The organism is Desulforhabdus sp. TSK (genome assembly GCF_022836495.1).
Lineage (GTDB): Bacteria > Desulfobacterota > Syntrophobacteria > Syntrophobacterales > Syntrophobacteraceae > Desulforhabdus.
On sequence record NZ_BQXM01000009.1, the window covers coordinates 1 to 56682 of the forward strand.

At 56.2% G+C, this 56682-nt stretch carries 53 protein-coding genes, 2 tRNA genes and 4 pseudogenes (1 of these 59 only partly in view); 35 read left to right on the forward strand and 24 right to left on the reverse strand.

Going from position 1 to position 56682, the window contains the following annotated elements:
- The 7 genes and pseudogenes from MWC30_RS06990 to MWC30_RS22900 all read left to right on the forward strand — a co-directional run.
- Positions 1 to 686, forward strand: a pseudogene (locus tag MWC30_RS06990) (hypothetical protein); the annotation flags it as partial.
- A 205-nt stretch (positions 687 to 891) separates the two neighbouring features.
- Positions 892 to 1326, forward strand: coding sequence for a thioesterase family protein (locus tag MWC30_RS06995; RefSeq protein ID WP_244083447.1), 435 nt, complete (start codon positions 892 to 894; stop codon positions 1324 to 1326).
- Between the two features lie 246 nt (positions 1327 to 1572).
- Positions 1573 to 1782: a DUF2283 domain-containing protein gene (locus MWC30_RS07000; protein ID WP_244083448.1), complete on the forward strand. Its 210-nt coding sequence runs from the start codon at positions 1573 to 1575 to the stop codon at positions 1780 to 1782.
- Between the two features lie 308 nt (positions 1783 to 2090).
- Positions 2091 to 2396 (forward strand): annotated as a pseudogene (locus MWC30_RS22890) (DUF4258 domain-containing protein).
- Between the two features lie 18 nt (positions 2397 to 2414).
- Positions 2415 to 2624, forward strand: a pseudogene (locus tag MWC30_RS22895) (YgiT-type zinc finger protein).
- A 231-nt stretch (positions 2625 to 2855) separates the two neighbouring features.
- Positions 2856 to 3170 carry a nucleotidyltransferase family protein gene (locus tag MWC30_RS07005; protein ID WP_244083449.1) on the forward strand — a complete coding sequence of 105 codons (315 nt, stop codon included), beginning with the start codon at positions 2856 to 2858 and terminating at the stop codon, positions 3168 to 3170.
- An 85-nt stretch (positions 3171 to 3255) separates the two neighbouring features.
- Positions 3256 to 3510: pseudogene (locus MWC30_RS22900) on the forward strand (DUF86 domain-containing protein); the annotation flags it as partial.
- A gap of 179 nt (positions 3511 to 3689) precedes the next feature.
- Here the strand turns inward: MWC30_RS22900 and nspC are convergent.
- Together nspC and MWC30_RS07015 are read right to left on the reverse strand one after the other, a co-directional pair.
- Complete coding sequence (nspC, locus tag MWC30_RS07010) at positions 3690 to 4826, reverse strand: carboxynorspermidine decarboxylase (protein WP_244083450.1); 1137 nt, start codon at positions 4824 to 4826, stop codon at positions 3690 to 3692.
- 51 nt (positions 4827 to 4877) lie between these two features.
- Positions 4878 to 6056, reverse strand: a complete 1179-nt coding sequence (locus tag MWC30_RS07015) for a saccharopine dehydrogenase family protein (RefSeq protein ID WP_244083451.1) — start codon at positions 6054 to 6056, stop codon at positions 4878 to 4880.
- A gap of 382 nt (positions 6057 to 6438) precedes the next feature.
- On the opposite strand from MWC30_RS07015, the gene MWC30_RS07020 reads away from it, so the two are divergent.
- From MWC30_RS07020 to MWC30_RS07035, 4 genes are read left to right on the forward strand one after another with little or no spacing between them, the layout of a single operon-like run.
- Positions 6439 to 6741 (forward strand): hypothetical protein, encoded by a 303-nt coding sequence (locus MWC30_RS07020; protein ID WP_244083452.1) that lies wholly within the window; start codon positions 6439 to 6441, stop codon positions 6739 to 6741.
- A 30-nt stretch (positions 6742 to 6771) separates the two neighbouring features.
- Positions 6772 to 6987 (forward strand): hypothetical protein, encoded by a 216-nt coding sequence (locus MWC30_RS07025; protein ID WP_244083453.1) that lies wholly within the window; start codon positions 6772 to 6774, stop codon positions 6985 to 6987.
- Positions 6988 to 7020: 33 nt separating this feature from the next.
- Entirely contained in the window at positions 7021 to 7581 is a 561-nt protein-coding gene (locus tag MWC30_RS07030; protein ID WP_244083454.1) for a LemA family protein, read from the forward strand.
- Between the two features lie 40 nt (positions 7582 to 7621).
- A complete protein-coding gene (locus MWC30_RS07035) occupies positions 7622 to 7981 on the forward strand; it encodes a translation initiation factor Sui1 (RefSeq protein WP_244083455.1) in 360 nt (119 codons plus the stop codon).
- A 135-nt stretch (positions 7982 to 8116) separates the two neighbouring features.
- Here MWC30_RS07035 and MWC30_RS07040 read toward each other — a convergent pair whose 3' ends face one another.
- Positions 8117 to 9046 carry a DMT family transporter gene (locus tag MWC30_RS07040; RefSeq protein ID WP_244083565.1) on the reverse strand — a complete coding sequence of 310 codons (930 nt, stop codon included), beginning with the start codon at positions 9044 to 9046 and terminating at the stop codon, positions 8117 to 8119.
- A gap of 198 nt (positions 9047 to 9244) precedes the next feature.
- Here MWC30_RS07040 and MWC30_RS07045 point away from each other — a divergent pair, with 198 nt between their 5' ends.
- A complete protein-coding gene (locus MWC30_RS07045) occupies positions 9245 to 9829 on the forward strand; it encodes a nucleoside deaminase (RefSeq protein ID WP_244083456.1) in 585 nt (194 codons plus the stop codon).
- Between the two features lie 61 nt (positions 9830 to 9890).
- Positions 9891 to 10316 carry an alternative ribosome rescue aminoacyl-tRNA hydrolase ArfB gene (arfB, locus tag MWC30_RS07050; RefSeq protein WP_244083457.1) on the forward strand — a complete coding sequence of 142 codons (426 nt, stop codon included), beginning with the start codon at positions 9891 to 9893 and terminating at the stop codon, positions 10314 to 10316.
- Positions 10317 to 10371: 55 nt separating this feature from the next.
- On the opposite strand, the gene MWC30_RS07055 is transcribed toward arfB, so the two are convergent.
- From MWC30_RS07055 to hisC, 3 genes are all read right to left on the reverse strand, one after another.
- Positions 10372 to 11454, reverse strand: coding sequence for a KamA family radical SAM protein (locus MWC30_RS07055; protein ID WP_244083458.1), 1083 nt, complete (start codon positions 11452 to 11454; stop codon positions 10372 to 10374).
- Positions 11455 to 11473: 19 nt separating this feature from the next.
- Positions 11474 to 11776 (reverse strand): YhbY family RNA-binding protein, encoded by a 303-nt coding sequence (locus tag MWC30_RS07060; protein WP_244083459.1) that lies wholly within the window; start codon positions 11774 to 11776, stop codon positions 11474 to 11476.
- Positions 11777 to 11942: 166 nt separating this feature from the next.
- Positions 11943 to 13004 carry a histidinol-phosphate transaminase gene (gene hisC, locus MWC30_RS07065; RefSeq protein ID WP_244083460.1) on the reverse strand — a complete coding sequence of 354 codons (1062 nt, stop codon included), beginning with the start codon at positions 13002 to 13004 and terminating at the stop codon, positions 11943 to 11945.
- 477 nt (positions 13005 to 13481) lie between these two features.
- Here hisC and MWC30_RS07070 point away from each other — a divergent pair, with 477 nt between their 5' ends.
- The 3 genes from MWC30_RS07070 to MWC30_RS07080 all read left to right on the forward strand — a co-directional run bounded on the left by MWC30_RS07070 (position 13482) and on the right by MWC30_RS07080 (position 15355).
- Complete coding sequence (locus MWC30_RS07070; RefSeq protein WP_244083461.1) at positions 13482 to 13910, forward strand: PilZ domain-containing protein; 429 nt, start codon at positions 13482 to 13484, stop codon at positions 13908 to 13910.
- Between the two features lie 36 nt (positions 13911 to 13946).
- Positions 13947 to 14369 carry a hypothetical protein gene (locus tag MWC30_RS07075; RefSeq protein ID WP_244083462.1) on the forward strand — a complete coding sequence of 141 codons (423 nt, stop codon included), beginning with the start codon at positions 13947 to 13949 and terminating at the stop codon, positions 14367 to 14369.
- A gap of 77 nt (positions 14370 to 14446) precedes the next feature.
- Complete coding sequence (locus tag MWC30_RS07080) at positions 14447 to 15355, forward strand: AAA family ATPase (protein ID WP_244083463.1); 909 nt, start codon at positions 14447 to 14449, stop codon at positions 15353 to 15355.
- Between the two features lie 208 nt (positions 15356 to 15563).
- Here the strand turns inward: MWC30_RS07080 and trpS are convergent, their stop codons facing one another.
- Positions 15564 to 16649, reverse strand: coding sequence for a tryptophan--tRNA ligase (trpS, locus tag MWC30_RS07085; protein WP_244083464.1), 1086 nt, complete (start codon positions 16647 to 16649; stop codon positions 15564 to 15566).
- Positions 16650 to 17057: 408 nt separating this feature from the next.
- Here trpS and MWC30_RS07090 point away from each other — a divergent pair, with 408 nt between their 5' ends.
- The gene (locus tag MWC30_RS07090; RefSeq protein WP_244083465.1) at positions 17058 to 17843 is read left to right on the forward strand and encodes a M48 family metallopeptidase; all 786 of its coding nucleotides are present in this window, start codon (positions 17058 to 17060) and stop codon (positions 17841 to 17843) included.
- 202 nt (positions 17844 to 18045) lie between these two features.
- Here the strand turns inward: MWC30_RS07090 and MWC30_RS07095 are convergent, their stop codons facing one another.
- On the reverse strand, positions 18046 to 18600 hold the full coding sequence (locus tag MWC30_RS07095) for a nitroreductase family protein (protein ID WP_244083466.1): 555 nt from the start codon (positions 18598 to 18600) through the stop codon (positions 18046 to 18048).
- A gap of 531 nt (positions 18601 to 19131) precedes the next feature.
- Here MWC30_RS07095 and MWC30_RS07100 point away from each other — a divergent pair.
- The gene (locus tag MWC30_RS07100; protein WP_244083467.1) at positions 19132 to 19668 is read left to right on the forward strand and encodes a hypothetical protein; all 537 of its coding nucleotides are present in this window, start codon (positions 19132 to 19134) and stop codon (positions 19666 to 19668) included.
- A gap of 41 nt (positions 19669 to 19709) precedes the next feature.
- Here the strand turns inward: MWC30_RS07100 and MWC30_RS07105 are convergent, their stop codons facing one another.
- Both MWC30_RS07105 and MWC30_RS07110 read right to left on the reverse strand, forming a co-directional pair.
- Positions 19710 to 20165: a hypothetical protein gene (locus MWC30_RS07105; protein WP_244083468.1), complete on the reverse strand. Its 456-nt coding sequence runs from the start codon at positions 20163 to 20165 to the stop codon at positions 19710 to 19712.
- A complete protein-coding gene (locus MWC30_RS07110) occupies positions 20162 to 20710 on the reverse strand; it encodes a hypothetical protein (protein ID WP_244083469.1) in 549 nt (182 codons plus the stop codon). Before MWC30_RS07110 ends, MWC30_RS07105 begins: the two co-directional genes overlap by 4 nt.
- A gap of 713 nt (positions 20711 to 21423) precedes the next feature.
- Here MWC30_RS07110 and MWC30_RS07115 point away from each other — a divergent pair.
- The 3 genes from MWC30_RS07115 (at position 21424) to MWC30_RS07125 (ending at position 28797) form a co-directional block, all read left to right on the forward strand.
- Complete coding sequence (locus tag MWC30_RS07115; protein WP_244083470.1) at positions 21424 to 23529, forward strand: class I SAM-dependent DNA methyltransferase; 2106 nt, start codon at positions 21424 to 21426, stop codon at positions 23527 to 23529.
- 142 nt (positions 23530 to 23671) lie between these two features.
- Positions 23672 to 24577, forward strand: a complete 906-nt coding sequence (locus tag MWC30_RS07120; RefSeq protein ID WP_244083471.1) for an Abi family protein — start codon at positions 23672 to 23674, stop codon at positions 24575 to 24577.
- Positions 24578 to 24765: 188 nt separating this feature from the next.
- On the forward strand, positions 24766 to 28797 hold the full coding sequence (locus MWC30_RS07125) for a restriction endonuclease subunit S (RefSeq protein ID WP_244083566.1): 4032 nt from the start codon (positions 24766 to 24768) through the stop codon (positions 28795 to 28797).
- A 261-nt stretch (positions 28798 to 29058) separates the two neighbouring features.
- Here the strand turns inward: MWC30_RS07125 and MWC30_RS07130 are convergent.
- Positions 29059 to 29135 (reverse strand) — tRNA-Pro (locus tag MWC30_RS07130).
- 211 nt (positions 29136 to 29346) lie between these two features.
- Here MWC30_RS07130 and uvrC point away from each other — a divergent pair.
- On the forward strand, positions 29347 to 31314 hold the full coding sequence (gene uvrC / locus MWC30_RS07135; protein ID WP_244083472.1) for an excinuclease ABC subunit UvrC: 1968 nt from the start codon (positions 29347 to 29349) through the stop codon (positions 31312 to 31314).
- Positions 31315 to 31323: 9 nt separating this feature from the next.
- Here uvrC and MWC30_RS07140 read toward each other — a convergent pair whose 3' ends face one another.
- The 6 genes from MWC30_RS07140 to MWC30_RS07165 all read right to left on the reverse strand — a co-directional run bounded on the left by MWC30_RS07140 (position 31324) and on the right by MWC30_RS07165 (position 37604).
- Entirely contained in the window at positions 31324 to 31878 is a 555-nt protein-coding gene (locus tag MWC30_RS07140) for a DUF721 domain-containing protein (RefSeq protein WP_244083473.1), read from the reverse strand.
- A complete protein-coding gene (locus MWC30_RS07145) occupies positions 31875 to 32849 on the reverse strand; it encodes a hypothetical protein (RefSeq protein ID WP_244083474.1) in 975 nt (324 codons plus the stop codon). Before MWC30_RS07145 ends, MWC30_RS07140 begins: the two co-directional genes overlap by 4 nt.
- 313 nt (positions 32850 to 33162) lie before the next feature.
- Positions 33163 to 34347 carry an acyl-CoA dehydrogenase family protein gene (locus tag MWC30_RS07150; protein WP_244083475.1) on the reverse strand — a complete coding sequence of 395 codons (1185 nt, stop codon included), beginning with the start codon at positions 34345 to 34347 and terminating at the stop codon, positions 33163 to 33165.
- Between the two features lie 191 nt (positions 34348 to 34538).
- Complete coding sequence (locus MWC30_RS07155) at positions 34539 to 35678, reverse strand: radical SAM protein (RefSeq protein ID WP_244083476.1); 1140 nt, start codon at positions 35676 to 35678, stop codon at positions 34539 to 34541.
- Positions 35675 to 36703, reverse strand: a complete 1029-nt coding sequence (locus MWC30_RS07160) for a hypothetical protein (RefSeq protein WP_244083477.1) — start codon at positions 36701 to 36703, stop codon at positions 35675 to 35677. The genes MWC30_RS07155 and MWC30_RS07160 overlap by 4 nt, the downstream gene beginning before the upstream one ends.
- Before the next feature lies 1 nt (position 36704).
- On the reverse strand, positions 36705 to 37604 hold the full coding sequence (locus MWC30_RS07165; protein ID WP_244083478.1) for a phosphoribosylaminoimidazolesuccinocarboxamide synthase: 900 nt from the start codon (positions 37602 to 37604) through the stop codon (positions 36705 to 36707).
- A gap of 256 nt (positions 37605 to 37860) precedes the next feature.
- Here MWC30_RS07165 and MWC30_RS07170 point away from each other — a divergent pair, with 256 nt between their 5' ends.
- Together MWC30_RS07170 and tilS are read left to right on the forward strand one after the other, a co-directional pair.
- The gene (locus tag MWC30_RS07170) at positions 37861 to 38688 is read left to right on the forward strand and encodes a hypothetical protein (protein ID WP_244083479.1); all 828 of its coding nucleotides are present in this window, start codon (positions 37861 to 37863) and stop codon (positions 38686 to 38688) included.
- Between the two features lie 77 nt (positions 38689 to 38765).
- Positions 38766 to 40217, forward strand: coding sequence for a tRNA lysidine(34) synthetase TilS (gene tilS / locus MWC30_RS07175; RefSeq protein WP_244083480.1), 1452 nt, complete (start codon positions 38766 to 38768; stop codon positions 40215 to 40217).
- 42 nt (positions 40218 to 40259) lie between these two features.
- Here the strand turns inward: tilS and MWC30_RS07180 are convergent, their stop codons facing one another.
- The gene (locus MWC30_RS07180) at positions 40260 to 40616 is read right to left on the reverse strand and encodes a ComEA family DNA-binding protein (protein WP_244083481.1); all 357 of its coding nucleotides are present in this window, start codon (positions 40614 to 40616) and stop codon (positions 40260 to 40262) included.
- A gap of 164 nt (positions 40617 to 40780) precedes the next feature.
- Positions 40781 to 42526, reverse strand: a complete 1746-nt coding sequence (locus MWC30_RS07185) for a proline--tRNA ligase (protein ID WP_244083482.1) — start codon at positions 42524 to 42526, stop codon at positions 40781 to 40783.
- Positions 42527 to 42980: 454 nt separating this feature from the next.
- Between MWC30_RS07185 and MWC30_RS07190 the strand changes: the two genes are divergently transcribed.
- The 9 genes from MWC30_RS07190 to MWC30_RS07230 all read left to right on the forward strand — a co-directional run bounded on the left by MWC30_RS07190 (position 42981) and on the right by MWC30_RS07230 (position 51090).
- Complete coding sequence (locus MWC30_RS07190; protein ID WP_244083483.1) at positions 42981 to 43451, forward strand: Hsp20/alpha crystallin family protein; 471 nt, start codon at positions 42981 to 42983, stop codon at positions 43449 to 43451.
- A 29-nt stretch (positions 43452 to 43480) separates the two neighbouring features.
- Complete coding sequence (htpX, locus tag MWC30_RS07195; RefSeq protein WP_244083484.1) at positions 43481 to 44341, forward strand: zinc metalloprotease HtpX; 861 nt, start codon at positions 43481 to 43483, stop codon at positions 44339 to 44341.
- A gap of 574 nt (positions 44342 to 44915) precedes the next feature.
- Positions 44916 to 46211 (forward strand): adenylosuccinate synthase, encoded by a 1296-nt coding sequence (locus MWC30_RS07200; RefSeq protein WP_368860815.1) that lies wholly within the window; start codon positions 44916 to 44918, stop codon positions 46209 to 46211.
- 231 nt (positions 46212 to 46442) lie between these two features.
- On the forward strand, positions 46443 to 48326 hold the full coding sequence (locus tag MWC30_RS07205; RefSeq protein ID WP_244083486.1) for a bifunctional acetyl-CoA hydrolase/transferase family protein/GNAT family N-acetyltransferase: 1884 nt from the start codon (positions 46443 to 46445) through the stop codon (positions 48324 to 48326).
- A 14-nt stretch (positions 48327 to 48340) separates the two neighbouring features.
- Positions 48341 to 48955, forward strand: a complete 615-nt coding sequence (locus MWC30_RS07210; RefSeq protein WP_244083487.1) for a hypothetical protein — start codon at positions 48341 to 48343, stop codon at positions 48953 to 48955.
- Positions 48956 to 49027: 72 nt separating this feature from the next.
- The gene (gene minC / locus MWC30_RS07215; protein WP_244083488.1) at positions 49028 to 49690 is read left to right on the forward strand and encodes a septum site-determining protein MinC; all 663 of its coding nucleotides are present in this window, start codon (positions 49028 to 49030) and stop codon (positions 49688 to 49690) included.
- Positions 49691 to 49732: 42 nt separating this feature from the next.
- A complete protein-coding gene (gene minD, locus MWC30_RS07220; protein WP_244083489.1) occupies positions 49733 to 50527 on the forward strand; it encodes a septum site-determining protein MinD in 795 nt (264 codons plus the stop codon).
- Positions 50528 to 50543: 16 nt separating this feature from the next.
- Positions 50544 to 50834, forward strand: a complete 291-nt coding sequence (gene minE / locus MWC30_RS07225; RefSeq protein ID WP_244083490.1) for a cell division topological specificity factor MinE — start codon at positions 50544 to 50546, stop codon at positions 50832 to 50834.
- Positions 50835 to 50850: 16 nt separating this feature from the next.
- Positions 50851 to 51090, forward strand: a complete 240-nt coding sequence (locus MWC30_RS07230; RefSeq protein WP_244083491.1) for a MoaD/ThiS family protein — start codon at positions 50851 to 50853, stop codon at positions 51088 to 51090.
- Positions 51091 to 51130: 40 nt separating this feature from the next.
- Here MWC30_RS07230 and MWC30_RS07235 read toward each other — a convergent pair whose 3' ends face one another.
- Complete coding sequence (locus MWC30_RS07235) at positions 51131 to 52012, reverse strand: NAD(P)-dependent oxidoreductase (protein WP_244083492.1); 882 nt, start codon at positions 52010 to 52012, stop codon at positions 51131 to 51133.
- 283 nt (positions 52013 to 52295) lie between these two features.
- Here MWC30_RS07235 and MWC30_RS07240 point away from each other — a divergent pair, with 283 nt between their 5' ends.
- Both MWC30_RS07240 and MWC30_RS07245 read left to right on the forward strand, forming a co-directional pair.
- Positions 52296 to 52850, forward strand: coding sequence for an NUDIX domain-containing protein (locus tag MWC30_RS07240; RefSeq protein WP_244083493.1), 555 nt, complete (start codon positions 52296 to 52298; stop codon positions 52848 to 52850).
- A gap of 14 nt (positions 52851 to 52864) precedes the next feature.
- Complete coding sequence (locus tag MWC30_RS07245) at positions 52865 to 53332, forward strand: transcription elongation factor GreA (RefSeq protein ID WP_244083494.1); 468 nt, start codon at positions 52865 to 52867, stop codon at positions 53330 to 53332.
- Positions 53333 to 53448: 116 nt separating this feature from the next.
- Here MWC30_RS07245 and MWC30_RS07250 read toward each other — a convergent pair whose 3' ends face one another.
- The 4 genes from MWC30_RS07250 to MWC30_RS07265 all read right to left on the reverse strand — a co-directional run.
- Positions 53449 to 53769, reverse strand: coding sequence for a carboxymuconolactone decarboxylase family protein (locus MWC30_RS07250; protein WP_244083495.1), 321 nt, complete (start codon positions 53767 to 53769; stop codon positions 53449 to 53451).
- Between the two features lie 232 nt (positions 53770 to 54001).
- Positions 54002 to 56017, reverse strand: coding sequence for an acyl CoA:acetate/3-ketoacid CoA transferase (locus tag MWC30_RS07255; RefSeq protein WP_244083496.1), 2016 nt, complete (start codon positions 56015 to 56017; stop codon positions 54002 to 54004).
- Between the two features lie 349 nt (positions 56018 to 56366).
- Positions 56367 to 56442: transfer RNA gene (locus MWC30_RS07260), tRNA-Phe, on the reverse strand.
- A 165-nt stretch (positions 56443 to 56607) separates the two neighbouring features.
- Positions 56608 to 56682, reverse strand: partial view of a hypothetical protein gene (locus MWC30_RS07265; RefSeq protein ID WP_244083497.1) — the 3' end only. It continues 759 nt past the right edge of the window; 75 of the gene's 834 nt are visible here — the last part of the coding sequence; its start codon lies off the right edge, out of view; the stop codon is at positions 56608 to 56610.

Here is a 56682-nt window from a genome sequence, read left to right on the forward strand (position 1 = left end):
AGGCCCCACCCTGTGTCGACTTGTGCTGCCCCCCTCGCCCTGGAACAGCCGCCGTGTCCGCGGGCACTTCCATGATCCGCCGGCTCGAAGAAATCCACTGGGACCGGTATCTCTACCATTATACACGTTCCTGCCCGGGGCCATGGCCGGGCCAGGAGGACCAAGATTACCTCCTGAGCCTCCTGGACAACGCCCCGCTGGCCGGGCACACCGCATTGCATGCTTTGATCCGTATTCTGAAGGAGCGTCGCATTCGGGGAAGCTCAAGACTGGTGCGGGGAAACGACGCCGTCGTCTCCTTCTCTTCGAGAAGTCCTCAGGAGATCGGGAATATGCGACAGTGGAACCCGGCGCTCATCCGCTGGACTTTCGAGCCCTACGGCCTGGCCCTGAGCCGGAAGATCCTGAAAAACCTCGGCGCCAGGCCCGCCGTCTACGCAAAGAGCGACATCTACCATCGATTGCCGCATGCGGAGCGCTTCCGCTTTCAGCGCCACGAGCCGCCGCGCTGCTCCTGGAAGCATGAGCGAGAATGGCGGTTTCCCCACGACCTGAGCCTGGAGGGGATTTCCACGGAGGATTACTTCGTCTTTGTTCCCACGTATGAAGACGTTCTGGATCTGGAATTTCACCTGGACACGCTGCCCCACGTGGCCGTCATTCCCCTGCAGGGCCTCCAGCCATGAGGCCGTTCGGAGGAAAAAGGCCAAAAATTTGATTTGACCTCAAGTGACAATTCATGGAAATTGATCCCTCTCGGTGACTTTGCGAAGGAGAGTACCCATCCCCGCACCCCTCCCGGAATGGATGGGGGGGAGCATCCATGCACGAAGAGGGGCTCACCTCCATTCCGCAATGCTGCTTTTCAGACTTTCGCTTCAGGAGATTCCCATGGATGAGCTTTTGAAACAGTTCCCCGTTGTCGTAGAGTTTCCCGTGGCATGGGGAGAGATGGATGCCCTGCTGCACGTCAATAATGTCACTTATTTCCGATACTTTGAAAATGCCCGCCTCGCATATTTCAAAGAGATGCAATACATGGAATATATGGAAAAGACGGGGATCGGACCCATCCTGGCACACCAGCAGTGCAGGTATCGCTTACCTCTCACCTATCCGGATGTGATCTCCGTGGGAGCGAAAGTGGCCGACATGGAGGCGGACCGGTTCCTCATGAAATACAGGGTGGTCAGCCACCGGTTTCAAAAAATCGCCGCGGAAGGCGACGGTCTTCTCGTTTCCTTTGACTACCGAAACAACTCGAAAGTCGCCCTCCCCGACGTGCTGCGTGAAGCCATTCAGAACATCGAAAGCCGCATCGCTTAAGCTTTACGGCTTTCCCGACGCGCACCGTGATGAGCCCGCGATCAAAGTCCAGGCACTTCGCTCGCATACGGACGCACTCCATGAGGCAAAGCCTGCCCCCGTGGAGCAGTTTCGCCATGTGGAGGTGGACACTTTACATCCCGTGGATACCATATGAACAGACCGGTGATGACATCGTGCCGGTCACGATTCATGCGATCACCCGTGAACAGATCAGCTTTCGACTCAAATCCGGGAGATTTTGCAATGACTAAGCTTCACATGGCTTACTTTGAAAGAGAAGACATCCTCCACCTTTCGATCTCCGACGATCCGGAAGTCGCCAGTGTCGAAATCAGTCCAAACATAACTGCAGAGCTCAATGAGAAGGGTAAACTGATCGGAATAGAGATCTTGAATGCAAGCACTTATGTACGGCATGCGATTCTGGAACCTGTCCAAGCCAAGATGCTTTAACTCTCTGAAGCGAAAACCGCCTGAAAAGGCCGAACCACCTGTCTTGGACTGGCCCGCTGCGCAAACAGCCAAACACATAGGGAGAATGCCGCGGTGTTCCGGGCGCGTGTCGGGCCGCGCGTAGCCACATCCCGATAATTGCGATCTTTAGGCCACGTGGGTTGTTGAACGCATTCTGAGGTAAGTCGCCCAACCCGTTGCAGCGTGGGGCGCTGCGCGCCGCCGCGGAACCGGAACGTTGGGCGGCGACTGGTGGCCAGTGCAAATTGACGTGGACTCGAGGGGTGGATAGTTTTGTAATTATGGCCATAATCGAGGGAATTCGCGGGAAATTTGAGAGGCGGCAGTATGAGTTTTCCAAACATGCCGTTGACCAAAGCATCATCCGAGACATAAGTGTGGGCGAGGTAGAAGATACTATCGGCGGCTAAGGCGAGATCATTGAAGACTACCCGAATGATAAGTATGGCCCGAGTTGTCTCATCCTTGGTTTCACGAAAGCGAGGCGACCACTTCACATTCAGTGCAGCTATCCGACTAGACCTCTTGTCAAGGTTGTCAACCTGTACGAGCCTGATCCCGATTTGTGGATCGATTTCCGGGTCGGAAGGTGAGATGAAAGTACATTAGGAATGAAAGAAACAATGGTAGACACTAAAGTGACCTAAACTCTTGAACATGCAGGCTGGTTCTTCATTGTTGAAAATGTGCCCGCCCGTGTGTGCAAAGAGACTGGTGAACAGTTTTTCGCACCCGAGACGGTCGAACATATCCAGAGAATTATCAAGAGCAGGAAGAGACCGGACAGGGTGATAGAGACCCCCGTATACAATTATGCATGAAAGCACTCCCCAGCCGATTCGAGTCGGGCGGATACCGGGAGAGTGTCGACTCCTGCCCGCAACGGGGTTTGATGAAATGGTGGTGCTGATATTGAGGAAAGAACTTGCGGTTGTATCGCGCGAAATAAAAAAAGGTTACTTGAACAGCTCAGCGAATTTGACCAATTGTAAGGTGGATCACTCTTGATCAAAGCCTGGAGCGGATGCCCCATTCACCAGAGGGGGCATCATATGAAATTTGTCACGGCAGGAGAGAACATGAATACCGTAGAGCGTGACATCATCATCGAGATGTGTCGCGATAGCGATGCCTCAATGGTCGGCATTTTTGGGTCCATGGCGAGGGGAGAGGCTTCCGCATCCAGCGATATCGACCTTCTTGTAAGGTTTGCCAAACCGAAGAGTCTCCTTTCGCTGGTGAGGCTTGAGCGCGAACTGTCAGACGTGCTGGGGAGGAAAGTCGATTTGTTGACCGAATCTGCTATCAGTCCATACCTCAAGGATCGGATCCTCAACGAGCTCATGGTGATATATGGAACGAGATGATTCTGTCTATCTCTACCACGTCATCGATGCATCTGAGCGCATTTCTGAGTATTTGGAAGGGGTCGACTGAGTCCGATTTGAAACGAATCATCTCCTTCAGGATGGAATCATCCGACAACTTGAAATCATTGGTGAAGCCATCAAACGCGTTTCCAAAGAACTGCGCGTCATATATCCTGAAGTTCCATGGCAAGATGTTACTGGAATGAGGGACAAATTGATTCATGACTACTTCGGCGTGGACATAGAAACAGTATGGCTCACAGCAAATGATGATATCCCGATTTTAAAGCAACAGGTTGAACGGATTCTCAGAGACCTCGGAAAGGCACACCGCTAACGAAAGAATACAGCGGACACAAAACCACGCTCGGGAGTATCGGGCCCATGGTCTCGGCTTGGGAGACAATATCCAGCCGCGTAAAGATTTGGCAGACCCCCAAAACACCCCCCTGCCCCACTCAAGGGGAGAATCGAAGGAGGTTTGACTCCCGAGCAGACGAATTTTTAGACAGTCCATCAGGAGAGCCGGTTTCGATAATCCTCGTAGCCGAACTGACGGATCACACGCACCGCGCCGCTTCGGTCCCGGATGGCTATGGACGGGAGGCGCACTCCATTGAAGGTGTTGTTTTTCACCATGGTGTAATGGGCCATGTCGAGGAGTACAATCCTGGAGCCCACGGAAAGGGGCTCCGAAAACGAGTAATCGCCGATAATATCCCCCGCAAGACAGGTCATCCCCCCCAAGCGGTAGGTATAAGGGTAGTCCCCCGGCTTTCCAGCTCCATCGATTTCGGGTCGATACGGCATCTCGAGGACATCGGGCATATGGGCCGCGGCAGAAGTGTCCAGAATGGCGATGTCCATGCCATTGTGAACGATATCCAGGACAGACGCCACCAGGACGCCCGTATTGAGGGCGATGGCTTCGCCGGGCTCCAGGTAAACCTCCACAGGATACCGGCGTTTGAAGTCGTCAATGAGCCGGCACAGAAGATCCACATCGTAATCCTGTCGCGTGATGTGGTGCCCTCCCCCGAAATTGACCCACTGCATCCCCTGCAGGAATTCTCCGAACTTTTCCTCGAATACCGGCAGAGTCCGCGCCAGGGAATCGGCGTTCAACTCGCAGAGCGTGTGGAAATGCAGGCCCGAAAGACCCTGGAGATTGTCGGCCTCAAAATTGGCCCGCGTCACTCCCAGCCGTGAGAAAGGTCCGCAGGGATCATAGAGGGGGACGCTGACTTCCGAATGCTCCGGGTTCACGCGCATCCCGCAGGCAATGTTCCGGCCGGATCTCGCAACCCACCCCTTGTAGCGGTTCCACTGGGAGAAGGAATTGAACACCAGGTGGTGGGTGTAACCCAGGAGCTCGTCGAATTCCGATTCCCGGTAGGCTGGAGCGAAGACATGCACTTCTCCCCCGAATTCCCTGAACCCCAGCTGAGCCTCATCCAGAGAACTGGCCGTCACCCCATGCAAATATTCCCGGATGAGGGGGAAAACGCTGAACATGGCAAAACCTTTGAGGGCCATGATGATTTTGCACCCTGTTCGCCGCTGAACGGAATCCAGCACCCGAAGGTTCTTTTCCAGCGCGGCCTCATCGACCACATAACAGGGCGTGGGGATGTCCTCAAGAGCAGTCTTCATATTTCGGCCTCTACCGGGTTTGCTCCCCGGGACGGATATCTGTCTTCTACATCAATCCAAAAACTTTTCCGTCCAGGGCAAGCCATACTTCCCCAGCGCTTCCATGAAGGGAGTCGGATCGAGCTCCTCGACGTTGAAGACCCCTTCCCCTCTCCAGGTTCGCGTCAGCATCATCATGGCTCCGATCATGGCCGGAACGCCCGTCGTGTAGGATATGGCCTGCGCTTTCACTTCCCTGTAGCATTCCGCATGGTCGCACACATTGTAGATGTAATATTTTCTGGGCTTTCCGTCTTTCACGCCTTCGATCATGCAGCCGATATTGGTCTTTCCCTTGTAATTCTCACCCAGGGAAGACGGCTCGGGCAGCAGCGCCTTCAGAAACTGCAGGGGCACGATGTCGCATCCCTGGAATTTTACGGGATCGATACGGGTCATGCCGACATTTTCGAGGACCCTCAGGTGCGTCAGGTATTCCTGGGAGAAGGTCATCCAGAAGCGCATGCGCTTGATCCCAGGGATATTCTTGACGAGAGATTCCATCTCCTCGTGGTACATGAGATACATCTCCTTGGGACCGATCTCGGGGAAGTCGAAGGTCTTGTGAATGGAGAGAGGGTCCGTCTCGATCCATTGACCGTTCTCATAGTATTTCCCCCGCGCCGAGACCTCCCGGATGTTGATCTCGGGATTGAAATTGGTGGCGAAGGGATGGCCATGCTGCCCGGCGTTGCAGTCCATGATGTCGACGGTGTGTATTTCATCGAAATGGTTCTTGAGGGCATGGGCACAAAAGATGTTGGTCACTCCCGGGTCGAAGCCGCACCCCAGCAGGGCCATGAGGCCTTTTTCCCTGAAACGGTCGTGGTAATCCCACTGCCATTTGTAGCAGAACTTCGCTTCGTCAGGCGGTTCGTAGTTGGCGGTATCGAGATAATCCACCCCTGTTTCGAGGCACGCATCCATGATGGAGAGGTCCTGGTAGGGCAAAGCAACATTGATGACGAGATCCGGCGAAACCCTGCGAATGAGCTGCACCAGCTCTGCCGTATTGTCGGCATCCACCTGTGCCGTCTCGATGGGTCGTGACAGCTGACTCCTGATTTTTTCACATTTTTCCAGCGTACGGCTCGCCAGAACAATTTCGGAAAAAACTTCCGGAGCCTGTGCACATTTGTGAGTGACCACTCCTCCCACACCGCCGGCGCCGATGATCAGAACCTTGCCCATGGTGACCTCCTTTGCTGCTCTGCATGTATTGATTTTCAGTACGGCTCATATTACCGAATGGATCGATATCAACCGGCTCGCATACCTTCACACCCGAAGCTCAAAAGTCGGGTATTATAAAAATGTCCAAAATCTATGTCAATGAGCTCTAAAGGAAAATTGTAGCTGGGCAGGAGCCTTCGACGCATCTCCGGTTGGATTCCATCCAGCCTTCAGAAACGGAGGAGAGAGAAGCGTCTGGGCATTCCTGCTTGCACTACGCCCCGAAAGAACTCATAATGAATTGAAGCGACTACGAGTGGAGGGGCTGTGCGGGAAGTGCGCGGAGCCCTGTGTGGCGACACCAAGAATCCAACCCCCTTGAGGACATGAGGATGCGACGATGAACGATGAGAGCCTGAAAGCATTGATTGAGCGCCTGGCTTCCGAGTGCGACGCGTATATTGACCTGGTAGCCGTCAGAAAAGACTTGATGACTCAGAAAACGTATTCCACCAAGCGGGACCACCACCTCAGTGAAATCGGCGATACCATCGCTCTCCTCATAGAATCCCGCCTGAAGGCTCTCAAGTGTGGAGGTGCCCCCGAAGACTTGAAAGAGCTGCAGGCCGAGTACCAGGCCCTGACAGGGCCCCTCCTCCAATTCATCGATTCCCGCATCCGAAAAATGGGGAAAGCGTCATAATCCGGACAGGAAGGGCTTAGAGCTACCGTTATGCATTGGCTGGACAGGATTCCATTTTGGCCGCTGGCCGTCGTCGCTCTTTTCATGGGGCTGGCTCCCTTCAGTCCCGAGCCTCACCTTTGGGAAAAAGCCAAAATGCTCGTTGCCGGCAACCTCGTACGCCCCCTCGACATCATCGATCTTCTCTGGCACGGATTTCCGGCAGCCCTTTTGCTCCTCAAGGTGGCACGCCTGTTTTTTCATTGAAGTCAGCGCAATGCATTGGAATCAAGGGCGGCTATGACGACGCTTTTCACCCTCATCGGATTGTTCCTGGGGCTTGTGCTCTCAGCCAGGTCCATTCATCAACGACTCCAAAGATTGAGAAACGGGCTGGAGTCAGCCTGGATCGAAGTGGACAGGCAGCTCCAAAAACGATACGAAGTCACCGGGCGGCTGCTGCAGGGATGCCCGGACTGCTCCGCCCTGGACCCGGCCCGCCTGGAGAAGATGTCACAAAGCCTTTCTGCCGCGATGCATCTCGTCTCACCCCGGGAAAAGGCGCCGGCGGAAAACCGATTCCAGCAAGCCCTTCACGGCTGCCTGAAACAATCCTCACTCTCCCCTGAGGCAGCGCACTCAACGCCCCTCGCTCTCCTTCGCAGGCAGCTGCAGGAGATCGAGAACGAACTGGAGACGGCCGTGGAAAATTACAACACGATCGTGCGGGACTACAACGCCACCATCTCCTATTTTCCCTCCCATATCATTGCATCACGCTTCCATTTTGTTGCTGCCGAGGCTTTTCCTCTCGATACAATGGGCTCCGAGGGCAAAGCCCATCCGGAGAAGGCCGCCTGACCGGCCGCGGAACATCCCCAAAAGAAGAGTTGACAGGTCCATGAAAACATCCAAAGACTCCCCCACCGTTTATTCCACAGGCACCGGACGGATTTGCCCCGAGTGCGGACGCCCCGTCAAGGAATGTCATTGCAGGAAAGAAGCACCACGGATCGCAGGGGACGGCATCGTCCGCATGCAGGCTGAAGTGGCGGGGCGCGGCGGCAAGACGGTCACTACCCTGTCGGGCATCCCCCTGGCCGACGAGGAGCTACGCCAGCTGGCTACAGAACTGAAGCGCCGCTGTGGAACCGGAGGAACGCTCAAAAACGGCGTCATCGAAATCCAGGGGGACCACCGCACTGTCCTGGAGGCGGAACTGGGCAAACGGGGATACAAAGTCAAACGGGTGGGAGGCTGAAGAGGCTCCACAACCAAAGACTGTCCAAAATGAGGATGATCCGCAGGAAATTTTTCCGACTTTCCCTGCATTCAAAAAAATGATGGGGCTTAGCGGATTAGCGTGACGTAGCCAATCCACGATGAGCCCAAATGATCAGGATGCAGGCGGGCAGCAAGTTTTTGCCTCGGGGTCCACGGAAGGCACGGCCGCTCGAATGCGCTCCTGGCTGAGGAAGACCCCCGCAAACACCAGGGTTGACGCCAGGTATTGTGCAGCTGTGAAGCGCTCGCCCAGCACCATCCACCCCAGCACGATGGTAAACACTGGAATGAGGTTCACGTAAGCGGATGCCTGGCTGGCGGGGATACGACTGACCCCATAATTATAGAGGCCATAAGCTCCAACGGTGATGAAAACCCCCAAATAGAAGATGCTGAGACTCGGGACCCACTCCAGCTTCCCGGGAAGCGTCGTGGACTCCACGAACAGAAACGGGAAGAAAAAGACGGTCCCAACAAAGGCCTGAAATGCAGTGAGAAAGAGCGGGTTGTAACGCGCCGTCAACCGCTTCAGCGTGAGGGTGTACCCCGTGGCGAAGACCATGGCCATGAATTCGCAGAAATTCCCCCACAGGGGATTCGGTGCGTTCTCGCTGGGCAGGGCCCCCATTCCCAGCCAGGAAGCCCCGACAATGGCCAGGGCAAACCCGGCGAAGGTCTGCTTCGTGACCCGTTCCTTCAGGAAGACCCGGGCTCCCACCGCCACCATGAGGGGCAGCATCGCCGTGATCATTCCCGCCTGGGAAGCCGTTGTATTTTCGATGGCCCTGGCTTCGAAGACAAAATAGAGGCACGGCTCGCAGACGGCCATGAAAAGAAGGTACTTCAGATCTCCCTTCCGGTAGAGGTTGCCCCGGCATCTCCCGAGGAAGAACAGAAAGAAAAGACTCGCCACGGCCATACGTCCAAAGACGACCACCATGGGATCGTAACTCTGAAAAGCCAGCTTGAGGGCGATAAAGGAACTGGCCCAGAGAATCATCGCCAGCACGAGGCTCACGACAGAAATCCATTCCGAACGCACCGATCTCAATTCAACAACTCCCTGCAACGTTGAAGGTGGAGACGTTATTCTTGCTTCAATTTCCATTTTAATTTATTTCATTCTTCAGGAACACGGCTCCAGTCGTCGCTGAAACAAAAGAAAGCCCTTTCCCGGGTTCCGCACCAGGCCTTTTTCCCAGTGCGCCGGCAAGCCCCTCTCTATAAAAAGGTTGTCTTTATGCGCTACCCAGATTTCGTATTGAGCCTGCCCTCGTGGATCGACAGGTTCCTCCCCGAGCCCGAGAGGGTCTATCCCAGCATCCAGGAACGGATGCGCCTTGTCATTCAGCTGTCACGGTTGAACTTCGAGGAGGGCACGGGAGGGCCTTTCGGAGCAGGCATTTTCGACATGCAAACCGGTCGGCTCATTGCACCGGGGGTGAACCTGGTGGTACCATCCAATTGCTGCATCGTCCATGCGGAAATGGTGGCCATCATGATCGCGCAGCAGGCGATGGGAAGCTACGATCTGGCGGCTGAAGGGTTGCCCCGGTGTGAAATGGTCGTGAGCACCGAACCGTGCGCCATGTGCCTGGGGGCGATTCCCTGGTCGGGAATCCGCCGGCTCGTATGTGCAGCAAGAGACGAGGACGCCAGGAGTATCGGCTTCGACGAGGGTGCAAAAGTCCCCGACTGGGTCGCAAGCCTCGAAGAACGGAATATCACCGTCGTGCGCGATGTCTGCCGTTCTGAAGCCGGCGCGGTCCTTCGGGCATACCTGGAATCGGGCGGCATCATCTACAACAGCCGCCGCACTGCATGAATCCTTGCCACCCATGAAGTCCATTCCAAGAAACTGACACAACGGCCAAGAGGGCTCGACAATGATCCAGGTGACCCCCTTCCTCAGCATCGACGAAAACGAAATTCAGGAAGAGTTTATTCTTTCCTCCGGGCCGGGAGGACAAAATGTCAACAAGGTGGCTACAGCCGTACAACTACGGTTCGATGTCTCCAAATCCCCATCGCTGTCACCCGAAATCAAGGAACGGCTGATCCGGCTCGCTGGAAGTCGAATGACCAAAGACGGTGTGCTCATCATCAATGCCAGGCGTTTTCGTACCCAGGAAGGCAACCGCCAGGATGCCCGCCTCCGTTTGGTGGAATTGATCCGCCAGGCAGCGGAAACGCCCAGGCCGCGGCGAAAGACAACCGTCAAAGCGGCCGCCAAACAGCGCCGCCTGGACGAGAAGCGGCAGCGAAGCACGACCAAGAGCATGCGGCGACCGGTTACCCGGACAGAAGAATGAAGCTGGCTGGCCGCCCACAGCCGGGGGCGCCCGGAGCAATCGTCCAGGCAGCCTCTCAACCGGACATCCACCCCCGCAGATCCTCTCCTTCCCCTTCCAGCAGGGGATAATCGCACCGCCTTCCCCAAGAGTCTTTCAGGACTATGAAATTTCCCTTGATTTCCTGAACGTACCGGGGCGTCAGCGGAATTTTCCCCCTGCCTCCGGGAAGGTCGATGACATAGTGGGGCATGGCCAGCCCCGAGATGCGATTGCGCAGGGCATGGACGATTTTGAGGCCGACACTCACAGGGGTTCGAAAATGCGAGGTCCCCCGCGTGAGGTCCATCTGGAGCAGATAGTAGGGCCGGACTCTCATTGTAAGGAGCTTCTGGAACAATGCGCCCAGGATTTCAGGGGCATCATTGACGCCCCGCAGCAAGACTGTTTGACTCCCCAGAGGAATGCCGGCGTTGGCCAGGATCGCACACGCCGCACGGGAGTCGTCAGTGATCTCCCGCGGATGATTGAAATGCAGATTGAGATAGACGGGGTGATACCTGGCCAGCAGGGCGGCCCATTCCTGCGTGATTCGGCGAGGATCGACGCAGGGAACCCGCGACCCGATGCGGATGATTTCCACATGAGGGATTTTTCGCAGCGCGGACAGCAGGGCCTCCAGGCGCTTCATGGGCAGGAGAAGGGGGTCTCCCCCCGACAGGAGAACATCCTGGACATCGGGGGTCTTTCCAATGTACTCCAGGGCCGCTTCCACGTTCGCGTCCGTCAGAGGAACAGGCTCCCGCCATCTTCTCTTCCGCGTGCAAAAGCGGCAATGCACCGCGCACTGTTGGGAAACCAGCCAGAGGATCCGGTTGGGGTAACGGTGCACCAGGTTCGGCACGGGGGAAAGAAGCTCTTCGGCCAGGGGATCCTCCATGCCTCCCAAATCCTGCAGTTCACGGGGATCGGGAATGCACTGCCGCCAGATGGGATCGCCGGGAGAGTCCATGAGGCTTGCATAATACGGGTTCACCTTGAAAGGAAAATATGCGGCCACAGGCCGTATCTCCTCCACCTCCACGGGATAATCTCGCACGAGATTTTCCAGGGTTGCCGTGCTGGATTCCGCCCGGAGGGAGCTCGATAGCATCTCCATAAACTGAGTGATCCCTGTACTACGCAGGAAGCGTGATCTTGCGTTTGGCAAGATCAGCCTGCTGCCGGTACAGGATGGCGACATTTCCCACCAGCCCCACCGGTTCACCTTGGCATTTTTCCGTGATTTCCTGGAAAAGCTCCTTTTTGCGATCCTGAAAATCCAGAAACTTTATCTTGATCAGCTCATGGGTGTTGAGAGCGATCTCCACGGCGGTCAACAACTGATCCGTCAAGCCGTTCTTTCCGATCTGCACCACGGGCTTCAAATGATGAGCCATTCCCTTCAAATACTGTCTTTGAAAACTACTCAGGCTTTCCATACGTTATCCTTGCTTTGAGCATATCTCGCCTCTCCAGCCTCCTATCGTGGGCCCTCGCAATTGAGGCTCTCCCGCCCCCCATCGGGCAGGTTTCATAACTGGAATGAAGAAAAAGGGCAACAGGTCCCAGGACTCCCTTTTGTTCCCACACTGGAACCGCGCCGACTCAAGACTGAACGAGCACCCCCAGCTTTTCGACAAATGTCCTCATTTCCTCTTCCGTGCCGATGGTGACCCGGAGGTAATCCCGCACCCGGGGCTTATCAAAATAGCGCACCAGGATGCCCTCATTTCTGATCTTCTGAAAAAGCTCTCTGGATGGATGGCTTGCATGGCGCACCAGGATGAAATTGGCCTGGGAAGGAACTACGGAAAAGCCGATTTTGCTCAGCTCCTTTGCCGTCCATTCACGAGTGGCAATGACCTTCCGGCAGGTCATTTGGAAATATTCTTCGTCCTTGATGGCTTCCAGGGCTCCAGCGAGGGCCAGTCGATCCAGTGTGTAGGAATTGAAGGAGTTCTTGGTCCGCTCGAGGCCCTCGATGAGGTCTTCATTCCCGACGGCAAATCCCACCCGCAAGCCGGCCAGGGAGCGGGATTTGGATAGAGTCTGGATGACCAGGAGATTGGGATGGATCCTGGTGAGCGGAATGGCCGTATCACCGCCGAAATCGATGTAGGCTTCATCCACCACCACGGCGGAGCCGGTGTTTCTTTCCAGGAGTCCCACGATTTCGGAAAGAGGGAGGCAATGGGCCGTCAGGGCATTGGGGTTGGCGAAGATGATCCCCCCGTTGGGCTCCACATATTCCGACAGATCGATGCGGAAGTCCTCCCGGACGGGAATGCGCCGCGCCTGGATGCTGAACAGGTTGCAATAGGCGTCATAGAAGCTGTAGGTCACGTCGGGAAAGAGTATGGGCTCATCCTGCTTGAAAAAAGTGAAAAACGCCAGGGCCAGGATCTCATCGGACCCATTTCCCACGAATACATTGCCGGGTTCGACCCCGTGGTACTGCGCAAGGGTATCCCGCAGCTCCTGGCAGTTGGGATCCGGATACAGTTTCAGAAGATCATTGGCCGCATGCCTGATGGCAGCGATGACCGAAGGGGAAGGAGGGTAAGGATTCTCATTGGTGTTCAGTTTGATGTAACGCCTGTCCCGGGGCTGCTCTCCAGGCACATAAGGGTCCAACTCCTTGACGATTTTGCTCCAGTATCGGCTCATTGTGCTCTGCTCTTGTCCTTTCAGAGAATTTTTTCGAGCTCCACGCTCGCCTCGCATACTGCATAATAAGTCCAAAGACTTCAAGACCAATCCTACTGATCTTTTTGACACTTATGTCATAAAATTGGCAAAAAGGGCAGCATGGGATTTTATGCCTCGTAACGCTTCGTCCTGAAAAAGGACTTCCTCCGACAGAAGGGAACAAACCGGCATCCTCCACTGCGCATGCTGACCGTTCCCGCATGCTTTCTCCCCATTGCCTCAAAGGTTGTTCCATCTCGCTTGGGCATTCTTGTTGCACATTCCTCCCTGGTCTCGATGCAACGGGGATGGCCCTATTCTATGGGAAGCGCTTGTTTGAGGGTCTCTCCATGGGAAGCGCATCATTCAAAACACTCAAGTGCCAGGGCCAACTCAACCGATAAACCTTTGAGCAATGGGATCAGGAGCAATCACTGCAGGAGCAAGGAGTAGTGCATGGACCCAAATGAAATGGAAGGTTTGGAGTTTGAGCTGGAAACGGACATCCCTTCCGCAGATCACTCGATGCGAGCTGAGGCCAAGCCCTTTATTCGAAAATCCTTCCGAGTACCCATCGATGAAAACTGTCCCATGTACGCTCAGGTTGCAGATCGGGAATACAGGGTCATCAATCTGTCCGAGGGCGGCGTGGGATTTCTGATCGACCACCATGAGCGTTTTGTACGCGATGACCGCATTGAAGCGCTTACACTCAAAATGGGGCAGCAGGTCCTCACGTTCAAGGGCAGAGTCGCGCACATCTCACCCCATGAAACCGGGGACTGCCTTTGTGGCGTAGAATTTGTCGAAATGGATGCTCAAACGGCCCGTGAACTGGGAGAAATCCTTGCAGAGAATCAGCGTTACTGGTTTGACGTCCGCTGATATCCCGCATAGCGATCATTGGAGGGGTCCCCGACCATGGTAAGAGAACAAAATGAGCGGGATATACTGGCAGGCCTTCTGCAAGGAGGGCCGGAAGAAGACAGTCTACCGGCAGTGCAGGAGCTGTCTCAACTGATCGAACGCTATACGGAATCCGTTCTCGTCAAGCCCCTCAAGCCCGCTTTACACAAGTCCGCCAGGAACAGGCACACCGGTCGGCGGCTCATGAAGAAGGCCACCCACTACCTTTCCATCGACACGACCGAAGCCCTTGAAGAGGCAAAAGAAGAAATCCGCACCCTCGTCTCTCCCAGCCTCAAACGCATGATCTCCAAATCGCGCATCGTGGACATGGCGCTGCAATATGTTCTGAATGAACTGGCTGAAAAGGGAGCCGGGAGCCCCCTGGTGGAGCACATTCTCCAGGGAAAAAACAAAAAATCCCATGCTGATGGCTGAATACGCCGCTTCAGGTCTGCAAATGATTCGGCTTTCCTTCAGGGATTTTACTCTGTCGGCATGACAGGAGGCCCGTAATGATCATCACGTGTCCCCGTTGCAAGAAGCAGTGCAACATCGATGAAAAACGCATCCCCCCCAACGTGCGGAAGGCCAGGTGCAAGAGCTGCGGCTATCTTTTCGCCCTGAACCTGTCGGCTGGGGGCGAAGAGTCGCTCTCCCGAAAGAGTACTCGCATTATCGGAGTGGCACTGAGCAAGGGAGGAGTGGGCAAGACCACGACGGCCGTCAATCTATCGGCCGGACTCGCCCTGGCGGGCCACAAGGTTCTGCTCATCGACACGGACACCCAGGGTCAGGCCAGCTACAGCCTGGGGGTCAAACCCAAGGCCGGGCTCGTGGAGTTGATCACCGAAGAGCTCAAACCAGAGGAAACCGTCTGCAAGGTCCGGGAGCGCCTCTGGCTGCTCGCCGGAGGCAAGTCGCTGGCAGGAGTCAAGAGGCTCATCGACCGCAAGGACTTCGGCGGTGAGCTCACTTTCAAGGAATCCCTGGGCGTCTTTGACGGGGAATACGATTTCATCGTCCTGGACACTTCCCCGGGATGGGACGCCTTGACAGTGGGAGTGCTCTTTTATGTCAAGGAGGTCCTCACTCCCATTTCCCTGGAGGTCATGGCCCTTCAGGGCCTGGTGGAATTCATGAAGAGCCTGGCGAGCATACGGAAGTACCGTGAAGAGCTTGAACTAAAATATATTCTGCCGACTTTCCTGGATGGACGGGTCAAACAGTCCCAAAAGATGCTGGAGGAGCTGAGCAAGCTATACGGTCAGCAAATCTGCTCCCCCGTCCGATACAACGTGCGGATCGCCGAAGCTCCCGCCTACGGCAAAACCATTTACGAATACGCCCCCGGTTCTCCCGGCGCTCACGACTACCGGGAACTGGTGAGGCGGGTTACGAACAACCCCAATCTTTTCCGGTAGCCTGGGCAGGAAACCGACTGAAGCGCCTCCGAATTTCCGGACCCTCCTTTCGGCATCAATGCGGTAGAACTAACGTCACCCCGGTGAAAACCGGGGTCCGGAATGTCTCTATTTTCCTGGATTCCGGCTTTCGCCGGAAAGGCGAAGGTTGGTTCATTCAACAACGTAACCTTTCGGCCTTGCCCCCTACCCCCTCCCAATACTTTCATCAAATGTCCATGTTCATGACGGTGCGCACTTCGGCAAGAGTCTTTTCCGCTTCCTGGCGGGCCCTCTGGATGCCGCGCATCAGGATGTCCCGCACCCGTTCGGGATCCTTCTCGATGTCCCGTCTCCGCGCGCGAATGGGCGCCAGATGGCTGTTGAGGGCTTCCGTCACGAAGGCTTTCAACTTTCCTGCTCCTCCATCACCAATTTCCTCGGCGATACTCGCGGGGGGCCTTCCCGTCGCGATGCCCGCCATGCGAAGGAGGTTGGAAACCTCCGGCCGCTTGTCGGGATCGTAAGTGATGAGGCGGTCGGTATCCGTCTTGGCTTTCTTCACCAATTTGGCCGTTTCGTCTTCCGTCGCCCGCAGCATGATGGAATTGTTCCGGCTCTTGCTCATCTTCTGCGACCCGTCCAGCCCGAGAATCACCGGAGCGCTGCTCAGCAGTGCATCGGGCTCGGGAAACACTTCCCTGTCCCCGGCGAACTTTTTATTGAAACGGCGTGCAATGGTGCGGGTGAGCTCCAGGTGAGGCAGCTGGTCCTTGCCGACAGGGACGACGTTGGCCTTGCAGAAGAGGATATCGGCAGCCTGGTGCACCGGATAAATGTACATGCCCGCATTGACCTTCTTCTGGCCGGCAGCCTCGATTTCTTCCTTCACGGTGGGGTTCCGGTCCAGCTCAGCGTTGGAAACAAGGGTCAAGAACGGCAGCAGCAATTGATTGAGCTCGGGAACATGGCTGTGGGGAAAGATGAAGGTTCTACCGTTGTCCGGGTCAAGTCCCACGGCCACATAATCCATGACAAGCTGATGAACGTTTTCGGAAATCATGTCAAAGGCATCCCGGTCGGTGAGTACCTGGTAGTCGGCAATGACCACGAAGACTTCCACCCCCAGGTTCTGAAGCCGCACGCGATTGTCGAGGGACCCGAACAGGTGCCCGATATGGAGACTGCCCGTGGGACGGTCTCCCGTCAACACCCTGTACTTTCCGGGGTTTTTCACCAGGTCTATTTCCAGGTCCTGGCTTCTTTTCAGAGACGCTTCAAAAGTTCCATATTCTATCGTTCGTGAGCCGTGCATAATTCTGTTTGTCCTTATCCAGAGCAGAAGAATAAAACCAAAGACCGTTCAGGCAATCCATACAAGAGGTTCTTATAATTTAAGTTTGCTCTCTTGAGCAATTCTTTTGATCTCAATAGTGCAAAACTCGTTTCACCACAATTGTTCCTGCAGTTCTTTCTGCCTCACGGGCCGTCACGAGCGTCGTATCACCCCTGGTAGACTTCGTTCGCGGCATGGGCAGCCTCGACACGGACGGAATGCTCCATTGAAAGCGCTCGCAGCCCATGAAGGCCTTCTCCACCGTGTGCACCCTGATTTCCTTGCCAAGAGACTCTCCCTGTGGAATAAATGCATGTAAAAGTCGCTCTCCCCCATGGATTCGCAGGAACCTCGAGAGGAACATTCACAAATACGCAAGGAGATCCGATGGTTGAAATATCGAAGCTCAGATCCATTGGCGTACTTTTCGCTCTATTGGTTTTCGCTTTGAGCGCTTGTGCCACTGCTCCCTACACCGAAAGAAGGCAGCTCATGCTCATCGAACCGAGCCAGGAGCTGGCCCTTGGCCAACGGGCCTCCGCGGAAGTGCTGAGCAAAGCCAAGCCCAGTCGAGACCCTGTCTACGTCGAGAAAGTGGAGCAAGTGGGACGGAAAATCGCGGGGGCGGCGGATCGCCCGGACTTTGCCTGGGAGTTTCGCGTGCTCGACGACCCGAAGACGGTCAATGCTTTCTGCCTGCCGGGCGGCAAAGTCTTCGTCTATACGGGAATGTTTAAATACGCTGAAACCGACGGGGAGCTCGCAACCGTTGTGGCCCATGAAGTTGCCCATGCAGTGGCGCGCCACGGCGCTGAACGCATGAGCACCGCGCTGCTTGCTCAAACCGGGCAAACCGTGGCTGCCGGGCTTTTGAACATCTCGTCTCCTGTTGCATTGAGCGCCTTCAACACCGCCTATGGCGTGGCAGTGGAAGTCGGAGTCACCCTGCCCTACAGCAGGACACAGGAATACGAAGCCGACCGCATCGGATTGATCCTCATGGCCAAGGCGGGATACGACCCCAATGCCGCCGTCAGCTTCTGGGAAAAGATGAAGAGCTCCAAGAGCGGATCCGCGACTCCCGCCTTCCTCTCGACCCACCCCACCGATGAGGCTCGCATCGAGGAAATCAAGAAGTTCATCCCTGAAGCCATGAAATACTATCGCCGTTGAAAGGCCGTGTGCAACCCCCTCACCCCAAGAGGGCGAGAGGGACTTCCGACAGGTCCCAAGCTCAGCTCAACGCAATGGAGTGACCGACAAGGTGTTGTCATTCCGGACTTGATCCGGAATCCAGAGAATTTACCGGATGCCGGCTCTTGCCGTCATGGCGAGATGAAAAAGGGCACCTTGTTCTATGGACCTCTCCTGAGCTTCAATCAACGTAGTTGACAGCCCCTTTCGGGGTCCGCTCCCCCAGGGTGAACCTGTTCTCGGCTGCCGCATGCCCTGCAATGACTGCGCACTGGACCACGTACCCCTCCGGGATGCCGGCCTCCAGCAACAGGTCACGATTCTTTTCCCCTTTTAAGGCCATCGTGGGCGAAACCAGATAGCAGGATCCCAGCCCCAGACACGTCGCCTGAAGCAGCATGTTCTCCGCGGCGAGCGCCGTATTGACCGCGCTGAAAGGGGCATCTGCAGGACCGGAAAGCAGGATCAGCACGGGCGCACCATAAAGGGGCTGGTATCCCGGGAGGGCTGCTCTCTCCTGCAAAAACTTGTTGCCCGAGTGAACCATGGCAGCAAGGGTGCGATCATTGATCCTTTGGCGCAGCGCGGCGTTGCGAATGACCGAAATCTGAAGCGGCCCGGCATTGGGTGCCCACCGACCGGCCTCGACAATCTTTTCCAGATCCTCGGCCGCAACCGGCTGATCCAGGTAGGCTCTGACACTCTTCCTCTTGGCAATGGCGTTTGCGATATCCATTCTCATCCTCCTCGATTTTTTTCAGAAATGCCTGAGACTTTACCTCAAATCCGCTCAGAGAGCAACGGCAGACGAAACACCGAAAGACTCTTGTTGCCGGGGATTTATTGATCCAGGAGCATAAAGCCCTGAATCTTTTCCCATCATTCCTCCATAATTTCCACATGGTTTTCCGTTATACACACCAGCGTAACGAACGCCGTTTCACCATGGGGGAGCCGATGCACCGAACGTTTCGGCACTCTTGCTTTTGTTCTGTGGATGAGTAGGGTAGAATGCGGGTTGTAAACCGTCCTCGCAACAGACTGTTTCTCGGATGTGCATGGGCATCGCAGATGGATAAGGAGGGCAGCAACATGAAAAGGTCACTTTTCGGAGCAATGGTTTTGGGGCTGGCAATGGTCGTGCCCATTCCAACACAGGCAGGGTCGGTGGACATTTCCATCGTTCTGCCCCCGCCCGTCGGGTTTTCGGCACCCCCGGAGGTCGTTGTGATCCCTGGGACATATGCCTATTTTGTCCCAGGAATCGATGTGGACATTTTTTTCTATAATGGCTACTGGTGGCGCCCATGGCAGGGACGTTGGTATCGGTCACGGCACTATCAATCGGGATGGAATTACTATCGGGGAGTGCCGTCGTTTTACAGAGGGATCCCTCCAGGTTGGAGAAATGATTACAGTGCCTATCGCTGGAAGGGATATCGATGGACCCCGCAGCGAGTACCCTATCACCAGCTCGAGCGCAACTGGAGTGGATGGCAAAGAAACAAGCATTGGGAAAAGCAACAGAAGTGGGGTGTGGACGGATGGAATTCCAGGCCACCCTCCCAGAAGGAGCGTTGGCAAAACCAGCAAAGGGACACCCGGCGAGCACCGGTTCGGCAAATTCAGCATGACTCGCAAGGTCGACAAAAGGACAGACACTGGGAAGACCGTGGGAATCGCGGCGGTGGAGGTGAAAAATCCCGGCCACATCCGCCCAGGAACCACTCGAATGGAGGGGGCAATTCCCAATTCCATGAGGGCAGAGGACATGGAAAGCATCCCTGAGAAGCCATCAAAATGAAGGATGGAATTACCGCCGCGTTGGCCTTGACCTCGACAAGGTCAACGCGTGGTCGGCGTGCGGGTGAAGTCCATCTCCGTGCTCCCGTCGCCGAAAAAGCTGATGAGCCGCTGAGCGATGGTCATCCTTCCCGCATGCTGGACTCGGATTTCCACCGGGAGCTCGACAGCTGCGGCGTCATGTACTTGGAAGTCCCATCGCGCACGTGTCCAGCGAAAGGGTCTTGACCAGCCCACCTCGGCATCGATGAAAGCCCTTCCGGGAGTGACTGTGGCTTCGACCCACGCATCCTTCACATAAGTCCCGGCACCGGTGCTGCGCTGTACCCCGGCAACCTCCGCACCCGCACGAACATCGACGCGTGCGCCGGCATCCTCCACCTCGAAGTCGAACGACGCTGCGGCAAGCGTCCACCCGTCGTAGTCGTTGTAGCGTGTGCCGCGGATGATGGAACCGGCGCTGTAAGCCTGCATCTCGGGCTGCCGATTGGCGCTCAAAAGCGGCGAGCCGGCCCGTTCAACGGTTGCCCGGGACCGCGCAGCACGTCAGGGGCAGTCAGGGGCGCGAACGTTTCCGAAGCACCGTCCGTCCCATTTCCAACCGTTGCAATGGGCCGGGATAACTGCCCCGCCTGCTCTGCCGGACAGGTGGGGCAATCCCCGCCCCTGCTTGAACCTTCCCGCCACTGTGCCCGTCCCGGCATCGCCATGACCTCACCGGCGATACGGTCTGCCTCCTGCTCGTACCTGTCGCCGGGACTATTGACCTTTAGCTTCGGCTGAAGATGACTGAAGGCATTGGGATGCGCAGGCATTCGGGAAGAGTTGAGCCTCGCAGACAACGGTGCGATTGCCGTCGAACCCACGTCCGTCTGTGTCTGATGGCGCGGCAGCTGCCGGACCCCTTCGTGGCCCACAAAGCGCTGTAAAGAAAAGATGGACCGTTTGGAACGGCTCTGCCCGGCAGGCGACACCCTGGAGCTTGAGAGGCTCGGCACCCGGCTTTTGGGCACTTGATTGTCTTTCAGTGCAAAGGTGCGCATGTTGGTGACCTCCTGTTCAGTCGATGTTCTCGCCACGACGTGAAATCAATCCCGCCTACTGCTCCTTAAAGGCAATAGAAGCGCCGATCAACAACAGTAAGAAGCATCTTGGCAGGCTCTCTTTTTTATATAACCTTCGCGAAATGGAAAATCCTCAAAACTTCTCTACGTTTTCTCCATATTTTCCCCACATTCCTGCGCTATTTCAGGCAGCGGGAAGTGATTCTTTCCACCTCGTACCATCCCTCCTACGGAGAGCCGGGTTTTTCCCCTTCTTGCCCGGCTCTCCACCCCTCTGAACGCCGCAACCTCCTCTCCTTGTGTCGGTCCATCCTCCTCCACGGAGGCAAGGAAGGCCGGAAGGCCTTCGCCTATTCCGTCATGGCCATGATGTCACTGGGTGGGCTCGGCGGCACCTCTAAAAATGATGCTCGCATCTCTCATCCGGCAGTTCTCAGGAAACACGCCCTCCAAATCATATGTTGATGGGGTCTCCCTCGGGGGTGGTCGGTGCAGTGCCGAGGAGAGTGCTTTCTTCTTGAGTCGGAGCCGGTCAGGGTATACATCTTAAATCGATTTCAATACGAAAGGGAGGAGCACATAGCTCTCAGCGCGAGAAACCCTCGAGCTGGATGGACCATTGACCATACGATCAAAAAACCCGGTGGATTTCCCCTGCCGGTCGTTATAACAAAAAAGCTGGAGGCTTTGATTTGACCCCGGAGACTCACTCACAACTGGCCGGCTTCATCTGGAGCATTTGCAACCTGCTTCGAGGCCCTTACAAGAGGAATGAATACCGAAAAGTCATCCTTCCGCTCACCGTGCTCCGGCGCTTTGACTGCCTGCTTGCACCCACCAGGGACAAAGTCCTTGAAGAGTATGCGGCCATAAAAACCAAGCCGGAAAATGTGGTCCGCAGCCTTCTTCAAAAGACCACGGGCCGTCCCTTCTACAACCTTTCCAAGCTCGACTTTTCCAGGCTGCTCGACGATCCCAACCAGCTCGCCCCCAACCTCAACAGCTACATCAACGCCTTCTCATCGAACGTCCGCGCCATCATGGAAAAATTCGCCTTCGACCAGCAGATCGCCAAAATGGCCGAGAAGAACCTCCTTTTTGAGGTCGTCAAGGCCTTTGCCGGGATTCAGCTTTCCGAGGATCGCGTGGACAACGTACAGATGGGTTATGTCTTCGAAGAGCTCATTCGGGTCGGTGCGGAACAATCGAACGAGGAAGCCGGGGAGCATTTCACCCCACGTGAAGTCATCAAGCTCATGGTCAACCTGCTTCTCTCCCCGGAGCAGGATCTGCGCCGCAGCCACGTGGTAAAAACGATCTACGACCCCGCCTGCGGAACAGGCGGCATGCTTTCGGTGTCGGAAAACTACATCCGCACCCTCAATGTGGAAGCCAATCCGCTCCTCTTCGGCCAGGACTGGAACGACGAAGCCTGGGCTGTCTGCAAGTCCGATATGCTCATCAAAGGCGAAGACGCCGACAATATCCGTCTCGGGGACATCTTCACCCAGGACGGCTTCGACCGCACCCCGGACGGGCAGAAGATCACCTTCGACTACATGCTCGCCAATCCCCCTTTTGGTGTGGAATGGAAGCAGCAGGCCCGCTTTATCCAGCAGGAGCACGAACAACTGGGCTACCAGGGGCGCTTCGGCGCCGGACTGCCCCGCATCAACGACGGCTCCCTCCTTTTCCTTCAGCACATGCTTTCCAAAATGCGCACGCCACAAGACGGCGGCAGCCGCATCGGTATCGTCTTCAACGGTTCGCCCCTCTTCACCGGCGATGCGGCCAGCGGCGAGAGCAACATCCGCCAGTGGATCATCGAAAACGACTGGCTGGAAGCCGTCGTCGCCCTGCCCGACCAGCTTTTCTACAATACCGGCATCTCCACCTACATCTGGGTGCTCACCAACCGGAAGGAGCCCCGGCGTCAGGGCAGGGTCCAGCTCATCGATGCGCGCCAGTTTTACGTGAAAATGAAAAAGAGCCTGGGCAACAAGCGCAACAAGATCGGGGACAGGGATGAAAACGAGCCCGACCAGATCGGAGACATCACGCGCATCTTCGGTAATTTTCAGCACGATGAAGCACGCACTCTCTCCATGAATGGAAAGGGAAACGAAAAGACCCTCACGGTCAGCAAAGTTTTCGATAACGCCGATTTCGGCTTCAGCAAAATCACCGTCGAACGCCCCCTCCGCCTCAATTTTCAGGCCAGTGCGGAGCGCCTCGAACGGCTCGAAGATGAAACGGTCTTCAAAAACCTCGCTACCAGCAATAAGAAAAGCGAAGCGGCCCGCCTGAAGGAAATCGAGGCGGGCAAGAACCGTCAGGAGGAAATCCGCGCGCTGTTGCGGGTTTTCGCCACGACCCATGGCGGGAAGATCCATAAGGACCGCAAGGATTTCCTCCTGGCCCTGCGAGAGATGGATCGGCAGCATGGCGTGCGCCTGAGCGCCTCGGAGCTCAAGGCTCTGCTGAATGCGCTGGGTGAGCGCGATGATACGGCTGAAATCTGTCGCGACCGCCACGGCAATCCCGAGCCGGACCCGGAGCTTCGCGATACCGAAACCGTGCCGCTCAAGGAGAGCATCGAAGCCTACTTCCAGCGGGAGGTTCTCCCCCACGTGCCCGATGCCTGGATCGACGGCAGCAAGACCAAAATCGGCTATGAAATCCCCCTCAACCGCCATTTCTACCGCTACGAACCTCCGCGTCCCCTGGAAGAAATCGAAGCGGACATCAAAGCCCTTGAACGTGAAATCGTGGAACTGCTCTCGGAGGTGACGGCGTGAGCATTTCCCGACAAAATATGATGACATCGATGAGGTTTTCTGTTATTGGTACAAGCAATCTTTTGAATAACACCCGCCCCGCCTCTGCAGACTTCGGTCTGATATGCGCACCCCGGCGGGTTACTCATTTCGGGGGCCGGCTGTGAAATACGCCAAGCCCCCTCTTAGTTTCGATGATCAGCTCGACCTCCTTCAATCGCGTGGGATGGAGATTCCCGATCGCGCGCGTGCCGCCCGATACCTCGCTCATATCAATTATTACCGCCTGCGCGCCTACTGGCTCCCCTTCGAGGTTCCCACCGGCAGTTCCGATCACTGCTTTAGAATGGGGACTTCATTTGACGACGCCCTGACCCTGTACATCTTCGATCGCAAATTTCGCCTGGTGGTGCTCGAAGCCATCGAACGCGTCGAGGTTTCCTTCCGGACCCAATTTGCCTATGTCCTTTCCTTGAAGTATGGCAGTCACGCCTACCTGGACCACAGCCTTTTTAAAAACAAAAATTTCCACGGACAGCTCATTCAGAGTTTGAAAGAAGAGATCGATCGAAGCCGTGAAACCTTCATAGAGCATTATCGGAGTAAGTACGAGGATCCTCCCCTTCCTCCCCTCTGGACGGTCTGTGAGGTGATGTCTTTCGGGCAGCTTTCCAAGTGGTTCAATAATCTCAAACACCGTCAAGACCGGCAGGCGATATCGAAAGCATATGCCATTGACGAAACGGTTCTCAGTTCCTTCATGCATCACCTGACGCACATCCGCAATATCACGGCCCATCATTCCAGGCTCTGGAATCGCAGGCTCACGTTCACCATGACCATTCCGAAGCATCCTGCCCATCTCCGGGCGATGTTCAATACCAAAGCGGATCGCTACGTCTTCAATACGCTCGTCATGCTGGGATACCTGCTCCTGCTCATCAGCCCAGGCACTTCATGGCCTCAAAGGATGAGGCGGCTTGTTGAAGATCATGCAAGTGCTGACACGAGGGCCATGGGCTTCCCCGAAGACCGGAGAGAGCTTTCTCCCTGGAGGGACGGCATATGAAATACAGCCCTTACCCGAAGTATAAGGAGAGCGGCATCGAGTGGTTGGGGGAGGTGCCGGAGCATTGGGAGGTGAAACGTTCCGATCCATTTGTTACGATAGAACGCCCCCAACTAGCACCAGACATATTTGCCTACCGTGAAGTTTTTCACTACTCCATACCAGCCGTACAAGAGATGGGGACGGGTATGGTCGAAGAGGGTGAGAACATTGCCAGCGCCAAGCAGATTATAACCGAACCGGTACTGCTCATATCGAAACTCAACCCTAGAAAGGCGACTATCTGTCTTGCTGAGCCGGCAGAGATTTTGACAGTGTGTTCGACTGAATTCGTTGCTCTTCGAGTCCGTGATTGCGACCTTAAATTCCTATTTTATCTCACGCTCTCTGAGTTGTTTCGCCAACATCTCGATGCTGCCGTGCAGTCGGTCACCCGCAGTCATCAAAGGGCAAATCCTCAGAGGATCTATCTGTTCTGGGCCGCATGGCCCACTCCATCTGAACAACGCACCATCGCTGACTTCCTAGACCGAGAGACTTCGAAGCTCGATACGCTGGTCGCAAAAAAGCGGCAGCTGACCGAAAGGTTGAAAGAGAAACGGACCGCCCTCATCTCGCGAACAGTCACACGCGGTCTCCCGCCCGAAGCCACGCGTGCTGCAGGACTCGATCCCCATCCGAGGCTGAAACCCTCGGGAGTTGAATGGCTGGGTGATGTGCCAAAACATTGGGAGATAAAGCCAGTTAAGTATCTGGCTCAAGTTGGTAATGGCTCGACGCCAAACAGAGAAAACAACGATTACTGGTGCGATAGCGGCTATCCGTGGCTCAACAGCTCTGTTGTGAATCAAGAGTCGGTTAGCACGGCAGAGGAATTTGTGACTGATCTCGCTTTTGCCGAGTGTCATTTGCCTCGTATAGCCCCTCCCGCAGTTCTTGTTGGCATTACTGGACAAGGCAAAACCAGAGGGATGGCCACTACGCTTCTGATCGAGGCTACAATCAATCAACATCTGGCATTCGTGAAGCCTCGGCTCACGAGCGCTTATGTCGAGTTCGTTCGGCGAGTGTTCGACATGGCGTATCTCTTCCTTCGCAGCGAAAGCGATGGTACTGGCAGTACCAAAGGGGCGATCACCTGCGAGCAGATCTCATCGCTCAAAATACCCATTCCCCCTCTCCCGGAACAACGCGCCATCGCCGACTACCTGGACCGCGAAACCGCCAAGATCGACCGCCTCATCGACAGAGTCCAAGCGTTCATCGAGGAGACTCAAAGCAAGCTCTGGCAGGACATGAGGGCGTTGCACGGGACCGGCCTGGAAAACCTGCTCCTCACCACTTTGGTGCGGGAACTGGACCTCAAGGGAACGCTGCATGTCCTGCGGCACGGCTTCAAATTCTACGGCAAGACCTTTCGACTGGCCTATTTCAAGCCCGCTCACGGTCTGAACGAGGAGGTTTTGAGGCTCTACGAGCTGAACCAGCTCACTGTGACACGCCAGGTGCTTTGTCACCCCGGGAAGCACGAGACGGTGGACCTCCTCTTGGCTGTGAACGGACTTCCCGTGGCGACCTGCGAATTGAAAAATCCGGGTACTGGCCAGAACCGGCGTCACGCAGTAAACCAGTATCAGCAGGACCGTGACCCGCGCGCGCCGCTCTTTGGCTTCAAGAAGCGCGCGTTGGTGCATTTTGCCGCCGACCCTGACGAAATCCACATGACGACGCGTTTGCAGAAGGGGTTGACGCACTTTCTGCCCTTCAATCGAGGCAGCCACCCGGGAGAGGTCCAATGTGGAGCGGGGAACCCGCAACATCCTTCGGGCTACCGAACCGGGTACTTCTGGGAAGAGGTGCTGGCGCGTGACAGCTTCCTCGACATTCTCGGCCACTTCATGTTCATCGAAAGGAAGGAGGAAAAGGCCGACGACGGGCGGGGTGGAAAACGCAGACTCGTCAAGGAAGCACTGATCTTCCCAAGGTACCACCAGCTCGATGCGGTACGTAAGATCGTGACCACGGCCAGGGACGAAGGAGCGGGCCATAACACCCTCATCCAGCATTCGGCCGGCAGCGGGAAGACGAACAGCATCTCCTGGCTCTCCCACCGGCTGGCCAGCCTGCACAACAAGGACGACCGGAAAATTTTTGATTGCGTGATCGTCATCACCGACCGGCGGGTCCTCGACCAGCAGATCCAGGACGCCGTCTACCAGATCGAGCACGCCCAGGGCGTGGTGAAGGCCATCGATCAGGATTCCAGGCAGTTGGCGGCGGCGCTCATTGACGGCACCAAGATCGTGATCACGACCCTCCAGAAATTTCCCTTCGTGCTGCGGGGATTGCTGCATGCGGCGGGTGCGGAAAGCCAGGAGAAAGCCACCGAGGAGGAGAAACGGCAGGCGAAGGAATGGGAAGCGACCATCGCGGCGAGGAAATATGCGATCATTGTGGATGAGGCCCATTCCAGCCAGACGGGAGAAACGGCGCGGGAGCTCAAGGCAATTCTTGGCGCCGCCATGCACGAGCCCGACGAAGGCGAGGCGGACTGGGAAGACCGTTTGAACCAAATCATGCAGTCCCGCGGCCGGCAGCCCAACCTGAGTTTTTTTGCCTTTACCGCCACACCCAAGGGAAAGACGCTGGAGCTCTTCGGAAGGCCGGGACCGGCTGGCTTACCCGAAGCCTTCCATATCTACAGCATGCGCCAGGCCATCGAAGAGGGTTTCATTCTCGATGTGCTGGCGAACTACACCACCTATGCGACCTATTATCGACTGCTCAAGGCGGCCGAAGACGATCCGGAGCTGCCCAGGAAAAAAGCGGCGAGGGCTCTGGCCAAGTTCATGAGCCTCCATCCCCACAACATCGAACAGAAGACCGAAGTCATGGTGGAGCACTTCCGGCGCAGCGTGAGATATCGGCTGGACGGCAGAGCCAAGGCCATGGTGGTCACTTCTTCGCGTCTTCACGCTGTTCGTTATATGCAGGCTTTTCAACGCTACATCGCCGAAAACGGCTACGACGATGTGCGTCCATTGGTGGCCTTCAGCGGCACGGTGAGAGATCCCGAGACGGGACTCGAATACACCGAACCGGGCATGAATGTGGACACAGCCACCGGAAAGCCCATCAGTGAGGCCCAGCTCCCCGAACGCTTCGGCTCATCCGACTATCAAGTCCTTCTGGTGGCCAACAAATATCAGACCGGTTTCGACCAGCCCCTGTTGCAAACGATGTACGTGGACAAACGACTCGACGGTGTCCAGGCCGTGCAGACTCTTTCGCGCCTCAATCGGATGATTCCCGGTAAAGAGTCTCCCTTTGTGCTGGACTTCGTCAACGAAGCTGAAGACATCTACCGGGCCTTCAAGCCTTATTACGACGCAACGGGTCTGCAGGAAGCATCCGACCCGTCGAAGCTCGAAACGCTCAAGCATGAGCTTGACCAGGCACAAATCTACCACTGGAGTGAAGTGAGGGCATTCGCAAAGGTCTTCTACAAGCCGAGGGAACGGCAGACCTCCGCGGATCATGCCCACATGCAGCGGCACCTGCAGCCGGCCGTGGACCGCTTCAAAGGGGTTGAGGAGGAAGAAGACCGGAAGGCCTTCCGGGACAGATTGAGCGGATATGTGAAGCTCTACGCGTTCCTGAGCCAAATTATCCCCTACGCCGATCCTGAACTGGAAATGCTTTACAGTTATGGGCGGTTTCTTCTCCCCCATTTGCCGATCGACCGGGATACCTCGACCCTCAAAGTGCGCGATGAAGTGGCACTGGAGTATTACCGGCTGGAGCGTGTCCACTCGGGCGCCATCGAGATCCGGGAAGGTGAGCCCCAGCCCATAAAGAGTCCCACCGACGTCGGCACGGGCAAAGCCAAAGACGAGAAAATACCGCTGTCGGAAATCATCACCGTTCTGAACGAGCGATTCGGTACGCAGTTCACGGAAGAGGACCGCTTATTTTTCCAACAGATCAAGGAAAAGGCCTGCAAGGACGAACAGGTCATCCAGACGGCCCTGGCAAATCCCCTGGATAAGTTTGAGCTCGGTATTCGCAAGCTCATCGAGGACTTCATGATTCAGCGGTTGGCCGAAAATGACGAAATCGTAACACGCTATATGTCAGACACGGATTTTCAATCCTCGGCCTTCCCTCTTCTCGCAAAAGAGATTTTCGATTCGATTCGAGGAACCGAAAAAAGTGCGTGATGGTTTACTCGACCAAATCCAAGGTGGAACACGCCACGGCACCATGCAATTTTACCGGCAGAACATGAGCACGGAAGATGTGATGAGGCTTTCTGCCCACACGACATCAAAGGCAGGGTTGCGGTACATTCAGATTCAGGAGGAGGAGCTCAGGAGGGGTTTTGCCATGGCGGGTGGTACACCGAGTGATGAGAGGACACGGGAGGTACACTCAAAAGCGGCACACAAAGTTAGTAATCTATCGAAACCATAATAAAAAGTTGGTCGGGACGACTGGATTCGAACCAGCGCCCTCTGCGTCCCGAACGCAGCGCTCTACCAGGCTGAGCCACGTCCCGACCGAATAGACGAACCTTTTAACAAAAATTCGATTGCCTGTCTACACATTTCAAAAGGCGGTCCGGCGTCATTGCACCCGAGCCACGAACCGGTGCGAGTCGCCGGCACGGCATCATGGCATGGCCGCTCCAAAGGAATATTGATTTACGGGGGAGGATGAGAAACAATGGGTCCGCAAACAAATGCAACCGCCATTTGAAAGGATCGCACATGGTTTCGAAGGAATCTTCCCCCGCCGCCGAGGTGCATGGGGCTGGTCCCGAGGGAATGCCCCAGGACCCGGCCGAGGCAATTCATGAAGGCATGCCCGAGGGCATGACGGAACCCCCTCGCTCCCTGGCGTCCAGGACGGAGGTTTTTCCCCATCTGCCCGGTGTGTACCTGTTCAAGGACGGGGACGGGACCGTTCTCTATGTGGGCAAAGCCCGTGACCTTCGAAAACGAGTGGCCAGCTATTTCAGGTCGACCGAAACGGTGAGCGCCAAGACCCGCGTTCTGGTCGCCCGGGCGTCAGACCTCGAATATGTCGTCACTTCCACGGAGAAAGAGGCGCTCCTCCTGGAATCCAGCCTCATCAAGAAGCACCGCCCCCGCTACAATGTCATCCTGCGCGACGACAAGAGCTATCCCTCCCTGCGCATCGACCTGCGCGACCCCTTCCCTCGCCTTGAAGTCGTACGGCGTTTTCAAAAGGACGGCGCCCTGTACTTCGGCCCTTACCCTTCAGGCTATGCGGTGCGGGAAACCCTCAAAATGCTCAACCAGATGTTTCCCCTCCGCCAGTGCAGGGGGAAAAAGCTGATCCCCCGAGAACGCCCGTGCCTCAATTTTTCCATGGGCCGCTGCCTGGGGGCCTGTGCCGGGAAGATTTCCGGGGAAGACTACCGAAAAATTGTGGACGAGGTCGTGCTCTTCCTGCAGGGCAAGACGGACGCTCTCCAACAGCAGCTCCGCCACCGCATGGCGCAGGCGGCGGAGGCCCTCCACTTCGAGCAGGCCGCCTTCTACCGCGACCGCCTCCAGTTCATCGGGTCCATGCTGGAAAAGCAGCACATCGTTTCCGACCGTTTCATGAACCAGGATGTCATCGGGATTTACCAGGAGACGGAAGGAACGGAACTGGCGGTGCTTTTCATCCGCCAGGGGGTCATCGTGGGACAGAAAGACTTCGATCTGAAGGAGTCCCAGGGAGAGCCGGAAGAGATCCTCACCGCCTTCATCCAGCAATATTATGTGGAGGGACGGTACATCCCCGACGAGATCCTCATTCCCTCCGAGATCGAGGCCGAAGAGGTCCTGACGGAGTGGCTGAGCGACCTGAAGGGGAAACGCGTCCGCATCTGGCCCGTCAAGCGCGGAGACCGCCGGCAGCTTTTAGAACTGGCTGAAAAGAACGCACGCGAACGCTTTGCCAGCCGCAGGAGGATGCAGCAGAAGAACCTCGGCCTCTTGGAAAGCCTCCAGCGGGTGCTCAAGACGCCCCGCGTTCCCCTTCGCATGGCCTGCGTGGATATTTCCAACATCCAGGGGCAGCATGCCGTGGGAGCCATCGTGGTGTTCGATCACGGCCAACCGGACAAGAGCTCCTACCGCGCCTATCCCATCGAGGGAAAGAGTGAGCCCGACGATCCCGCCATGATGGCCGAGACCCTGGAGCGCCTCTTCACCCGGGAGCCGGAGCTCACAGCCAGCCTGGACCTGCTCGTGCTGGACGGCGGCAAGGGACAGCTGAACCGCATCCACCGACTGCTGCAGGAGCGCGGGATGCTCGAACAGCTCCCTCTCATTTCCATCGCCAAGGAAAGGGAGGCGGACCTTGGTGACAAAGGGCGCGGCTTCTACGAAAAGATCTACCTGCCGGGCCGCAAGAACCCGCGTATCCTGTCCAGTTTTCCGGAGCTCCTCCACCTGCTGCAGCGCCTACGGGACGAATCACACCGTTTCGCCATCACCAACTACCAGCACCTCCACCGGCACGACCTGCTGGCGTCGGCTCTGGACGCCATTCCCGGCGTGGGGAGCAAGCGGAGGCAGCTGCTGCTTCAAGAATTCGGAAGTATGGGAAATCTTCAGAAGGCGAGCTTGGAAGACCTCCAGAGGCTACCCGGCATTTCGAAAAATCTTGCGGCGGGAATTTACGAGGTGCTGAAAACATCCGGACAGCCTGAAGAGGTGTGAGGGAAGCCCTCAGTGGGAACCGTTCAGAGGCTCCTCTTCCTGCGGGGCAGTCGCTTCCGCAGGGGGCTCCGCATCGAGGGGAAGCTTTTTCAAGAGGCGGCGGCCGATGGCTTGCAGCTCGGGGTCCGGCAGGGAATGAAGGAGTTTTTTTTCTTCGGGCGTCAGAGCGCGTGAAGGCAGTTTCTTCCTGCCGGAAGGCCGTGCCTTCCTGCCCCTGGAGGCGACCTTCTCCAGCTGCTTCCACTGAGGGTTCAGCACGGGAGCCGTTTCAGGGACATCCCCCACTTTCAGGACAATTTTATCCACAAGAGGTTCAGGATGCTTGGCGTTGATTTTTTCTAAAAGAGCGTCCTTCAAGAGCTCCAGGTGATGCTTCCAGACGGAGTCATAGACAGTCACCGTCAGGACTCGGTCCCTGAGAGATCGCGGCTGAGAATATCGCGCGCCCTGCTCTCCCACAAGGTCCGCCCAGTCCCCCAGCGGGCTTGCCGAGAATGCCGGATGCTTCCGCAGCACCTGCCGCAGGAGAGGCCCGACGGTGAATTCCTGGTCCGGCTTCTTCAAGTGGGCTTTCCTGGGGGCTCTTTGTCGGCCCCGGCGGAGCGTTCCAGGCGCCGCAGGGCGGAGTGCATTTCCTTGAACTGCCGCTGCAGCGTTTCCAGGATGATGAGTGTATCGCTGCTCTGAAAAGGCAGGCGGGAGAGGAACTGATCGTAGATCAACGCATCCACGTTGGAGAGATACAGGTTTTCAAAACGTTTCAGGAGGCTGGCCGCAAGGTTGAAAAAGATGCAAAGCGCGATGGCCTGAACCAGGGGAAGGACACTTGCAAAAGCAGGTTTGAGAAGATCCTGAACCTCCCTCTGACCGGACAGGGCCGGCTGCATTTGAGCGTAAACCAACCATACCGCCTGCGCCAAAGCCAGGGTCGGCAGGAGCCATAAAAGCCACTGAAAGGGAGACCAAGAGCCCCAGAGGATCTGCCAATCTGCTTCGGCCACGCGCCTTTCCTTTTCCACAAGGTCTTCAGAAGAGAAGTTTCCCTGGGAATCCGTCAGCATGAGGTGGACGCGGCGGAAGGGATGAAAAATGAGCTGGCAATGGATCGGCCGGATTCTTTGGAGAAGCAGTTCCGTCGGGAACAGAAGGGCGTGGTTGGACATGGAGCTCATCGCACCCGAGGGGTGACTTCCACTGGGTTTCTTGATGTAGCGGGAGAGCAAATCCTGCACATAAAGTTTCCCTCCATACTGCACCAGGAGCCACGCGAATCGTCCCAGGACAAAGAGCCAGGCAACCCAGGTCACATAGAGGAGGAACCATCCGAAGGGCTCCACGCTGATCCAGGAAAGCCGGGACCAAAAACCGACGGATTTCAGATCGTTGACTTTCAGGGAGGAGGCTGCCAGGAAACGGGCTGGAGGGGAGATATCGTAAGTTCCCGCCATGGAATAGGCCAATGCCAGACAGACGAGGAAAAACAAAAACCAGCGAAGCCTCTGTACAGCCTCATACCTTCTCAGTCCGTATTCCATGGATGAAAGATCGTCCCCTCTATCCCCCCTTCTCCCGGCAGGGAGAAAAGGGACCAATGGTTCACGCCCATGACGCAGGTATCCTGAGGGATACGCGCCTCAACAGCCCCAATAAGACGCTATTCTCGAACACACTCGGAAAATATTGTCAATCTCCTTTTGGAAAAAACCCAACCATCGTCGCCGTCATCATGACGCCCCCATCTCACGTGAAGTCGAAACCCTTGACACGGGGTCTTTCCAGTAGAAGAAAGATGCAGAAGGGCACAGCTTCAGAAGCTGCGCCCCTGCCGTTTCACCGGATGCAACACACTTACCGCTGGGCCTTTTTGGCGAAAGCCTCCCGGGTCAATTCGCGGGCAATAATCATACGGCGCACTTCACTGGTTCCGGCGCCGATTTCGTACAGTTTCGCGTCACGCCAAAGCTTCTGGACGGGGAATTCCAGGCAGTAGCCATAGCCTCCGTGGATCTGGACAGCCTGATCGCACACCCACGTCGCCGTTTCAGCGGCAAAAAGGATAGCGGCGGCGGCTTGGCGGGTCAATTCGGTGCCTTTTCCTCCCCGGGGAGCATTTTGTGATTGTTCGGCGGCCCGGTAGACCAGAAGGCGGGCGGCTTCCGTGCGTGTATACATGTCGGCCAGCTTCTGCTGGACCATCTGGAAATTGGCAATGGGCTGCCCGAACTGCTCGCGATCCACGGCGTATTGGATGGAATACTCCAAAGCCTGCTCAGCCATCCCCACGGAACCGCCGGCAAGAACGATGCGCTCGTAATCGAGGCCGCTGGTCACCACATTGACGCCCATATTTTCCTGGCCCACCAGATTTTCCGCGGGAACTTCACAATCTTCGAAAACGAGCTCCGCCGTCGGTGATCCGCGCATTCCACACTTGCGAATCTTGCGGGACACGGAAAAGCCGGGAAAAGTCTTCTCCACGATGAAAGCGCTGATCCCTTTGGCTCCACGGTCCGGATCCGTCTTGGTGTAAACGAGGAGCGTGTCGGCGATGGTCCCGTTGGTGATGAAGATTTTGCTCCCGTTCAGGATGTACTTGTCGCCCTTTTTCACGGCCCGGGTGCGCAACCCCAGGGCATCGGAGCCCGCGTTGGGCTCCGTGAGGCCCAGGGCACCGACTTTTTCTCCGGCGATGAGGGGAGGGAGATACTTTTCCTTCAGGAATTCGTTGGCATTCTTGTGGATATTGTTGGCGCAGAGGTTGGAATGGGCTCCATAGGACATGGCCAGACCGGGGCAGATGCGGCTCATCTCTTCGATGGCGAGGGTCTGCATGAGGATGTCGCCCCCCAGGCCGCCGTATTTTTCGTCCATGGTGATCCCCAGGATGCCGATTTCAGCACATTTTTTAAAAAAATCGGGCGGGAACCAGTCCTCCTCATCTATCTTTTCCTGGAGGGGCCCCAATTCCTGGACAGCCCATTTGTGCACGGTTTCTTTGATCATGCGTTGTTCATCTGTCAGCCGAAAATCCATCCGAATCCTCCCTTTGGTGGTATGCCACTTCATCCCCTGCTATCGGCCGGGCGGAATGAAATTCCCTCCCCCGGCCGGCACAGCCCATCCATTCCCCCAAAAACTCCGCTCCATAAGAAGACGATTTTGTTAATAGCAAATTTCGTAAAGAAATCCGAAACTAAAACCACGTCCTTCCGGGAAGACGTGGATCAACATTGCCGCGACTCAGGGGTCCAGACAGAGGGGAGCGGCCATTCATCGCAGTGCAAGCCGACCTTCATGCGCTCCTTGACGGCACGATCCAGCATGGCTGGCAAACCGCCCTTCTCTTCGGGAGAAAACCCGAAAGACTCCCGCCAGATATCCTCACCTTCCATACACAGGTAGACGCAAAGATCAGGATCCACCTTCCGCAGGCGTTCCACCATGAAAGAATAGAGCTCCACGCGGATATCCCGAAAATAACGCATCTTGTCGTCCAACCCGCGGATGAATTCCCCGTAAGGGATACGACTCTGGGGATGGCGCGCCTGAATGACGGCCTTCAGCTCCGGCATGAAGCGAAATGCCCCCAGGCTCAGATAGACCACGCGCCCCGGGTCGACGGCATCGAACAGGCGGTCCAGCGTTTCCCCGTATCCCTGGCGCCAGTTTTCATGATGGATCATGGGGTCGAAATGAAACGCCAGCCAGTAACCACGCTCTGCACAATAGCGGGCTGCCGACAGTCGATCGCGGATGCCCGCGGCTCTCGATTCCTCCCTTCGGCGGATTTCAGGGGCATTGAGAGACCACGCCACGATAGTATGCCCTCCATGCTCCAGATCATCGAGACAGCCTACGGAATAAGTCTTCGTTTTGAGCTCCACGACAGCGTTGGGCTGGCGGGCAAAGAAAGGGATCAAGTCTCGGGAAAACCCCGTCCAGGGGTCCAGGAGAAGGGAATCCGTAAATTCTCCCGTACCGATACGGTAAAGCCTGCGCGGGTGAGACTGCAGCTCCTCTTCCAGTTCTCGAAACATGTCGGGAGTATTGCCGAAGAGCCTCAGATTGGGCTGGTTGAGATAAGCCTGCAGAATGCAATAGGTACAATCCAGGGAGCACTGCGTCCCGAAGTGAAGAATGCGATAGCCGCAGCAGCAATAATGGCGGGTCCCCGGGCACGTCTTGATGAAGCGCCCCCGGAAGGCGACGATCTCCAGCACCTCCGGATCGGCTTCCCGCCGATCGGAAACACGCTCCACGATTTCAAAGCCCGCTGAGGGAAGGCGCTCCCGCAGGTTTTTCACGAGAGGGCTGTTCGCTACCTCAGCTTCAATCAGTACCTTTTTGGGGGGATGTACGATCATAATTCTTTGGAAAAACCTTCTATCGTCACGCTTCTTTGAGAAGAGCCTGTCACCCCTGGATCTTCAGGCGGAGCCATGATGGACTTCAATGCAGGCGACCGGGCAAACTTCCCGGCGCTGTCCAGGAGATCCATCAGCTCCCGGGGACGCGAGAAAGTGATCTGCAGCTGCCACCGTTCGCCTTCGAATGCCGGAGGATGGGTCAACCGGATAGAACCCGGGAGGGACAGGCTTTCCCATTGCGCGTTGAAGCGCTCTTCACGGGCTCGAAGCCGTGGGAAACGCATCCGGGTGAGCCGCTCCCGCAGAAGCCCCGTCTTGCGGCGGTGGTTCAAGGTAGAATCCACGACAATGGACTGAAGCTCGGCATCGTGCAGGAGATCTCCCCTTTTCCGAGCCCGGCCCAGAGCGATTTCCGTCAGGCGTTCGAGAATCTCCAATTGCACGCTGGCGCTGCATTTCAGCTCCTTGAAAAGCGACAGCATCTCGAGCCTCGCCCTCTCTTCCCACCCCATCAATTCGAGGGCGGTCCGGTCAAAAATCTCCTGAGAAGCCACCGCTTCAAGCATTTCATCCCCGGCGGCGGCCAAGCCCCGCCACCGTTCCAGGGACTCGACCCGTGAGGCGACACCCAGGCGGGGAAAATACTCACGCACGACGATTTGCGCCGGCAAAAAGTCCAGAAGCTCCGAAATGATTTGAGCCTTTTCAGCCACATTCAGGGGAGGTGCGAACAGCTTCCCTTCCAGCCGACGAAGCCGGAGCTCCCCCGTGTCCGTTCCCTCGGGATACACACGGCAAAGGACGTCCGGAAGGCCTCTCCGCCTGGCCCATTGGAGCCGCTTGAAGCCATCCACCACGACAAACCGCTCCCCGCCCTGGCAGAGAAGCCAGGGAGCGGTGAGAAAACCCAGCCGCTCCAGAGAGGCTTCCAGCTCGGTGGAGGGCTGGAAGCTCCGGATGGCGTAGGTCGAATCTTCCCAGTCGATATGCCGGAGGGGAATCGATGAGTATGCGGCGTCCATCTCAGGAGGCAAGTCCCTGTCCGGACAAGCGTTCGAGGGCTTCGAGATACCGCGAACGGGTATTGGCCACAACATCCGGCGGGAGCTGGGGGGCAGGATCCGTAACCTTCCAGCCCGACTGCACCAGGTAATCCCTGAGGTACTGCTTGTCGAAGCTTTCGGGGCTGGATCCTACCATGTAACGGTCCGCCGGCCAGAAGCGGCTGGAGTCGGGAGTCAGGACCTCATCGATGAGGGTCAGGCGATCCTCGATGAGACCGAACTCGAATTTCGTATCCGCCAGGATGATTCCACGGCTGAGAGCATACTCCGCCGCCCTCCCGTAAATTTTCAGGCTCATGTCCCTGACCTGCCCGGCCATTGCCTCACCCAGGGCACGAGACATTTGATCGAAGGAAACATTTTCATCGTGTCCCCCTTTTTCAGCCTTGGTAGATGGAGTGAAAATCGGCTCGGGAATCTTCTGAGCCTCCTGCATGGCGGGGGGCAGAGAGATGCCGCACACATTTCCGGTCTTTTGGTAATCCTTCCAGCCGGTACCCACGAGGTAACCCCGGACGATGCATTCAAAGGGAAGCACCTTCGCCTTCTTCACCCACATGGTGCGCCCTGCAAGCTCCTCGCTGTACGGGCGGCAAACGGCGGGAAAATCCGCGACGTTGGTGCTGATGAGGTGCTGTTCCACCGTATCGCTGAAGAAATTGAGCCAGAAGTTGGAAAGCTGGGTGAGAATCCTTCCCTTATCGGGTATGGGCGTGAGCATGACGACATCGAAGGCCGAAATGCGATCCGTCGCCACAATGAGTAGGCTGTCTCCCAGATCGTAAATGTCTCTCACCTTGCCCCGCGAAACCAGCTTCAGCTGGGGAAAGTGCGTTTCAAAAACAGGTCCTTGAACCATTGGGTCCTCCCGCCATATATTCGAATTAAAATGAGAACCGAGCGTTTCGCCTGGGAGCATTCCCGCCACACGCAGCCCGGGAATGCACACCGGGGCAACGGATCCAAAAGGGGCACCTTCCGCTCGGCAATAACCGCGCGGGGGCCGTACAAATCCAGGTTGACCCGTGCGCCGCCTTTTGTTATCCTGCTTTCGACTGGATATCAAGTATTTCTAGAGATATGTCAAAGGAAACGTACCACACGGGGATGAGAATATGAAAAAAAATACAGACCCATCGAACAGTTCCTTACGTGGGATTGCAGCGCTCTTCGATGACTTTGAACGGAAGGAATTGTTCAAGAAGTACCTCTTCTTCCTGGGTTGGGTGGAAGTGCTCATTCTGGCGGTCTGCTGGCTCTATCAGCTGGGAGATGGAGGATACGACCGCTTCGGCCCCGTGGATATCCCTTTTCCATGGAAAGCCTACTTCATGGTTGCCTTCCTGTCCCCCATCGCCATCACGTTCCTCATCGGTCTGGTGGTCGTGGGCTTCAATAAGTACTTCACCGAAGCGGAGGCTGAAGCCGACAAAGAGCACGCCTTCGAGATCGACGGCATGGAAATCGCCGGAGATCCCTCCGGACGCATGCAGAAAATCTACCGGTGGGTCCATTTTTTGCGCCGTCTCCCCTTTTTGGCCCTGCTCCTGCTCCTGGTGATCGGCGCCGGTTTCATCTACAAGCTGGATGCGATCTTCACTTTCATGGCGCAGGTGGGGGAGAAGTCCGTCAAGGTTTTCCTCATCTCGGCCATCGTCCTTCTGGCAGTGGGATCGATCTTCGCGTTGATTCTCATTGTGCTCAATTATCAGCTCCGGAAGCGATCCATGGAATACCAGTACAAGAGTGAAGTCGCCGAGCGGTTTGGGCTCATCATCCTGGAAGACAACACCGTGCTGAGCCGCGAGGGAAAGCTCCTTGTGAGCGGCAAGAAGTGGAAGGAGAACGTTCCTCTGCTTCCCGGCAAAACTTCGCAGGAATCGCCCACCGACAAGGCTTCCAGTGTCGCCCTCGCTCCCGCGGTGGATTTCAAAACGTCCTGATCCAGTGTCCCCCACATTTCCCCCCGAGTCGCCGGCTTCGGGGGGAAGTTTTTTGAAGATCCCCGGCGAGATATTTCATGCCGCCACCGCCCTCCTCCCATTTCCTTCAAAAGATCCAGGCCTACATCCTGAGTGAGAGCCTCATCCGCAGAGGCGACCATGTCCTCGTGGCCGTTTCGGGAGGTCCGGATTCCGTAGCCCTCCTCAGTGCGCTGCATTCCTTGCAAGAAGCTCTCGGCATTGCCGGGTTGACGGCGCTTCACTTCAACCACCGCCTGAGAGGCAGGGATTCCGAGGACGACCAGAGTTTTGTGGAAGGTCTCACCCGTCGTCTCACCGTCCCTCTGCTTTGTTCCCAGGGAGATGTGAAGGCGCATCAGCGGCAGCATCGCATCTCCCTGGAAATGGCCGCACGGGACTGCCGCCACGGCTTCTTCAGGGAAGCCCTCGCACAGCTCCAGGCGCAATGCCTTGCCGTGGGTCACACAGCCAACGATCAAGCCGAGGAGATCCTTCTCAGGCTGCTGCGGGGAACGGGTCCGTCGGGCATGGCGGGAATGCTCCCTTCCACCCCTGAGGGCATTATCCGTCCCCTGATGGGAGCAACGCGGCAGGAGATTCTCGAATACCTCGGGGCTTCCGGGCTCCCATACCGCGACGATGCAACCAACTTCGAGCCTTTCTGCCAGAGAAACCTGCTGCGGCTGGAGGTTTTTCCCGGCCTCGAATCCGCTTTTCACAGGGGGATCGTCGCTACCCTGTCGCGCCACGCCCGACTGGCACGAGACGAAGAGGATTACTGGCGGGAGCACCAAAGAGGCCTTTGGCCCATCCTTTGCCGGGAAGAATCCTCGTCACGGGTAGCACTGAGCTTTCCCAGCCTCGCATCACTGCATCGGGCGGAGCAAAAACGTCTGCTTCGCTGCGCCCTCTCCAAAATCCGTGGGAATCTGCAGCACATCTATGCCGTCCACCTGGAATCCATCGTTCAATGGCTGCCCAACAGTTTCTCCGGACAATTCATGGATCTGCCCGAAAGGGTCCGCGTGAGCCGGGAGGGAGACAGGCTTCTATTTACGCAGGGGCCTCCAGGGGCTCCCGAATGTGAGTCTCCCTTCGAGGAAACTCTCATCCCCGGGCCGGGGATTTATGAATTGCGGTCATTTCGCCTGGAAATTGCTTCAGAGGATCGGGAGTCCCAGCCAATGCTGCCCAAAACTCACGAGGATGTAACAAGCGTCCGGCTGGACGCCGACCGGGTACGCTGGCCTTTGACGCTGCGCAACTGGAGTCCGGGCGACCGCTTCCGCCCTTCGGGCATGAAAGGGAGCAAGAAATTGCAGGATTTTTTTGTAGACTGCAAGATTCCAAGGGAGAGAAGAAAGCAGATCCCTCTGCTCTGTGACGCTGAAAAAATCTGCTGGATCGTGGGGCTGCGTCTCGACGAGCGTGTAAGAGTGCAGGATAGTACTCAAAGGGTCCTGGTCGTCACGCAACACTTGAAAATCAGCGCTTCCGCTGAAGAGTGAAAAGGATGCTCCCGGAAAGGCGGCCAAAGGATTGTCTGAAAATCAGTCAACGGTTACTTTGGCTTGAATGGATTCAAACTTTTTGACTCCGATCCCTTTCACACTCTTGAGGTCTTCAACCGTTTTGAACGGGCCGTTAGCGTCCCGATACTTGACGATTTCCTCGGCGATTTTAGGGCCGATTCCGGAAAGCTTCTCCAGCTCCCCGGCGCTCGCCGTGTTGATGTTTGTCAAGCCCTGAACTGCCTTGTCCACTGCCGGGCCGGCAGTGGCCGGCTCTTGCTGCGCCGCCTTGGTTCCCCCCTCCATGGAGCTCGCACTCGAGACAACCGGAAACGTTCCACATATCACTGCAGCCACAACCAGGAGTAGTAAGGAAACCGAAAATTTCTTTTTCATGGCGCCTCCTTCTCATGAGGCCGCCTCTCCGGGAGTCTTGCGTATAACATTGCAATACGTTCACAATCATATCCGCTGCCTGCACGAAGTCAACCTGAAAAATCACCCCCGGTGCTATTTTTTTTCAGTTCCACCCTCTCGGCCGAGCTCCGCATTTTCCAATATTATTCAGTCAGATAGGGCAGTCCTTCCAGGGAGGGCTGAAGCTCCCGAACGATCCTTTCCAGGACGGATTCCAGCTCTTGGCGGGGGCAGAAGATCACTTCTCCCGTGCGGCGCACTTTCACTTCGACCTCCTCCTTTTTCATCAGCTTCTGGCTGACAACGACCCGGACAGGGATCCCCAGGAGATCGGCATCCTTGAGCTTCACACCCGGCGAGTCATCGCGGTCGTCGTAGAGGACCTCGTATTTTTCCTTCAGTTGAGCATAGAGCGCGTCGCCCGTCTCCAGGATTTCCGGCTTTTTGCCCAGGGAGCACAGCTCAATCTGAAAGGGAGCGATGGTGATGGGGAAAATGATTCCGCCCTCATCGTGCCACCTTTCCACGACAGAAGCCATGAGGCGCTCTACGCCGATCCCGTAGCATCCCATGACGACCCGCTGCTGCACTCCCGAATCATCCAGGTAGGTGACATCCATGGAATCCTGGGCCGTGTATTTCGTCCCCAGTTTGAAGGTGTGCCCCAGCTCGACGCCACGGCTGATGTTGAGAGTCCCCTGTCCGCACTGGGCACAAGGGTCACCCTGCCGCACTTCGGCGATGTCCACACGCTCGGGAACTTTGAAATCTCTACCCAACAGGATGTTCTCCAGGTGCACATCGGGCTGATTCCCTCCAGCGACATAGAGGCTGTGTTCTTCCACGGAGGTATCGCACACAACCCTTATCCCCTCGATTCCGACGGGAGAGAGGAACCCACCGTAAAGGCCTTTGGCCGTCAGCAACGCTTCGGAGGCCAAGTCCAGGTGGATCGCTTTGAGGTGATTGGTGAGCTTCGTTTCGGAAATTTCAAAATCTCCACGGATCACGGCCAGGACCAGTTGACCATCGGCTTCATAAGCGACTGTCTTGAGGAATCGCTCCTGCCCCACGTTGAAAAAGCTCACGAGGTCGGCGATGGTCTTGACCTGGGGAGTGGACACGCTCGTCATGGGAGGGGGCGAGCCCTCGATCCCCTGGGAGGAAGGCTTCAACCCTGCTGCCTTTTCCGTATTGGCCCGATAGCCGCATTGAGTGCACAAGACGAACCGGTCCTCTCCGTTGGGTGATTCCAGCATGAATTCATGAGACCCCGTCCCTCCCATGATGCCCGAATCTGCTTCGATGGGTACCGAGCTGAGCCCGCACCGCGCGAAGATGCGCAGGTAGGCATTGAAAATTTTGGGATAGTAGGCATCCAGGTCTTCAAAATCCCGGTGAAAGCTGTAGCCGTCCTTCATGAAAAACTCGCGCACCCGGAGCAGACCGGCCCTGGGACGCGCCTCATCCCGGATCTTGGTCTGGATCTGGTACAGCATGATGGGCAAATCCCGGTAAGATTTGATGAAGTGTTTGGCAATGTCCGTCACGACCTCCTCGTGGGTCATGGCCAGGACAAAGTCCCTGTCCTTCCTGTCCTTCAGGCGGAAGAGCTCACCGCCGATATCGTAATAACGCTTCGTCGTCTTCCAAAGCTCTGCCGGGTTCAGTACGGGCATGGTGAGCTCCAGCCCGCCAATGGCATCCAGCTCTTCACGGAGGATATTTTTGATCTTTTCCGCGACGCGGTGGCCGAGAGGCAGGAGTGAATAAAGGCCTGCAGCGACGGGATGAATATAGGACGCACGAAGCAGAAAAATGTGCGACGGTGTTTCCGCTTCTTTAGGGACATCAAACAGGGTATGGATGAAACATTGTGAATACCGCATGCTGCTTCGCCTCCGTAAATCCATCAAGCCATAAGTCTACAAACCGACCCGGGCGCCTCGTAAAAGGCCTCCATCCAGCCCGTGAAACGCCCATCTTTCAACCTGCCTCCAGGAATCCCGGGTCCCTGTCAAGAGGTAGGAATCCTATCATGCATGCTTTTGGCTTCACAACCATTATCTCCCTCTCTTGAGGGGGATTTGAGGGAAACGCCCGCCTGCTTCGAAGCCTTGGAAGCCCCCCTCCAGTGTGCTCCCGGCCTCGGCCGGATCCGCTCTCATTCCCTTAAGTTGCCTTGACAGCAACTCTTTTGCCTCTTAAATTCTTGTCGTTTGATTGGAGAGAGTTAGAGGGAGCAAAATCCTTGTGCCAGGCTGCATGAGAGGGTGCTCCTGCGTGGATGGCAGCGATCCGGGGATGGTCATTCCCGGGTAAGCGTGGAGTGGGTAGGTGCATATGACTCAAGTGGATTCGGTACTGAGTGAGCTTCAGGAAATGAAGCATCGCATGGACAGGCTCTATTCTCAGAGCATGGGAAGGCAAAGTCCCCCCTGCGAAAACGAGGATGAGGGCTCCGAACCCGCAACGGATCTCTGGGAGCCCCTGGCGGGCATATGGGAAACCGAGAGTGCCTGGATCGTTGAACTGGACCTGCCGGGAGTTCTGGAAGCTGAACTGCAGGTGGAAGTGAAGGATGAGGAACTGAGCGTCCGAGGACATCGCAGAGTGCCTTTCCAAGAGGATGTGATCGAGGCAGACCAGAGTGAGCGGCCATTCGGACGTTTTTCGAGAAGCTTCAAATTGCCGCCGGACGCCAGCCCGGAAAGAATTCAGGCGGGACTCAAGAGCGGCGTGTTGACCCTGACTATTCCCAGGAGAGATAAAGACAGGACATCCTCCCACAGGATCGAGGTCAGGTCGGAATAGAACATTCATCGATGAGGAGGCTTTAGCAAATGGACAGCAGGGTGCGTACGACCTTTTTGTTGGCCGTACTGACCGTTTTGATCGTCTGGATGGGCGGTCAGTTCGGTGGGTCCCAGGGAATGACGATGGCCTTTATTCTTGCGGCGGCCATGAACCTCGGGAGTTACTGGTTTTCGGACAAAATTGTGCTGAGTATGTATCGGGCGCAGCCCCTGGATGAGAGGCAAGCACCCGAGCTTTATCGTGTCGTTCGAGACCTGGCCATGGAAGCCCAGTTGCCCATGCCGCGAATTTTCGTGATCCCCCAGGACACCCCCAATGCCTTCGCCACGGGTCGAAACCCTGAAAACGCCGTGGTGGCGGTAACGGAGGGGCTCTTGAGACTCCTGAGCCTCGATGAGATACGCGGGGTGCTGGCTCATGAAATGGGCCATGTGAAGAACCGGGACATCCTGGTGAGCTCCATAGCGGCCACCCTTGCGGGCGTCGTCATGTTCCTGGCCAACATGGCGCGATGGGGCGCGCTGTTTGGAGGCTTCCGGAGCAGCGATGACGAAGGAGGCGGTGGCGGCGGAATATTGGGTGTTATTTTGACCTCCGTACTGGCGCCCATTGCGGCCATGCTCATTCAGATGGCCATTTCGCGCTCCCGTGAATATCTTGCAGACGAAACGGGCGCGCGCCTGTGCCACAGTCCTCAATCCCTGGCAAACGCTCTTGAGAAGCTTTCCATCGCATCCCAGCGACTTCCCATGGAGGATGCCCGGCCGGCCACGGCGCATCTTTTTATTGTCAACCCATTGTCTGCCAACAATCTGGCCAATCTTTTCAGCACTCACCCACCCATCGAAGAGCGCATCCGAAGATTGCGCGCCATGTGGGCAGCCTGACAGGAATGCTCGGGGCTCCCCGGTTCCTTTGCCATTGCATGGGCAAGGCCTTCTCGGCCCCAGATGAGGGCCGGTTGGTATTTGTCCGCCCAGGCATCTCCTATTCGAACACTGGAAGTCGACCCGAGACATCAAGACGCATGACCCCATCATTGAGGGGGGCGGTATGAATTCCGTCCCCCCTCAACAATGTCAAACCCCGGTTTTCTCCAGTTTCACACCTGCCTCGCCTTGTTGAAAATCCCAGCAATTTTGACAATGCTGATCCCTAACGGCTAACCCCTGACCACTTAAATGAATTTGTCTTTGACAGAAGAGCTATTTTTATTTACACGTAGGAATGTGCGGATTTTCACAGTGCGACGAATGCATGCATCCCCCCGTCTGACGCGGCCGAAGCTTCGTGCGGACGCAGGAGACGGGGAGGTGAGGATCGTTCCGCACTCAAATGCTCAAGACAACAGGTACTCATTCCACCTGTTCACCCAACACTCACAATTACATCAGGAACTGCGTAGAGGACGCCCGCAAGCCGAGGTTCTACCCTGTTCCCAAGCGGGAGAAAGAAAATATCATGGCCAATGTGGTTGTTATCGGGACCCAGTGGGGAGACGAAGGTAAAGGCAAGATCGTGGATCTGCTGACGGAAAGAGCTGCCTGCGTCGTGCGGTTTCAAGGTGGGAACAATGCAGGGCACACTCTTGTCGTGGGAGGGAAAAAATTCATCTTCCACCTGATTCCTTCGGGGATTTTACACTCCGGTAAGATGTGCATGATCGGCAACGGAGTCGTGCTGGATCCCGACGTACTCCTCCAGGAAATGGATCGCCTGAACAGCATGGGAATCCCTGTAACGCCCAAGAACCTCATGATCAGCCACCACACTCATGTGATCATGCCCTATCACCGTGCGTTGGATCTGGCCCGGGAAAACAGGAAGGGCAATACCAAGATCGGCACTACGGGACGGGGAATCGGCCCCTGCTATGAAGATAAAGTTTGCCGGACAGGCATCCGCATCCATGACCTTTTCGATGCCCGGACACTCGCGGAAAAGCTCGAGCGGAGTCTGGAAGAAAAGAATTTCATGCTCCAGAATTTTTTTGGCGAAAAGCCCCTCGACCCTGTGGCCATCAAGGAAGAATACCTTGCCTACGGCGAAAGGCTTGCCCCCTTTGCCGGCGATGTTTCCAGGTATATCGAAAAGGTCGGTGCAGAGGGAAACAACATTCTTTTCGAAGGTGCCCAGGGAACTCACCTGGATATCGATCACGGCACCTACCCCTTTGTCACCTCGTCCAACACGGTGGCGGGCAATGCCTGCTGCGGGGCCGGGATCGGTCCGTCTCGCATCGACAAGGTTCTGGGGATCGTCAAAGCCTACACGACACGCGTGGGGGGAGGTCCCTTCCCCACGGAGCTGCTGGACGAAACCGGTGAGCGTATTCAAACGGTGGGGGGTGAATTTGGAGCTACCACGGGTCGGCCCCGCCGCTGCGGATGGCTCGACATGGTCGTCCTGCGCACCTCCATCAGGCTGAACGGTCTAGCCGGCCTGGCCATCACCAAACTGGATGTCCTGACGGGAATCCCCACCCTCAAAATCGCCGTGGCGTACCAGTGCGGAAAGGACCAGATGACGGCGGTTCCTCCAGAGCTCAAGGCTCTGGAAGCCTGCGAACCGATTTACCAGGAATTCCCCGGCTGGGAGGAGGACCTCAGGGGAATCCGCAGGTTCGATGACCTTCCGGAAAACACGCGGCGCTACCTGCAGGCTGTCGAGGCTATGGCCGGAGTTCCTCTCAGCATCGTGTCAGTCGGCCCGGGCCGTGATGAAACCATTCTCCTGCGGCATCCCTACGAGCATTGACAGCCACTGGGATAGCTCTACCGGCCCCATGCTCTCGCCGGACGCCCTTTCCAAAGGAAATGGCGTCCGGCGGCTGACCGGTCTCAGAGCCCACAGGCCCTCGATTTTCCCACCCCTTTTCAATTCCTTGTTTGTTTCCGTTTTATTTCCATTGCAACTCTCTGCCATTCATCGTAATTTTAATCAGTTAATGCACTGAAGCCCAGACAATCACAAGGACAGCGGACGCAGATGATATTTGACGAGCGATGGAAATCCTATTATCAAGAGCGGCTCGGTGGAGCGGAGGAGGTGCTTCGATCCGTCCTCCAGGATGGAAACCGAATATTCATAGGAACTGGATGCGCAGAGCCCCAGCACTTGGTGCGCACTTTCATTTCGATCCTTCCCCAATACCAGGACCTGGAGATTGTTCAGAATCTCTCCATGGGACGCCTCCCTGAAGACTGGAGCGAGCTCCACAAGCATGGCCGCCTCAGAACCTTTTTCGTGGGTCCGCAGGTCCGCACGGCCGTGAATCTCGGCTTTTCCGATTACATCCCCATGTATTTTTCATCCATTCCGGGTCTCTTTCGGGAGGAAGGCTCCTGGGGATTGGACGTCTGCCTGCTGCAGGTTTCACCGCCCGACAAGCACGGGTTTTGTTCTCTGGGTATCGGCGTGGATTTCGGCAAAGCGGCCATCGAAATGGGAAAGACTCTGGTGGCCCAGGTGAATCCCCTCATGCCGCGCGCTTTCGGGGACACTTTTGTCCACGTCAGTCAGCTGCACCATTTTGTCGAGCACGAGGAGCCGCTGATCGAGTTCACAACACGGGAACGGAGCGCTGTGGCCGAGCGGATCGCCAAATACGTCTCCAGCCTGGTGGAGGATGGTTCGACGCTTCAGATAGGCTTTGGGCGGATCGCCGGGTCGGTCCTGAGATATCTCGATCACAAACAAGATCTGGGAATTCATACGGAAGCCCTCACGGATGCCCATCTCTACCTCGTGCGCAAAGGGGCCGTCACCGGGCGCAAAAAGAACGTGCACCAGGGAAAGATCATTGCCAGCTGCTGTGTGGGAAGCAAGGAGCTGTTCGATTTCGTCCACAACAACCCGGAGGTGGAGCTTTACCCCATCGATTATGTCAATGACCGGCGGCTCATCAGCCAAAACGACCAGATGGTGTCCATCAATTCCGCCCTGGAGATCGATCTCACGGGTCAGGTTTGCGCCGATTCCATCGGCCACAGGGTGTACAGTGGCATTGGCGGGCACGTGGATTTCATGCACGGAGCCTCCCGTTCACGGAAGGGAAAGTCCATCATTGTGCTGCCCTCCACAAGCTCCGACGGACGCAGGAGCCGTATCGTCAGCCATCTGACCGATGGAGCGGGAGTCGTCAGTTCGCGCAGCACGGTGAGCTACGTTGTCACGGAATTCGGGATTGCCTATCTGCACGGAAAGACCATCAGAGAACGCGCACTGGCCCTCATCAATGTCGCCCATCCCAAGTTCAGGGAACGCCTGCTGACTGAATCCAAGAACCTGCGCTACGTCTACCAGGATCAGATCCTTCCTCCCATTTACGAGCCCCTGTATCCGGGTCAGTGGGAAACACACCAGGTATTTGCCGGGGGGGTTCCCGTCTTTTTCCGCCCCATCAAGCCCACCGACGAGCGCCCGCTGCAGGAGTTCTTTTATTCCCTGCCGGACCTGGATATTTACTACCGCTTCCTGTCGGCCATGAAGGTTTTCCCTCACCGCAACACGCAGAGCATGGTGAATATCGACTACGAGCACGAAATGGCCATTGTGGGGGTCACGGGAGAGATCGGCAACGAGACGATCATCGCCCTGGGCCGGTACATCCTGGATCAAAAGACCAACATGGCCGAAGTGGATTTCGCCGTACGCGCCGCATATCAGAGAAAAGGCATCGGCTCGTTTTTGCTGCGTTCTTTATGCGAAGTGGCCAAGAGCAAGGGGATCAGCGGACTGACGGCCTATGTGCTGGCTGCCAACCGAAAGATGCTCGCCGTCTTCAACAAAGTGGGTTATGTCATTCACACCAGTTTGGAAGAAGGCATTTATGAAATAGAATTCCACTTCGATGAACCTGCCGACGTCTGAATGATGGATTATCCATGACCGTATATTCAAAACGAAAGATACCTCCTGCCGAGCTCGCCTTCGATATCGACGGCGTCGTGGCCGACACCATGGTCATGTTTGTGGATCTCGCCCGGAAGCGCTATGGTCTTGAAGACTTCACCAAAGACCATATTGATTGCTACGACCTGCATCAGTGCGTGAACCTGGATTCGGAAGTCCTGAACGAGCTCATTTGCATGACTCTGGACGATGAGCACACACTGCGGACGCCTCCCGTACCCGGTGCCCCGCAGGTCCTGAGCCGGTTGGCTCAGCACGGTCCGCTGCGGTTTGTAACGGCGCGCATTTGGCCGGAATCCATCACGCAATGGCTCCACCTGACCCTTGAGGATGTCCCCAAAGAGCAGATCCAGGTCATTGCCACAGGCGATCCGGGAAAGAAGCTGCAGATTTTGAAAGAGATGAATATCAGGTTTTTTGTGGAAGACCGCCTGGAAACCTGCAGACAGCTGGCACGCGAGGACATTCAGCCACTCCTCTTCGATCAACCCTGGAATCGAAAAACCCTGGCAGAGGAATTCCCACGGGTGCAAAGCTGGTCGCAGCTCTCGGAATGGGTCTTGCCTTCGAGTGCTGCATTACGATAAAGTAATCAACATTATAAACGCGTTGGACAGTCCGGATCCTTCTGCCCTGTTCCCAATTCCACAGAAGTGATTATGCATTCAAACGAATCAATTCCCATACAGATAAAAGCGAATCGCGACGGCTTCATCCTGGTGCCCGAGGCGAAAGCTTCTTTTGATTCCATCATGACCTACATGCAGCAGCGACTGGAGGAATCGCATGATTTCTTCCACAACGCTGAGATGGTTCTCGATTTGAGGGAAAAGCCCCTGCGCACGGATGAGATCCTGGCGCTCAATCACCTGCTGGAAGAAAAATCCCAGGTAAAGCTCTCCCAGGTGAAACTGGCAGACTCGCTGGACTTCCTCTTGGATCGCCCGCAGCCACGGCCCGCCCCCACCGTGCGGCAGGATGCTCCGGGAAACAAAGAGCCGTCTCCCCTGGTCATCCGGACCACATGCCGCTCGGGGGCTCGTGTCGTTTCACCGTCGGACTGCGTGGTGCTGGGAGATGTCAATCCGGGTGCGGAGATCATCGCCGTGGGAGACATTGTCGTTTTTGGCAGCCTGAGAGGGCTGGCCCACGCCGGCGCGACCGGCAATCGCTCTGCCCGCATCTGGGCCATCAGCATTGCTCCACACCAAATACGCATCGCGGACCTGGTGGCTGTCCCCCCCCAGGGCAATCAACCCATTCCCAAACGATATGAGATTGCTGAAATTCAAGGGGACTCCATTGAAGTCATTACGGTGTGATGCACATGAAAAACTCTAAACTCAAACAGGGACGGAACCAACATGGCCGGTAAAGTCATCGTAGTAACCTCTGGCAAGGGCGGCGTTGGCAAAACGACCACCGTAGCCAACATTGGGACGACGCTCGCCAAGAAAAAGTACAATGTTGTTCTGGTGGATGGAGATATAGGGCTGCGCAACCTGGATGTGGTCATGGGGGTGGAAAACCGCATCGTCTATAACCTGGTCGACATCATCGAGGGAAAATGCCGTAAAGAACAGGCCATGATCCGTGACCGCAAGCTCAACAACCTCTTTATCATCCCTTCAGCACAAACCCGCGACAAGGATTCGGTCCAGCCCGAACAGATGAAGCAGCTTTGCGAGGAACTGGCGAAGGAGTTTGACTTTGTCCTCATCGATTGCCCTGCGGGCATCGAGCAGGGATTTCGGAACGCCATTGCCGGCGCCGCGGCAGCTGTAGTCGTAACCACACCCGAAGTCTCCGCCATTCGAGATGCGGATCGGGTCATCGGCCTTCTGGAGGCTAGCCTCCTGAAAGAGATCCACCTCATTGTCAACCGTTTGAATCAGCGGATGGTGAAAAAGGGAGACATGATGTCCACGGAAGATATCGTCTCCCTCCTCGCGGTCCCCCTCCTGGGTGTGGTTCCCGAGAGCGAAGAAGTCGTCATCTCCACCAATCGTGGGGTTCCCCTGGTCCATGAGCGCGGCAGCAAGGCCGGCCAGGCCTTCCAGTTGATCGCGGCTCGTTTGCAGGGAGAGAACATCCCCGTGGATATGGGCAACAACGGCAGCTTCCTGGGCCGCATGAAACGGTTGATTTGGAACAGCTGAAGAGGAGGTATATCCCATGCTGAAGGCAATACGCCGATTTTTTGGTGAAAAAGCCAGCGGGCAGGTGGCCAGAAAACGCATGCAGGTCGTGTTGATGCACGATCGGCTCGATCTCACCCCTGACGTCATGGAGTCCCTGAAAAACGATATCCTGGCAGTGCTCTCCAGGTATATGGAAATCGATGACCAGACGATCCGCGTGGACCTGGAGCAGGGCAAGGAGTACACGGCCCTTGTTTCCAATGTCATCATCAAGCGCGTGTACCGCGCAGGGGTGAATTTGCCTGAGATCCCTCTACCGAGGTAAAAGCGAGATAATAAGGATGGCACTGAAAGTCCTGCTTGCGGCAACCCTCAGAAAGTACATCCCCAGCTACGACAGCGGGACAGGACATTCCCTGGAGGTTCCGCCCGGAACCACCGTCCGGATGGTTGCCGAGCGGTTGGAAATCCCCCTGGATGAGGTCAGGATCATCATGGTGGACGGTATTGGATCTTCATGGGATACAGCTCTGAAAGGAGATGAGCGCGTCGCCTTCTTTCCCCCCGTGGGTGGAGGATGACCCGACAGCAGTTCATGCCTCCGCGTTCAGCGTTCAGGCATCACTCCGCGTCGCTCAGGAATTGCAGGACCCTGGAGACAGCGGCCACATCGAGATCGCCCCATTGTTGTCCTACCCCCAGGCGAAAAACCTGCAGCAGAGCAAGGGCTGCAGGCACAGGCGCCCCATTCGCATAGGCCGTGTCCACAACAAACTTGATATCCTTCGTCATGTGCTTCAGAGGAAAGTTTGCCGGGAACTCGTTGGTTTTCAGCATGTCCGCCTTCATCTTGAAAATGGGGCAGCTTAGAGGACCGTTGAGCACCACCTCCAGCATGGCATCCATGGAAAGGCCCCCATGCTTTCCAAAATTGAGGGCTTCTGCCAGGCCTTCCAACATGGCCCCCAGCAAAAGATTGTTCATCATCTTCATCATGGATCCCTGCCCTGCTTCGCCGCAGTAGATCACGCTCTTCCCCATGGCTTCGAACAGAGGGGACAGGGCGGCAATTTCCGCCTCCGGACCGCCGGCAAGGATCAAAAGGGTCCCGTCCTCGGCCGGTTTTTTGGATCCGGAAACCGGAGCGTCAATGAAAACGACGCCCGAGGCTGCGAGCCTCTCCCCCAACTCTCGCGTGAACATGGGCGAAACGGAGCTCATGTTGATGAAGGTTTTGCCGGCCTTCAGGCTCTCGGCCGCGCCATCCGGTCCCCACAATAAATGCTCGAGCGCTTCCGGCCCCGTGACCATGGCGATGATCACGTCGGAAGCTTCCCCAAGAGCCCGGGGGGATGCCGCACTGGTCACTCCAAATTTCTTCAATTCCAAGTCTCTCCCAGGGGTCCGGTTATATACGGTGAGCGGAAAACCGGCCCTGGCAATGTTGGCAGCCATGGCCACGCCCATGATCCCCAAACCCATGAAGCCTATTCTTTGTTTCATTGCACGCACCCTCCTTCAATCATCCGTTCCCGCACCTCGATGATGCAATGGTGTGCATCTGCCCTTGGCAAGGTTCATTTCCCTGCGGGTAATGCCGGAGCTCCATCCCATCCACTCAAGTTGGGACCATCGCCCTCCTGAGATTACCACACAAACCCGCTTGATCCACAAGTGGAAAAATGTTTTATTCTGCCCAGTACAGGCATGGAACCGCCCTCCTGCGGCTGCCATCCACAACCGGGCAGGACCATTCAACATCATCCTCGAGGCACGGATATTTCGCATGGAAGAAAAAGTCAGGACCCTCAGCAAGCTGTTCGCCAATCATTTCACGGCTCAACTGGATACGGTGCGCCTGCGCACGGGGAAAATCACGGAGCGTCTCAAAATCGATCATCCTGAAGCTGCAGCCGTTCTCCCTTTTCTCGATACGGAGAACATCCTCATGGTGCGCCAATGGCGCTACGCTATCGCCAGAGAAACCCTTGAAATCCCGGCGGGAAAGGCAGACCCCGGAGAAGACCTGCTGACTTGCGCCAGGCGCGAATTGCTGGAGGAAACGGGCTATCATGCCCGGCACATCATTCCCATATTCAGCTACCATCCCGCCATCGGATACTCCAACGAGGTGATCCAAATCTATGCCGCCGCAGGGTTGACACGCGTTTCCGAAACACAGGATGTGGATGAAATATCCAGGCTGGAGATCGTCCCTCTCGCTCAGCTTCAGGATCTCATTCGGACAGGGGTCATCAGTGACGGGAAGACCGTCATCGGGGTTTCACTCTTCCGTGCAAGGCAGGCCCACGGTGAGATCCCGGCGGACTTCTTCGCCTAGCGGTTCCGTGCGTCATGAAAGTTCCAATTACTCGAAATGGTTATCGACGCCTCCTCGATGAGCTGGTGCGCCTTCGAAGGGTGGAACGTCCCGCAGTGTTGGAAGAACTGCAGGAGGCCAGGGCTTTTGGAGTGAAAACCGACAACCAGCAATACCAGCTCGCAAGGGAACGCCATGTCGTTCTTTTAAGAAAAATCGAGGAATTGGAAAAGAAAGTCGAGTCGTGTGAAATTTTTGTGGGACGGAAGTTCCACAAGCGGCAGGTGGCTTTTGGAACCGTTGCGGTCATACGGAATATGGACACGGGGCACACGGACCAGTATCAACTGGTGGGGCCCTATGAATCCGACATCCGCGCGGGCAGGCTTTCCATCGAATCCCCTGTGGGGAAATGCCTCATGGGGTGCATCGAGGGAGACGAGGTGACCGTCCAGACGCCTGCTGGAATCCGCATTTACCTGGTGCTGGCCATCCAGGCATAATGCCCTGTGGCTCCTGATGCCTCCACAGGGCTTTCTCACTTCCCGGATGGACACAGCTCCCAGGCCAATCAATGGAAAGATCCGGCCCTCAAAAGCAAGCCGGTACTCACCTGCGGCTATGATTCGAACACATCGGCAACCCACGACATCGCTGCCATGGCCGTCGGAAAACCGAGGGTCGTCATGAGAAGAAACAGGACGTGGCGGATTTCATCAGGGGTTGCCCCCGCGGCGATCGCTCTTTTGGCATGGCTGTGCACAGACCCTTCGGACCGAATGCCGGCTGCAGCGGCCAACTGGATCAACTGAGCCGTTTTTTCATCCAGGGGACCCTCCTCCTGCAGCACTTCCCTCAAATTCTGAAACGCCTCGCTCACCTTGGGATGTTTCGACATTACGGCAACATAGTGCTTCGGCAACTGGGTATCGCTTTTCAATGTTGGTCCTCCTTTTCGGCCAGTTGAACAAGAAGTTCAGGACAAATCCAGGAGCCACCCTCCCGGGGAAAGATGGGCGGGACCCCTGCAACGCACCGCGTCTTGAGCCGTGGAGATGGGGATGGCGGAGGCTCCAAAAGCTTGTCATCCCCACCCCCGGAAATGTTTGGGCTTACTTTCCTTTTAGCATGTTACGAGGTGAAGTAAAGGCCCATCCAACTCCGCAGCTGCATCATACCGTGCCGGCAGCTGTCAACGCCTTGTGAGCTTCATCCTTGCTTTCATAAATATGCGGAGCGACGCCCCGCTTCTGGAGCTCGTCACCGAGCTTCATCTTGAGGAAGGTACTGGTCGTATAGCGGGTGACGCTCTCATAGAAGGAGGCCGCATACTTCACCATTTCCACGTACTCGTCCACCAGGTGGGGCGAGACGTTGAAGTTGTCGTAGTTGGCAATGGTGTGCACTTTCTTGCCGATAGGCTCGAGGATCGAGCCCACCAATTTCTTCATCTGTTGAACTTCTTCACTGGTTTTCATGTAATAATTTTCGAGATTGATGAAGAAAATGTTGTCTTCGGGTCGATAAACGAAGCGATCCTCCATGGGAATGTTCAGGAGGTCGTCCTTGATGCCCATGGGGGGGAGCAGGAATATTCTGGGATCCATAAGCTTCGGCGGCTTGCGGATGATGGGCTTGAAATCCATGAGTGCCAGGACCTGGGTTTCCAAGTCTATTCCCGGAGCGATTTCAATGAGCTCCAGACCTTCCTCGCACAAGCGAAAGACACAGCGCTCGGTGATGTACAGCACCGGCTGCTTGATCATGGTCGCATACTTACCGCTGAAGGTTTTTTGCTCGACTTTCAGAACGAACTTTTTTTGCCTGCCCTCATGCCTGATGAGGAGATTGCCGTCCCGCACCGTCAGATCGAGCCCGCCTGCGGTGAATGTTCCAAGGAAGCAAACCTTTTTGGCGTTCTGAGTGATGTCGATGAATCCGCCCGGGCCTGTGAAGCGCGGGCCGAATTTACTCACATTGACATTCCCTTCCGCATCCGTCTCCGCCATCCCCAGAAACGCGATGTCCAGTCCGCCACCGTCGTAGAAGTCAAACTGACCGTTCTCAGTGATGAGTGCATCGACATTGATGCCGGCCCCGAAGTCCAGTCCGCCCATGGGAAGCCCTCCAATGAGTCCTGCTTCCGTCGTGAGGGTGGCGTATTCCAGGATTCTTTCCTCATTGGCCACGCGTGAGACCCCTTCGGGCATGCCAATGCCCAGATTCACGACACTGTTCGGCTTTAGCTCGAACGCAGCACGCCTGACAACGATTTTGCGACAGCTCATTTCCAGGGGCGGAATCGCCTGCATGGGCACTTTCAGCTCACAACTGAATGCAGGACTGTATTGCTCACCGAAGGTTTGCCAATGGCTCTCGGGCTTGGCCACGACCACACAGTCGACCAGGATTCCGGGGATAATGACCTCTCGCGCCTTGAGCGTTCCGGCGCGGGCCAACCTTTCCACCTGCACGATGACAATTCCGCCGGAGTTTCGAGTAGCCTGCGCCATGGCTAGAGCATCAAGGACAGCGCATTCCTTTTCCATGGTGATGTTTCCATCCGGGTCCGCTGTCGTTCCCCGGAGAAAGGCCACATGGATGGGAAACGCCTTGTAGAAGAGATATTCCTTTCCTTCGACTGTCATCACGGTGACGATGTCTGATCCCCTGGCTTTGGTGAGGTCATTGAGCTTGCCGCCTTCCTCCCGGGGATCGATGAACGTACCGAGGCCCACATGGGTCAAGTTCCCCGGTTTGTGGGCGGCGATGTCTCTGAAAAGTTGAGTCAAAGGCCCCATGGGGATGTTGTAAGCAAAGATCTTGTTGTCGTTGATCAATTTTCCAAACCCTGGAGTCAGTCCAGTGTGTCCCGCAATGATTTTTCCCACGAGGCCTTCAATGGCAATGTGGTTCAGTCCCTTGCTTTTCCCATCCCCCTGACCTGCAGGATAGGTAAATGTCAGATTTCTAGGTTTTCCGGTCTTCAAGAATCGCTCTTTAAGGGCGATGGCGAGCTCCTCCGCAAACCCCACCCCCACAAAACCAGCCGTCACGATGGTATCGTTATCGCGGATCAGTTCAATGGCCTCTTCAGCGGTGACAATCTTTCCCTTTTTCATCTTCATGGCCGTCATGGGGTCCAGCATGGGATGTCTTACTTCCTCTACCGGGATAGCCTCTGTCATCTCTCAATTCCTCTCTCTTTACTGGTGATTGTTTTCACAACTCTCCAAACCAAAAAGACATTTCATGCTTTGCTCAGGCGAAGGACATTCGCCGTCGGATTCATGGCGACCTGGCACTCTGCTTTCGAATGAAGGGTCCGAGAGGCGACGTGCATCGAGACAAAACTGCCCACCCGGCTCAGCCGGCCTTTTTCGTGGGCAGCAGACTATGTAAGGGAACTTGAGAATAAGCGCGCCTGGGGGCAGCTATCATGAAGGGCAAAGCAACACCAAGATAAAAATCCGCAAAAAACCAAAGGCGTCATTAGAAAAAGGGGTTAGACCATATCGGCTAACCCCTTGAGTTTTCTGGTGGCGAGGCTCAGAATCGAACTGAGGACACGAGGATTTTCAGTCCACTGCTCTACCGACTGAGCTACCTCGCCAAAAGATGAGTGCTTTCTACCGAAATAATGGTTCCGTGTCAATGCTTTTTTTTGTTGCTATCCACAAACACCTTGGAGAACGCACCCGCAGGCGGCCCAGGGGAAATTTCAGTCTCTCAACGATAAGCTTTTCAAATGCTTACACCGAATCAGGAATCACTTAAATCATTTCTTCTTGGTGCTTTCGCTCATCAGGCCCAGGACGAAATCATTGATGTCTTCGATACTGGGAATGTTATC

Excerpts from the sequence above, each read along its gene's own strand:
- MWC30_RS07185 (WP_244083482.1), bottom strand. The coding sequence starts at position 42,526 with ATGCGGTATTCACAATGTTTCATCCATACCCTGTTTGATGTCCCTAAA.
- MWC30_RS07170 (WP_244083479.1), top strand. The coding sequence starts at position 37,861 with ATGAAAAAAAATACAGACCCATCGAACAGTTCCTTACGTGGGATTGCA.
- MWC30_RS07145 (WP_244083474.1), bottom strand. The coding sequence starts at position 32,849 with ATGGAATACGGACTGAGAAGGTATGAGGCTGTACAGAGGCTTCGCTGG.
- MWC30_RS07030 (WP_244083454.1), top strand. The coding sequence starts at position 7,021 with ATGACGACGCTTTTCACCCTCATCGGATTGTTCCTGGGGCTTGTGCTC.
- minE (WP_244083490.1), top strand. The coding sequence starts at position 50,544 with ATGCTGAAGGCAATACGCCGATTTTTTGGTGAAAAAGCCAGCGGGCAG.
- MWC30_RS07080 (WP_244083463.1), top strand. The coding sequence starts at position 14,447 with ATGATCATCACGTGTCCCCGTTGCAAGAAGCAGTGCAACATCGATGAA.
- tilS (WP_244083480.1), top strand. The coding sequence starts at position 38,766 with ATGCCGCCACCGCCCTCCTCCCATTTCCTTCAAAAGATCCAGGCCTAC.
- MWC30_RS07035 (WP_244083455.1), top strand. The coding sequence starts at position 7,622 with ATGAAAACATCCAAAGACTCCCCCACCGTTTATTCCACAGGCACCGGA.
- MWC30_RS06995 (WP_244083447.1), top strand. The coding sequence starts at position 892 with ATGGATGAGCTTTTGAAACAGTTCCCCGTTGTCGTAGAGTTTCCCGTG.
- nspC (WP_244083450.1), bottom strand. The coding sequence starts at position 4,826 with ATGAAGACTGCTCTTGAGGACATCCCCACGCCCTGTTATGTGGTCGAT.
- MWC30_RS07045 (WP_244083456.1), top strand. The coding sequence starts at position 9,245 with ATGCGCTACCCAGATTTCGTATTGAGCCTGCCCTCGTGGATCGACAGG.
- htpX (WP_244083484.1), top strand. The coding sequence starts at position 43,481 with ATGGACAGCAGGGTGCGTACGACCTTTTTGTTGGCCGTACTGACCGTT.
- MWC30_RS07055 (WP_244083458.1), bottom strand. The coding sequence starts at position 11,454 with ATGGAGATGCTATCGAGCTCCCTCCGGGCGGAATCCAGCACGGCAACC.
- MWC30_RS07240 (WP_244083493.1), top strand. The coding sequence starts at position 52,296 with ATGGAAGAAAAAGTCAGGACCCTCAGCAAGCTGTTCGCCAATCATTTC.
- MWC30_RS07075 (WP_244083462.1), top strand. The coding sequence starts at position 13,947 with ATGGTAAGAGAACAAAATGAGCGGGATATACTGGCAGGCCTTCTGCAA.
- MWC30_RS07015 (WP_244083451.1), bottom strand. The coding sequence starts at position 6,056 with ATGGGCAAGGTTCTGATCATCGGCGCCGGCGGTGTGGGAGGAGTGGTC.
- MWC30_RS07245 (WP_244083494.1), top strand. The coding sequence starts at position 52,865 with ATGAAAGTTCCAATTACTCGAAATGGTTATCGACGCCTCCTCGATGAG.
- MWC30_RS07235 (WP_244083492.1), bottom strand. The coding sequence starts at position 52,012 with ATGAAACAAAGAATAGGCTTCATGGGTTTGGGGATCATGGGCGTGGCC.
- MWC30_RS07125 (WP_244083566.1), top strand. The coding sequence starts at position 24,766 with ATGGTCGAAGAGGGTGAGAACATTGCCAGCGCCAAGCAGATTATAACC.
- MWC30_RS07180 (WP_244083481.1), bottom strand. The coding sequence starts at position 40,616 with ATGAAAAAGAAATTTTCGGTTTCCTTACTACTCCTGGTTGTGGCTGCA.
- MWC30_RS07090 (WP_244083465.1), top strand. The coding sequence starts at position 17,058 with ATGGTTGAAATATCGAAGCTCAGATCCATTGGCGTACTTTTCGCTCTA.
- MWC30_RS07060 (WP_244083459.1), bottom strand. The coding sequence starts at position 11,776 with ATGGAAAGCCTGAGTAGTTTTCAAAGACAGTATTTGAAGGGAATGGCT.
- MWC30_RS07190 (WP_244083483.1), top strand. The coding sequence starts at position 42,981 with ATGACTCAAGTGGATTCGGTACTGAGTGAGCTTCAGGAAATGAAGCAT.
- trpS (WP_244083464.1), bottom strand. The coding sequence starts at position 16,649 with ATGCACGGCTCACGAACGATAGAATATGGAACTTTTGAAGCGTCTCTG.
- MWC30_RS07070 (WP_244083461.1), top strand. The coding sequence starts at position 13,482 with ATGGACCCAAATGAAATGGAAGGTTTGGAGTTTGAGCTGGAAACGGAC.
- MWC30_RS07200 (WP_368860815.1), top strand. The coding sequence starts at position 44,916 with ATGGCCAATGTGGTTGTTATCGGGACCCAGTGGGGAGACGAAGGTAAA.
- MWC30_RS07155 (WP_244083476.1), bottom strand. The coding sequence starts at position 35,678 with ATGATCGTACATCCCCCCAAAAAGGTACTGATTGAAGCTGAGGTAGCG.
- MWC30_RS07005 (WP_244083449.1), top strand. The coding sequence starts at position 2,856 with ATGAAATTTGTCACGGCAGGAGAGAACATGAATACCGTAGAGCGTGAC.
- MWC30_RS07160 (WP_244083477.1), bottom strand. The coding sequence starts at position 36,703 with ATGGACGCCGCATACTCATCGATTCCCCTCCGGCATATCGACTGGGAA.
- MWC30_RS07110 (WP_244083469.1), bottom strand. The coding sequence starts at position 20,710 with ATGCGCACCTTTGCACTGAAAGACAATCAAGTGCCCAAAAGCCGGGTG.
- MWC30_RS07095 (WP_244083466.1), bottom strand. The coding sequence starts at position 18,600 with ATGGATATCGCAAACGCCATTGCCAAGAGGAAGAGTGTCAGAGCCTAC.
- uvrC (WP_244083472.1), top strand. The coding sequence starts at position 29,347 with ATGGTTTCGAAGGAATCTTCCCCCGCCGCCGAGGTGCATGGGGCTGGT.
- MWC30_RS07230 (WP_244083491.1), top strand. The coding sequence starts at position 50,851 with ATGGCACTGAAAGTCCTGCTTGCGGCAACCCTCAGAAAGTACATCCCC.
- MWC30_RS07100 (WP_244083467.1), top strand. The coding sequence starts at position 19,132 with ATGTGGACATTTTTTTCTATAATGGCTACTGGTGGCGCCCATGGCAGG.
- hisC (WP_244083460.1), bottom strand. The coding sequence starts at position 13,004 with ATGAGCCGATACTGGAGCAAAATCGTCAAGGAGTTGGACCCTTATGTG.
- MWC30_RS07025 (WP_244083453.1), top strand. The coding sequence starts at position 6,772 with ATGCATTGGCTGGACAGGATTCCATTTTGGCCGCTGGCCGTCGTCGCT.
- MWC30_RS07150 (WP_244083475.1), bottom strand. The coding sequence starts at position 34,347 with ATGGATTTTCGGCTGACAGATGAACAACGCATGATCAAAGAAACCGTG.
- MWC30_RS07255 (WP_244083496.1), bottom strand. The coding sequence starts at position 56,017 with ATGACAGAGGCTATCCCGGTAGAGGAAGTAAGACATCCCATGCTGGAC.
- arfB (WP_244083457.1), top strand. The coding sequence starts at position 9,891 with ATGATCCAGGTGACCCCCTTCCTCAGCATCGACGAAAACGAAATTCAG.
- MWC30_RS07205 (WP_244083486.1), top strand. The coding sequence starts at position 46,443 with ATGATATTTGACGAGCGATGGAAATCCTATTATCAAGAGCGGCTCGGT.
- MWC30_RS07000 (WP_244083448.1), top strand. The coding sequence starts at position 1,573 with ATGACTAAGCTTCACATGGCTTACTTTGAAAGAGAAGACATCCTCCAC.
- minC (WP_244083488.1), top strand. The coding sequence starts at position 49,028 with ATGCATTCAAACGAATCAATTCCCATACAGATAAAAGCGAATCGCGAC.
- MWC30_RS07165 (WP_244083478.1), bottom strand. The coding sequence starts at position 37,604 with ATGGTTCAAGGACCTGTTTTTGAAACGCACTTTCCCCAGCTGAAGCTG.
- MWC30_RS07210 (WP_244083487.1), top strand. The coding sequence starts at position 48,341 with ATGACCGTATATTCAAAACGAAAGATACCTCCTGCCGAGCTCGCCTTC.
- minD (WP_244083489.1), top strand. The coding sequence starts at position 49,733 with ATGGCCGGTAAAGTCATCGTAGTAACCTCTGGCAAGGGCGGCGTTGGC.
- MWC30_RS07020 (WP_244083452.1), top strand. The coding sequence starts at position 6,439 with ATGAACGATGAGAGCCTGAAAGCATTGATTGAGCGCCTGGCTTCCGAG.